Origin of the sequence: Mesorhizobium sp. B2-6-2, from assembly GCF_006440615.1 — a bacterium.
Classification (GTDB): domain Bacteria; phylum Pseudomonadota; class Alphaproteobacteria; order Rhizobiales; family Rhizobiaceae; genus Mesorhizobium.
The window spans coordinates 1-53,999 of the sequence record NZ_VFUG01000027.1 but is presented as its reverse complement, the minus strand read 5'-3'; the positions used below and the strand labels follow the sequence as shown (position 1 = coordinate 53,999).

The 53,999-nt window shown below is 64.3% G+C and carries 54 protein-coding genes and 1 pseudogene; 32 read left to right on the top strand and 23 right to left on the bottom strand.

The features are described 5' to 3' along the window. Positions 1-129: 129 nt before the first annotated feature. The 12 genes from phnG (at position 130) to phnE (FJ419_RS29065) (ending at position 10,747) form a co-directional block, all read left to right on the top strand. Complete coding sequence (gene phnG, locus FJ419_RS29120; RefSeq protein WP_140700675.1) at positions 130-591, top strand: phosphonate C-P lyase system protein PhnG; 462 nt, start codon at positions 130-132, stop codon at positions 589-591. Beyond that, positions 591-1,202, top strand: coding sequence for a phosphonate C-P lyase system protein PhnH (gene phnH, locus FJ419_RS29115; RefSeq protein ID WP_140700674.1), 612 nt, complete (start codon positions 591-593; stop codon positions 1,200-1,202). Before phnG ends, phnH begins: the two co-directional genes overlap by 1 nt. Before the next feature lies 1 nt (position 1,203). Then, positions 1,204-2,316 (top strand): carbon-phosphorus lyase complex subunit PhnI, encoded by a 1,113-nt coding sequence (locus FJ419_RS29110; protein WP_140700673.1) that lies wholly within the window; start codon positions 1,204-1,206, stop codon positions 2,314-2,316. Next, on the top strand, positions 2,313-3,224 hold the full coding sequence (locus tag FJ419_RS29105) for an alpha-D-ribose 1-methylphosphonate 5-phosphate C-P-lyase PhnJ (protein ID WP_140700672.1): 912 nt from the start codon (positions 2,313-2,315) through the stop codon (positions 3,222-3,224). Before FJ419_RS29110 ends, FJ419_RS29105 begins: the two co-directional genes overlap by 4 nt. Further along, a complete protein-coding gene (gene phnK, locus FJ419_RS29100) occupies positions 3,221-3,997 on the top strand; it encodes a phosphonate C-P lyase system protein PhnK (RefSeq protein ID WP_140700671.1) in 777 nt (258 codons plus the stop codon). Before FJ419_RS29105 ends, phnK begins: the two co-directional genes overlap by 4 nt. A 2-nt stretch (positions 3,998-3,999) precedes the next feature. Continuing rightward, a complete protein-coding gene (gene phnL, locus FJ419_RS29095; protein ID WP_140700670.1) occupies positions 4,000-4,707 on the top strand; it encodes a phosphonate C-P lyase system protein PhnL in 708 nt (235 codons plus the stop codon). Beyond that, positions 4,704-5,318 carry a DapH/DapD/GlmU-related protein gene (locus FJ419_RS29090; RefSeq protein WP_140700669.1) on the top strand — a complete coding sequence of 205 codons (615 nt, stop codon included), beginning with the start codon at positions 4,704-4,706 and terminating at the stop codon, positions 5,316-5,318. Before phnL ends, FJ419_RS29090 begins: the two co-directional genes overlap by 4 nt. A gap of 125 nt (positions 5,319-5,443) precedes the next feature. Continuing rightward, positions 5,444-6,154 (top strand): DUF1868 domain-containing protein, encoded by a 711-nt coding sequence (locus tag FJ419_RS29085; protein WP_140700668.1) that lies wholly within the window; start codon positions 5,444-5,446, stop codon positions 6,152-6,154. Between the two features lie 114 nt (positions 6,155-6,268). Then, positions 6,269-7,126, top strand: a complete 858-nt coding sequence (phnC, locus tag FJ419_RS29080; RefSeq protein ID WP_140700667.1) for a phosphonate ABC transporter ATP-binding protein — start codon at positions 6,269-6,271, stop codon at positions 7,124-7,126. Positions 7,127-7,267: 141 nt separating this feature from the next. Continuing rightward, positions 7,268-8,176: a phosphonate ABC transporter substrate-binding protein gene (gene phnD / locus FJ419_RS29075; protein ID WP_140544502.1), complete on the top strand. Its 909-nt coding sequence runs from the start codon at positions 7,268-7,270 to the stop codon at positions 8,174-8,176. Between the two features lie 166 nt (positions 8,177-8,342). Then, positions 8,343-9,296, top strand: coding sequence for a phosphonate ABC transporter, permease protein PhnE (gene phnE, locus FJ419_RS29070; RefSeq protein ID WP_140700666.1), 954 nt, complete (start codon positions 8,343-8,345; stop codon positions 9,294-9,296). 92 nt (positions 9,297-9,388) lie between these two features. Continuing rightward, the gene (phnE, locus tag FJ419_RS29065; RefSeq protein ID WP_246679420.1) at positions 9,389-10,747 is read left to right on the top strand and encodes a phosphonate ABC transporter, permease protein PhnE; all 1,359 of its coding nucleotides are present in this window, start codon (positions 9,389-9,391) and stop codon (positions 10,745-10,747) included. A gap of 239 nt (positions 10,748-10,986) precedes the next feature. Here the strand turns inward: phnE (FJ419_RS29065) and FJ419_RS29055 are convergent, their stop codons facing one another. From FJ419_RS29055 to FJ419_RS29045, 3 genes are all read right to left on the bottom strand, one after another. Continuing rightward, a complete protein-coding gene (locus FJ419_RS29055; RefSeq protein WP_140700664.1) occupies positions 10,987-11,838 on the bottom strand; it encodes a sugar phosphate isomerase/epimerase in 852 nt (283 codons plus the stop codon). Positions 11,839-12,004: 166 nt separating this feature from the next. Then, complete coding sequence (locus FJ419_RS29050) at positions 12,005-13,192, bottom strand: Gfo/Idh/MocA family oxidoreductase (protein ID WP_140700663.1); 1,188 nt, start codon at positions 13,190-13,192, stop codon at positions 12,005-12,007. A 144-nt stretch (positions 13,193-13,336) separates the two neighbouring features. Further along, positions 13,337-14,392 carry a sugar phosphate isomerase/epimerase gene (locus FJ419_RS29045; RefSeq protein WP_095769299.1) on the bottom strand — a complete coding sequence of 352 codons (1,056 nt, stop codon included), beginning with the start codon at positions 14,390-14,392 and terminating at the stop codon, positions 13,337-13,339. A gap of 400 nt (positions 14,393-14,792) precedes the next feature. On the opposite strand from FJ419_RS29045, the gene FJ419_RS29040 reads away from it, so the two are divergent. From FJ419_RS29040 to FJ419_RS29025, 4 genes are all read left to right on the top strand, one after another. Continuing rightward, on the top strand, positions 14,793-15,680 hold the full coding sequence (locus FJ419_RS29040; RefSeq protein WP_140700662.1) for a sugar phosphate isomerase/epimerase: 888 nt from the start codon (positions 14,793-14,795) through the stop codon (positions 15,678-15,680). A gap of 56 nt (positions 15,681-15,736) precedes the next feature. Beyond that, the gene (locus FJ419_RS29035) at positions 15,737-16,906 is read left to right on the top strand and encodes a mandelate racemase/muconate lactonizing enzyme family protein (RefSeq protein WP_140700661.1); all 1,170 of its coding nucleotides are present in this window, start codon (positions 15,737-15,739) and stop codon (positions 16,904-16,906) included. Positions 16,907-16,908: 2 nt separating this feature from the next. Then, positions 16,909-17,625 (top strand): FadR/GntR family transcriptional regulator, encoded by a 717-nt coding sequence (locus FJ419_RS29030; protein WP_140545878.1) that lies wholly within the window; start codon positions 16,909-16,911, stop codon positions 17,623-17,625. A 180-nt stretch (positions 17,626-17,805) separates the two neighbouring features. Next, entirely contained in the window at positions 17,806-18,786 is a 981-nt protein-coding gene (locus FJ419_RS29025) for a hydroxyacid dehydrogenase (RefSeq protein ID WP_140700660.1), read from the top strand. Between the two features lie 81 nt (positions 18,787-18,867). On the opposite strand, the gene FJ419_RS29020 is transcribed toward FJ419_RS29025, so the two are convergent. Next, entirely contained in the window at positions 18,868-20,163 is a 1,296-nt protein-coding gene (locus tag FJ419_RS29020; RefSeq protein WP_140700659.1) for an amidase, read from the bottom strand. Between the two features lie 119 nt (positions 20,164-20,282). Between FJ419_RS29020 and FJ419_RS29015 the strand changes: the two genes are divergently transcribed. Continuing rightward, entirely contained in the window at positions 20,283-20,630 is a 348-nt protein-coding gene (locus FJ419_RS29015; RefSeq protein ID WP_140700658.1) for a GFA family protein, read from the top strand. 172 nt (positions 20,631-20,802) lie between these two features. Continuing rightward, a pseudogene (locus FJ419_RS29010) lies at positions 20,803-21,075 on the top strand (AraC family transcriptional regulator); the annotation flags it as partial. A gap of 74 nt (positions 21,076-21,149) precedes the next feature. Here FJ419_RS29010 and FJ419_RS29005 read toward each other — a convergent pair. The 7 genes from FJ419_RS29005 to FJ419_RS28975 form a co-directional block, all read right to left on the bottom strand. Further along, on the bottom strand, positions 21,150-22,253 hold the full coding sequence (locus FJ419_RS29005; RefSeq protein WP_140700657.1) for an ABC transporter ATP-binding protein: 1,104 nt from the start codon (positions 22,251-22,253) through the stop codon (positions 21,150-21,152). Continuing rightward, positions 22,253-23,359, bottom strand: coding sequence for an ABC transporter ATP-binding protein (locus FJ419_RS29000; RefSeq protein WP_140700656.1), 1,107 nt, complete (start codon positions 23,357-23,359; stop codon positions 22,253-22,255). Before FJ419_RS29000 ends, FJ419_RS29005 begins: the two co-directional genes overlap by 1 nt. Then, the gene (locus FJ419_RS28995) at positions 23,356-23,577 is read right to left on the bottom strand and encodes a hypothetical protein (protein WP_140700655.1); all 222 of its coding nucleotides are present in this window, start codon (positions 23,575-23,577) and stop codon (positions 23,356-23,358) included. The genes FJ419_RS29000 and FJ419_RS28995 overlap by 4 nt, the downstream gene beginning before the upstream one ends. After that, positions 23,574-24,530, bottom strand: coding sequence for a carbohydrate ABC transporter permease (locus FJ419_RS28990; protein WP_140545886.1), 957 nt, complete (start codon positions 24,528-24,530; stop codon positions 23,574-23,576). The genes FJ419_RS28995 and FJ419_RS28990 overlap by 4 nt, the downstream gene beginning before the upstream one ends. Position 24,531: 1 nt before the next feature. Continuing rightward, the gene (locus FJ419_RS28985) at positions 24,532-25,437 is read right to left on the bottom strand and encodes a sugar ABC transporter permease (protein WP_095769195.1); all 906 of its coding nucleotides are present in this window, start codon (positions 25,435-25,437) and stop codon (positions 24,532-24,534) included. A gap of 64 nt (positions 25,438-25,501) precedes the next feature. Further along, complete coding sequence (locus FJ419_RS28980) at positions 25,502-26,818, bottom strand: extracellular solute-binding protein (RefSeq protein ID WP_140545888.1); 1,317 nt, start codon at positions 26,816-26,818, stop codon at positions 25,502-25,504. Positions 26,819-27,169: 351 nt separating this feature from the next. Then, entirely contained in the window at positions 27,170-27,865 is a 696-nt protein-coding gene (locus FJ419_RS28975) for a TetR/AcrR family transcriptional regulator (RefSeq protein ID WP_140700654.1), read from the bottom strand. Positions 27,866-28,161: 296 nt separating this feature from the next. On the opposite strand from FJ419_RS28975, the gene FJ419_RS28970 reads away from it, so the two are divergent. From FJ419_RS28970 to FJ419_RS28960, 3 genes are read left to right on the top strand one after another with little or no spacing between them, the layout of a single operon-like run. Then, the gene (locus FJ419_RS28970) at positions 28,162-29,358 is read left to right on the top strand and encodes a Tm-1-like ATP-binding domain-containing protein (RefSeq protein WP_140700653.1); all 1,197 of its coding nucleotides are present in this window, start codon (positions 28,162-28,164) and stop codon (positions 29,356-29,358) included. A gap of 12 nt (positions 29,359-29,370) precedes the next feature. Next, positions 29,371-30,210, top strand: coding sequence for a phosphoenolpyruvate hydrolase family protein (locus FJ419_RS28965; RefSeq protein WP_140700652.1), 840 nt, complete (start codon positions 29,371-29,373; stop codon positions 30,208-30,210). A 4-nt stretch (positions 30,211-30,214) separates the two neighbouring features. Next, complete coding sequence (locus FJ419_RS28960; protein ID WP_140700651.1) at positions 30,215-30,634, top strand: cupin domain-containing protein; 420 nt, start codon at positions 30,215-30,217, stop codon at positions 30,632-30,634. A gap of 170 nt (positions 30,635-30,804) precedes the next feature. On the opposite strand, the gene FJ419_RS28955 is transcribed toward FJ419_RS28960, so the two are convergent. Next, positions 30,805-31,998: a Xaa-Pro peptidase family protein gene (locus FJ419_RS28955; RefSeq protein ID WP_140700650.1), complete on the bottom strand. Its 1,194-nt coding sequence runs from the start codon at positions 31,996-31,998 to the stop codon at positions 30,805-30,807. A 333-nt stretch (positions 31,999-32,331) separates the two neighbouring features. Between FJ419_RS28955 and FJ419_RS28950 the strand changes: the two genes are divergently transcribed. From FJ419_RS28950 to FJ419_RS28920, 6 genes are all read left to right on the top strand, one after another. Continuing rightward, positions 32,332-33,942, top strand: a complete 1,611-nt coding sequence (locus tag FJ419_RS28950) for an ABC transporter substrate-binding protein (protein WP_140700649.1) — start codon at positions 32,332-32,334, stop codon at positions 33,940-33,942. A gap of 267 nt (positions 33,943-34,209) precedes the next feature. Then, positions 34,210-35,196: an ABC transporter permease gene (locus tag FJ419_RS28940; protein WP_140700648.1), complete on the top strand. Its 987-nt coding sequence runs from the start codon at positions 34,210-34,212 to the stop codon at positions 35,194-35,196. Then, positions 35,193-36,023, top strand: a complete 831-nt coding sequence (locus tag FJ419_RS28935; RefSeq protein WP_140700680.1) for an ABC transporter permease — start codon at positions 35,193-35,195, stop codon at positions 36,021-36,023. Before FJ419_RS28940 ends, FJ419_RS28935 begins: the two co-directional genes overlap by 4 nt. Next, positions 36,020-37,030 carry an ABC transporter ATP-binding protein gene (locus tag FJ419_RS28930; RefSeq protein WP_181170837.1) on the top strand — a complete coding sequence of 337 codons (1,011 nt, stop codon included), beginning with the start codon at positions 36,020-36,022 and terminating at the stop codon, positions 37,028-37,030. The genes FJ419_RS28935 and FJ419_RS28930 overlap by 4 nt, the downstream gene beginning before the upstream one ends. Next, positions 37,027-37,803 (top strand): ATP-binding cassette domain-containing protein, encoded by a 777-nt coding sequence (locus tag FJ419_RS28925; protein WP_140700647.1) that lies wholly within the window; start codon positions 37,027-37,029, stop codon positions 37,801-37,803. Before FJ419_RS28930 ends, FJ419_RS28925 begins: the two co-directional genes overlap by 4 nt. Before the next feature lie 64 nt (positions 37,804-37,867). Further along, a complete protein-coding gene (locus tag FJ419_RS28920) occupies positions 37,868-38,374 on the top strand; it encodes an L-2-amino-thiazoline-4-carboxylic acid hydrolase (RefSeq protein WP_140700646.1) in 507 nt (168 codons plus the stop codon). A gap of 5 nt (positions 38,375-38,379) precedes the next feature. Here FJ419_RS28920 and FJ419_RS28915 read toward each other — a convergent pair whose 3' ends face one another. The 4 genes from FJ419_RS28915 to FJ419_RS28900 form a co-directional block, all read right to left on the bottom strand. Next, the gene (locus FJ419_RS28915) at positions 38,380-39,168 is read right to left on the bottom strand and encodes a DeoR/GlpR family DNA-binding transcription regulator (protein ID WP_246679419.1); all 789 of its coding nucleotides are present in this window, start codon (positions 39,166-39,168) and stop codon (positions 38,380-38,382) included. A gap of 111 nt (positions 39,169-39,279) precedes the next feature. Then, entirely contained in the window at positions 39,280-40,578 is a 1,299-nt protein-coding gene (locus tag FJ419_RS28910) for an FAD-binding oxidoreductase (protein ID WP_140700645.1), read from the bottom strand. 2 nt (positions 40,579-40,580) lie between these two features. Beyond that, positions 40,581-41,951 (bottom strand): glutamine synthetase family protein, encoded by a 1,371-nt coding sequence (locus FJ419_RS28905; RefSeq protein ID WP_140700644.1) that lies wholly within the window; start codon positions 41,949-41,951, stop codon positions 40,581-40,583. Positions 41,952-42,010: 59 nt separating this feature from the next. Beyond that, positions 42,011-42,244, bottom strand: coding sequence for a hypothetical protein (locus FJ419_RS28900; RefSeq protein ID WP_140700643.1), 234 nt, complete (start codon positions 42,242-42,244; stop codon positions 42,011-42,013). A 190-nt stretch (positions 42,245-42,434) separates the two neighbouring features. On the opposite strand from FJ419_RS28900, the gene FJ419_RS28895 reads away from it, so the two are divergent. After that, positions 42,435-42,875 carry a GFA family protein gene (locus FJ419_RS28895; RefSeq protein ID WP_140700642.1) on the top strand — a complete coding sequence of 147 codons (441 nt, stop codon included), beginning with the start codon at positions 42,435-42,437 and terminating at the stop codon, positions 42,873-42,875. Positions 42,876-42,894: 19 nt separating this feature from the next. Here the strand turns inward: FJ419_RS28895 and FJ419_RS28890 are convergent, their stop codons facing one another. The 5 genes from FJ419_RS28890 to FJ419_RS28870 all read right to left on the bottom strand — a co-directional run bounded on the left by FJ419_RS28890 (position 42,895) and on the right by FJ419_RS28870 (position 47,701). Further along, positions 42,895-43,656 carry a glucose 1-dehydrogenase gene (locus FJ419_RS28890; RefSeq protein WP_140700641.1) on the bottom strand — a complete coding sequence of 254 codons (762 nt, stop codon included), beginning with the start codon at positions 43,654-43,656 and terminating at the stop codon, positions 42,895-42,897. 11 nt (positions 43,657-43,667) lie between these two features. Continuing rightward, complete coding sequence (locus FJ419_RS28885) at positions 43,668-44,480, bottom strand: ABC transporter permease (RefSeq protein ID WP_140700640.1); 813 nt, start codon at positions 44,478-44,480, stop codon at positions 43,668-43,670. Next, positions 44,480-45,343 carry an ABC transporter permease gene (locus tag FJ419_RS28880; protein WP_140700639.1) on the bottom strand — a complete coding sequence of 288 codons (864 nt, stop codon included), beginning with the start codon at positions 45,341-45,343 and terminating at the stop codon, positions 44,480-44,482. The genes FJ419_RS28885 and FJ419_RS28880 overlap by 1 nt, the downstream gene beginning before the upstream one ends. Before the next feature lie 77 nt (positions 45,344-45,420). Further along, on the bottom strand, positions 45,421-46,584 hold the full coding sequence (locus FJ419_RS28875; protein WP_140700638.1) for a spermidine/putrescine ABC transporter substrate-binding protein: 1,164 nt from the start codon (positions 46,582-46,584) through the stop codon (positions 45,421-45,423). Beyond that, on the bottom strand, positions 46,565-47,701 hold the full coding sequence (locus FJ419_RS28870; RefSeq protein ID WP_140700637.1) for an ABC transporter ATP-binding protein: 1,137 nt from the start codon (positions 47,699-47,701) through the stop codon (positions 46,565-46,567). The genes FJ419_RS28875 and FJ419_RS28870 overlap by 20 nt, the downstream gene beginning before the upstream one ends. A gap of 115 nt (positions 47,702-47,816) precedes the next feature. Here FJ419_RS28870 and FJ419_RS28865 point away from each other — a divergent pair, with 115 nt between their 5' ends. From FJ419_RS28865 to FJ419_RS28855, 3 genes are all read left to right on the top strand, one after another. After that, positions 47,817-48,629: a LuxR C-terminal-related transcriptional regulator gene (locus FJ419_RS28865; RefSeq protein WP_140700636.1), complete on the top strand. Its 813-nt coding sequence runs from the start codon at positions 47,817-47,819 to the stop codon at positions 48,627-48,629. A gap of 129 nt (positions 48,630-48,758) precedes the next feature. Continuing rightward, positions 48,759-49,457, top strand: a complete 699-nt coding sequence (locus FJ419_RS28860; RefSeq protein ID WP_140700635.1) for a GntR family transcriptional regulator — start codon at positions 48,759-48,761, stop codon at positions 49,455-49,457. A 233-nt stretch (positions 49,458-49,690) separates the two neighbouring features. Then, positions 49,691-51,046, top strand: a complete 1,356-nt coding sequence (locus FJ419_RS28855) for a glutamine synthetase family protein (protein WP_140635494.1) — start codon at positions 49,691-49,693, stop codon at positions 51,044-51,046. Positions 51,047-51,063: 17 nt separating this feature from the next. On the opposite strand, the gene FJ419_RS28850 is transcribed toward FJ419_RS28855, so the two are convergent. Beyond that, positions 51,064-51,705 (bottom strand): ThuA domain-containing protein, encoded by a 642-nt coding sequence (locus tag FJ419_RS28850; protein ID WP_140700677.1) that lies wholly within the window; start codon positions 51,703-51,705, stop codon positions 51,064-51,066. A gap of 316 nt (positions 51,706-52,021) precedes the next feature. On the opposite strand from FJ419_RS28850, the gene FJ419_RS28845 reads away from it, so the two are divergent. Then, the gene (locus tag FJ419_RS28845; protein WP_140700676.1) at positions 52,022-52,873 is read left to right on the top strand and encodes an NmrA family NAD(P)-binding protein; all 852 of its coding nucleotides are present in this window, start codon (positions 52,022-52,024) and stop codon (positions 52,871-52,873) included. A 229-nt stretch (positions 52,874-53,102) separates the two neighbouring features. Here the strand turns inward: FJ419_RS28845 and FJ419_RS28840 are convergent, their stop codons facing one another. After that, positions 53,103-53,612, bottom strand: a complete 510-nt coding sequence (locus tag FJ419_RS28840; protein WP_140700634.1) for an AAA family ATPase — start codon at positions 53,610-53,612, stop codon at positions 53,103-53,105. Positions 53,613-53,999 lie beyond the last annotated feature (387 nt).

The following is a 53,999-nucleotide window of genomic DNA, read 5'->3' as shown; positions in this document are numbered from 1 at the left end:
CCAACGTCCCCACCCCAACTTTTGCACCCGTTGTCATCCACCCGTCATGGACTCCCGATACCAAGTGAGTATAATTTGTATAGTTGTCTATATCAATAGACAAATTTTCTCTATGCAAGGAGCGATGCCATGCGAGGACAGGAAGCGCGCGAGCAGGCCGGGCGGAAGGCCTTGATGGCGACGCTGGCGCACGCCGCGGCCGATGAGATCGCTCGCCTGTGGAACGAGTCGGGCCTGCCCCCCGAGGCCGAGCTCTTGCGCGGTCCTGAAACCGGATTGGTGACGGTGCGCGGGCGGATCGGCGGCGGCGGCGCGCCGTTCAATGTCGGCGAGGCGACGGTCACCCGCGCCACGGTGCGGTTGCCCTCCGGCCAGGTCGGCCACTCCTATGCGCTCGGCCGCGACAAGGGCAAGGCCAAGCTTGCGGCGATCGCCGACGCGCTGTGGCAGGACCCGGCGCACCGCGAAGCGGTCGAGACAAAGCTCGCCGCGCCCTTGCGCGCGGCGCTTGCCGCGGCGCGCGAGACAAAGCGCGTCGAAACGGCGGCCACGAAAGTGGATTTCTTCACCATGGTGCGCGGAGAGGACTGATGGATATCGCCACGCAATCGATCGACGGCGGCTTCGCGGAGCCGGTCTTCAACGCCCAGGCGGTGTTCCGCGCCATCATGGACGCGATGGCCCGCCCCGGCACTGTCCAGCCGCTACCGCAGCTCGCCCGCCCGCCGGCGCCGCTGCCGGCGACGGCCGGCGCCGTGGCGCTCTCGCTCTGCGACAACGACACGCCGGTCTGGCTCGATCCGCCGCTGCAGGCCGAAGCCGCGGTCAAGGCCTGGCTCGGCTTTCACACCGGCGCGCCTTCGGCCAACACGCCGGCCGACGCGCATTTCGCCTTGATCGCCAATCCGAAGGAGATGGCGGCGCTCGACGGTTTTGCGCAAGGCACGCAGGAATATCCCGACCGCTCGACGACGCTGATCCTCTTGATCGACGATCTTGCCTCGGGCCCGTCGCTGCTGCTCGAAGGTCCGGGGATCGAGAAGACGTCGATGATCGCGCCTCCCGGCATGCCGCGCCATTTCGTCGAGCAGTGGAAGCAGAACAACCAGCGTTTCCCGCGCGGCGTCGACATCATTCTGGCGGCGCCCGGCAACCTCGCCTGCCTGCCGCGCACCACCCGCATCAAGACGATGGAGGCATGACATGTATGTCGCGGTGAAAGGCGGCGAAGCCGCTATTGCCAATGCGCATCGCCTGCTTGCCGACCGCCGCCGCGGCGACCGCTCGGTGCCGGCGCTGCGCCTCGACCAGATCGTCGAGCAGCTGGCGCTCGGCGTCGACCGGGTGATGAGCGAAGGCTCGCTCTACGACCGCGAGCTTGCGGCTCTTGCCGTCGTCCAGGCGCGCGGCGACATGATCGAGGCGATCTTCCTGGTGCGCGCCTACCGCACCACGCTGCCGCGCTTCGGCTACACCAATCCGGTCGACACCGGCGCCATGCAGGTCGAGCGTCGTGTCTCGGCCACCTACAAGGATCTGCCCGGCGGCCAGGTGCTCGGCCCGACCTTCGACTATACGCACCGCCTGCTCGATCCGGAATTCGCCGCCGACGCCGAGGTCGAGATGCCGGCGCAGCGTCCGGCCGAGCCGGAGGCCATGCCGCGCGTTTCGGCGATCCTCGCCCATGAAGGCCTGATCGAGGCCGATGGCGAGATGCCGCTGGACCACGTGCCCGGCGACATCACGCGCGAGCCGCTGCAATTCCCGATGGCGCGCGACATCCGCCTACAGGCGCTGTCGCGCGGCGACGAAGGCTTTCTCCTGGCGCTCGGCTATTCGACGCAGCGCGGCTACGCCCGCAACCATCCCTTCGTCGGCGAGATACGCATCGGCGAGGTCGAGCTGGAACTGGACGTGCCGGAGCTACCCTTCGCCGTGCCGCTCGGCTCCATCCGCGTCACCGAATGCCAGATGGTCAACCAGTTCAAGGGCTCGGCCAAGGCGCCGCCGCAGTTCACCCGCGGCTATGGCCTGGTCTTCGGCCAGAGCGAGCGCAAGGCGATGGCGATGGCGCTCTGCGACCGGGCGCTGCGCGCAAGCGAGCTTGGCGAGGATGTCGTCGCCGCCGCGCAGGACGAGGAATTCGTCATCTCGCATTCCGACAATGTCCAGGCGACCGGCTTCGTCGAGCATTTGAAGCTGCCGCATTATGTCGACTTCCAGGCCGAGCTCGGCCTCGTGCGCCGCATGCGCGCCGAATACGAGGCGCGGGAAAACGAGGACAAGGCTGAAGACAAGAGGGAGGCCGCGGAATGACCGCGCAACCGACAGAGATCGCCACCTACAACTTCGCCTATCTCGACGAGCAGACCAAGCGGATGATCCGCCGCGCCATCCTGAAGGGCATCGCCATTCCCGGCTACCAGGTGCCCTTCGCCTCGCGCGAGATGCCGATGCCCTATGGCTGGGGCACAGGCGGCGTGCAGGTCACCGCCTCGATCATCGGCCCGGATGACGTGCTCAAGGTCATCGACCAAGGTGCCGACGACACCACCAATGCCGTCTCGATCCGCGCCTTCTTCAAGAAGGTCGCCAAGGTCGTCGTCACCACCGACACGGCAACCGCCACCATCATCCAGACCCGCCACCGCATCCCCGAGCATCCGCTGACCGCGGGCCAGGTGCTGGTCTTCCAAGTGCCGATCCCAGAGCCGCTGCGCTTCCTCGAGCCGCGCGAGACCGAGACGCGCAAGATGCATGCGCTGGAGGAATACGGCCTCATGCATGTGAAGCTCTACGAGGACATCGCCAGGCACGGCCGCATCGCCACCACCTATGCCTATCCGGTCAAGGTCGAGGGCCGCTACGTGATGGACCCCTCGCCGACACCCAAATTCGACAATCCGAAGATGCATCGCTCACCGGCCCTGCAATTGTTCGGTGCCGGCCGAGAGAAGCGCATCTATGCGGTGCCGCCCTTCACCGACGTCGTCAGCCTCGATTTCGAGGACCATCCCTTCGAGGTCCAGACCTTCGACCAGCCTTGCGCGCTCTGCGGCGCCGAGAATGTCTATCTCGACGAGGTCATCCTCGACGACCGTGGCGGCCACATGTTCGTCTGCTCCGACACCGACTATTGCGAGAAGCGCCGCGAAGAGGGCCATCACGGCCACCTTGCGCCGGAAACCCATCTCGCCCTTGAAACAAAGGAGCCGGCAGAATGACCGACGAACCGCTGCTGCGCGTTTCAGCGCTGTCCAAATTCTACGGCTCGCGCGTCGGCTGCGAGAACGTCACCTTCGACCTCTGGCCAGGCGAGGTTCTGGCGGTGGTCGGCGAATCCGGCTCCGGCAAGACGACGCTGCTCAACTGCCTGTCGACCCGCCTGCTGCCTTCCTCCGGCACCGCCAGTTACCGCATGCGCGACGGCCAATGGCGCGAGCTCTACCGCATGAGCGAGGCCGAGCGGCGCTTCCTGATGCGCGCCGACTGGGGCTTCGTCCACCAGAACCCGGCCGACGGCCTGCGCATGACGGTATCTGCCGGCGCCAATGTCGGCGAGCGGCTGATGGCGGTCGGCGACCGCCACTACGGCAAGATCCGCGCCACCGCCGTCGACTGGCTGTCACGCGTCGAGATCGACGAGGACCGCATCGACGACGAGCCGCGCGCCTTTTCCGGCGGCATGCGCCAGCGCCTGCAGATCGCCCGCAACCTGGTCACCGGCCCGCGCCTTGTGTTCATGGACGAGCCGACCGGCGGCCTCGACGTCTCGGTGCAGGCGCGCCTGCTCGACCTGTTGCGCGGGCTGGTCACCGATCTTGGGCTTGCTGCGATCGTCGTCACCCACGACCTCGCCGTGGCGCGGTTGCTGTCGCAGCGCATGATGGTGATGAAGGACGGGCGCGTCGTCGAAAGCGGCCTCACCGACCGCGTGCTCGACGATCCGCGCGCGCCTTATACGCAGCTTCTCGTTTCTTCCATCCTGCAGGTGTGATGATGGCCACTCCTCTCGTTGTCTCCGATGTCGCCAAAAGCTTCACCATGCATCTGCGCGACGGCGTCACGCTGCCGGTGGTGGCGGGGGTCTCCTTCTCGATCCGCGCCGGCGAATGCGCCGTGCTCGGCGGCCCGTCCGGCGCCGGAAAAAGCTCGATCCTGAAGATGCTTTACGGCAACTACGCCGTCGATGAAGGTCAGATCATCGTCCAGCATGGCGGCGGGTTGATCGACCTCGCCTCCGCCAGCCCGCGCACCGTGCTTTCCGTGCGCCGCCATACCATCGGCTATGTCAGCCAGTTCCTGCGCACCGTGCCGCGTGTCTCCGCGCTCGACGTCGTCGCCGAGCCGCTGGTCGAGCGCGGCGAGGATCGCGAAGGCGCGCGGGAAAAAGCACGCAGCTTGCTTGCGCAGCTCAATCTGCCCGAAAAGCTCTGGGCGCTGCCGCCGGCCACCTTCTCGGGCGGCGAGCAGCAGCGCGTCAACATCGCGCGCGGCTTCATCACCGAGCATCCGATCCTGCTGCTCGACGAGCCGACCGCTTCGCTCGACTCGAAGAACCGCGATGTCGTGGTCGAGCTTATCGCCGCCAAGAAGGCGGCGGGCGTCGCCCTGCTCGGCATCTTTCACGACCTCGATGTCCGCGAGGCTGTCGCCGATCGCGTCATCGACGTCACCGCCTTCGCCGCCGGAAAGATCGCCGCATGAAGAAGCTTTCGGAGGTGCCGCTGATCCATCCGACGGCGCAGGTCGAAAACTCGACGCTCGGCCGCTGGACCGAGATCGCCGAGCGCAGCCGCGTCGCCGAATGCGAGCTCGGCGACTATTCCTACATGATGCAGGACTGCGCCGTGTGGTGCGCAACCATAGGCAAGTTCTCCAACATCGCGGCAAGCGTGCGCATCAATGCCACCAACCATCCGACATGGCGTCCGACGCTGCATCACTTCACCTACCGCGCATCGGACTATTGGGACGACGCCGAGCATGAAAGCGAGTTCTTCGCCGAGCGCCGCGCCAAACGCGTCACGATCGGCCACGACACCTGGCTCGGCCATGGCTCGACCATCCTGCCCGGCGTCACCGTCGGCGACGGCGCGGCCGTCGGCGCGGGCGCCGTGGTGTCGAAGGATGTCGCGCCCTACACAATCGTCGGCGGCGTGCCGGCGAAGCCGATCCGCGAGCGCTTCGATCGCCGCACCGCCGAGCGCTACCAGGCTCTAGCCTGGTGGGATTGGGACCATGCAAGGCTGCGGACCGCGCTCGACGATTTCCGCGAGCTGTCGGCGGAGGCATTTCTGGAGAAGCATGGCGGCTAGGCACGGTGAATGGTGAATGGTCAATAGTGAATGCAACGAAGCCTTCTTTCTCACCATTCACCATTCACCCTTCACACCGTTGACACATGACTCGGACAGGACGCCATCTCCCCAAGGAGATCGCGATGCTCGCCACAGTCAGCCCCCCGCTAGCCGGATTTTTCGAAGGCTCCAACCCGACAGCGCCGGTGCATCTCGGCACCCGTTACGACAGCTCGGGCAACTTCCTCCCCGAACCCGGCAACACGGTCGTCAGTCACCTTGTCGGCGGCTCGCCTTCGCAAGCCGCGATCATCGAGGTGCGCGAGCGCATCCGCGCCATGCCCGACGCGGACCGCCTCGCCTTCACGCCGATCTCCAGCCTGCACATGACCCTGTTCCAGGGCATCATCGAGTACCGGCGCCGGCTCCCCTACTGGCCCTCCGACCTGCCGCTCGACACCAGCATCGACGACATGACCGGCCTCTATCTGCAGCGCCTGGAGGACTTCGAGGCCTGTCCATCCTTCCGCGTCAAGACCGTCGGCATCACGCCGAACGGCCTTACGGTTGCCGGTGCTTCCGCTGAGGACGAGCGCATCCTGCGCCTGTGGCGCGACGCGCTGTCGGTGCCGTTCGGCTACCGCCATCCGGACCACGACGCCTATGTCTTCCACATCACCTTCGCCTATCAGATCCGCCGTCTCGCCGACGAGCGAGCCGCGGCCTGGCAAGATCTGTTCGATGACTGCCTGTCGTTCCTCGAACGCGAGGCTCCTGTGATCGAGCTCAGGCCGCCGGCCTTCTGCAGCTTCAAGGACATGAAGCACTTCGAGGAATTGCTGGTGCTTGGTTAAATCTCCAAGCCTGTGGACGTAACAAAACTGACATCAATCCGACACCCCAGCTTCATCGGCCTGCGCTAGCGAAGGTTAACAGACCTGCAAAGCGCGACGGACTGGAGTTTTGGTATGTCAGCATCATCGGCCACGCTTGATATCCGCGGCGTAACCCGACGATTTGGCAAGAACACCGCCGTCAGCGATATCAGCATCTCGATCCCGCGCGGCCAGATGGTCGGCATCATCGGCCGTTCCGGCGCCGGCAAGTCGACGCTTTTGCGCATGATCAATCGTCTCATCGATCCGAGCCAGGGATCGATTTTTTTTGAGGGCGCGGAGGTTTCCAGCCTGCAGGGCTCGCCGCTGCGGCGATGGCAGCGCGACTGCGCCATGATCTTCCAGCAGTTCAACCTCGTGCCGCGCCTCGACGTGCTGACCAACGTGCTGCTCGGGCGTCTCAATCATCGCTCGACGGTTTCCAACCTGCTCGGCATGTTCACGCGCACCGAATGCGCCGAGGCGGTGGCCGCGCTCGAGCGCCTCGACATCGCCCGCACCGCGCTGCAGCCGGCCGGCACGCTGTCCGGCGGTCAGCAGCAGCGTGTGGCGATCGCCCGCGCCATGATGCAGCAGCCGAAGGTGATTCTGGCAGATGAGCCGATCGCCTCGCTCGATCCGCTCAACGCCAAGGTGGTGATGGATTCCCTGCGCGACATCAATCTGCGCGAAGGCATCACCGTCGTCACCAACCTGCACACGCTGGACACTGCCCGCGCCTATTGCACCCGCATCATCGGCATGGCCGCCGGCAAGGTCGTCTTCGACGGCGCTCCGGAAGACCTCGACCGCGATGCCGTGCGCACCGTCTACGGCGCCGATGCCAGCGGCGCCGAGATCTCGGAAGCCATCACGTCGACCAGCGTGACCATCAAGCCGAAGATCATCGCATCCGCCGGACCGCTCGAACCAGCCTTCCCTGGCTACTGAGTCCACCGTCCCGGCCCCTGCCGGTGCGGGCAAATCGTGGATTTCAGCAGAGCAACCCGGATCGCCCGCCAGCGTCAAAGGCAAGACTTGAAAAATCAGAACGCCGCCGGCGCGCAGCCGGAGCAACAGGAGAGAGACAAAATGTTCAGGAAGATGGTTTTTGGGGCGGTTTCGCTGCTCGCCATGGCGGCCAGCGCCGCGCATGCCGCCGACGTCAAGGAATTCCGCGTCGGCATCCTCGGCGGTGAGAACGAGACCGACCGCCTGCGCAACTACCAGTGCCTCGCCGATCACCTGAAGTCGGAATTCGGCTTCGAAAAGGTGTCGCTGTTCCCGGCCGCCGACTATGACGGCGTCATCCAGGGCCTGCTCGGCGGCACGCTCGACTTCGCCGAGCTCGGCGCTTCCGGCTATGCCAGCGTCTATCTCAAGGACCCGAAGGCGGTCACGCCGATCCTCACCACCAAGCAGACCGACGGCTCGACCGGCTACTTCTCGATCGGCCTGGCGCTGAAGACCTCGGGGATCACCGACATCAAGTCGGCCAAGGGCAAGAAGCTCGGCTATGCCGATCCGGATTCGACCTCCGGCTATCTGATCCCGCTGACCCAGATTCCGAAGGACACCGGCGCTTCCAACGAAACCTACTTCGCCTCGACCCAGTTCAACGGCGGCCACGAGAACAACGTGCTGGCCGTGCGCGACGGCAAGGTCGACGTAGCGGTGGACGATTCCTCCGGCATCGGCGATTTCAAGAACGGCTACACCTCAGGCACCTTCCACAAGGAAGTCGCCAAGGGCGCCGTCGACCCGAACGACTTTGTCGAAGTGTGGCGCTCGGGCCTGATCCCGAACGGCCCGCTGGTTGTCCGCACCGCGCTCGGCGACGACATGGCCGCCAAGCTCACCGCTTTCTTCACCGCGCTGCCGGCCAAGGACAAGGCTTGCTTCGAAGGCGTCGAGGGTGGCGATTTCACCGGCTACGTCCCGGTGAAGCCTGACTTCTACAGCGTCATCGTCGAAGCCCGCAAAGCCGCCATCGGCGGCTGACGGCAAGATCAGAAAGGGCGGCGGCTTCCTCTAAAGCGGCGTGCGTCCAGTTGGACGCACAAAGTACGCTTTAGCACATTGAATGGCCGCATCGGCTTTTTCCGAAGATCGGGATTTCGATTTTCGGGCCGATGCGGCGACGCCGCCCTTTTTGCATGTCCCGATCATGACATCAGCGACACTTCATTCCGACGCCACCCGCCAGCAGGCCGACGCCTGGCGGCGCCAGACCTCGCTGCGACGTTTCTACACCGCGCTCGGCGTCGGCCTGCTGCTTGTCGCCATGTGCGCCACCATGTGGTTCGCCGACGAAGCCAATGCGGGGCATTTCTTCGACCGGCTGCCGCACATCCTCGATTTCCTGAGCTGGCTGGTCCCGAAGGACTGGAACGATGTCTGGCGCGCCCTGTTCGACATCGCCTCGCCCAACGACAAGGGCACGCAGGAGTTCAACTTCCCGCTCGGCCGCGTCTATGTCTGGGGCGGCTTCTACATCCCCGAATATTTCGAGCTGATGCTGACCACGGTGAACGTGGCGCTGGTCTCGACCTTCATCGGCTTCGTCTTAGCCGTTCCCTTCTCCTTCATCGCCGCGCGCAACCTGACGCCGAGCCCGGTCCTGCGGCTCATCGTCAAGCGCTTCATGGAATTGCTGCGCGCCTTCCCCGAGATCGTCATTGCCGGCCTGTTCGCGGCCATCGTCTCGATCGGCCCGGTCGCCGCCATCATCGCCATCGGCCTGCATTCGATCGGCGCGCTGGGCAAGCTGTTCTACGAGATCAACGAGAACATCGACATGCGCGCGGAAGAGGGCCTGCGCGCTGTCGGCGCCAACTGGTTCGAGCGCGTGCGTTTCGCCGACCTGCCGCAAGTGTTGCCCAATTTCATGTCCTATACGCTGCTTCGGATCGAGATCAACGTGCGCATCTCGACCATCATGGGCGCGGTCGGCGGCGGCGGCATCGGCGAGGAGCTGAAGCTTTCCATTTCACGCGGCTTCGGCGCCAAGACGCTGGCGATGGTGCTGCTGCTCTTCGTCACCATCTTCCTCGTCGACCAGTTCTCCGCTTGGCTGCGCCGCAAGCTCGTCGGCGAGCAGGCTTTCCTGATGAGCGCGTGACCATGATCCCGAACCAAAGGACCGCGTTAGCGAAAAATAGATGCCGGTTTTCGGACAAGATCATGGTCAGGACCAAAGAGTAAGCTATGGCCATGACCGCCTCTGAACTGAGCGCCATCGAAGACCGCCATCCGCAGATATTCCAGCGGCCGGCCTACAAGCGTTTCTGGCCGCTGCTGCTGATCGCCGGCACGGTGCTCTATCTCGCCTATGCCTTGTGGTTCTTCAGCCTGCCGCAGGTGCTGCGCGAGTCGCACTGGGAGCGCCTGCCGCTCTTCCTGTCGCAATGGATCAGCTACGACCTACAGCCGGAATTCCGCCTCGACCAGCCCGAGATCACGCCGAAATATCCGCGCTTCTCGGCGCTCGGCGAGCACCCTGATCCCGACTGGGTGATCAAGAATCCGGACGGCACCTTCACCGTCCTGATCGACGACCGGGACAAGTCCGTCACCTTCGACAAGGTCAGGGCAACGATCGTCGCCAACGGCCAGATGGTGCCGGTGTCGCTGACCGGCGGCAAGCCGGTGGTTACAGGTCCGGTGCCCGACTGGGTGACCGTCCACGACGACGAGATCGTCGCCAAGATGGGCTTTGTCGGCGAGGTGCGCGTCACCGTCGATCGCGTCAAGGTGCGCAAGCGCTTTCTCGGCTGGGCCAATTTCGTCTTCGACACGCGCTCGCCCTTCTTCGGCAAATCAGCCGGCGAGGTCATCTCGCTCATCGCCTCCGGGCCAGAGCTCAAGCCGGGCACCTCAAACCTCGCCTTGGCTGCCGACAACATCTGGAACAACGCCCAGTGGCAGCATGGCGATGTCTGGACGAAGCTGTTGCAGACCATCGTCATGGCGTTCCTCGGCACGCTGCTTGGCGGCATCGTCGCCTTCCCGCTTGCCTTTTTCGCCGCCCGCAACATCACGCCGAGCGGGCTGCTCGGCCAGGTGCTGAAGCGCTTCTTCGATTTCATGCGCTCGGTCGACATGCTGATCTGGGCGCTGTTCTTCACCCGCGCCTTCGGCCCCGGGCCGCTGGCCGGCAGTGCCGCGATCTTCTTCACCGAGATCGGCACATTGGGCAAAACCTATTCCGAGGCCCTGGAGAACATCGACGACAAGCCGCGCGAGGGCGTGCTTTCGACCGGCGCCAACGGCATTTTGGTGCAGCGCTACGGCGTGCTGCCGGAAGTGGTGCCGGTCTTCATCAGCCAGACGCTCTACCAGTGGGAATCCAACACCCGCGGCGCCACGATCATCGGCGCCGTCGGCGCCGGCGGCATCGGCCTGAAGCTGTGGGAAGCGATGCGCACCAATTCCAACTGGGCCAACGTCTTCTACATGGTGCTGCTGACGCTGCTCGTCGTCTTCATCTTCGACAACATCTCGAACTTCCTGCGCCGCAGGCTGAGCCGCACGCTGCATGATTACAATCGGCTGCAGGCGGCGCAGGGCTAGTTGGACTGCTGCTTCTAAGGAGAGGTCGGCGGGACAGCGCCCCCCTCTGCCCTACCGGGCATCTCCCCCACTTGGGACCCACTTGGGGGGAGATCAGCCGTCATCGCGGCTTTCGCCAATCGCCCACGTAACAGGATTGAGCGGAGCGCCGAAGCCGCCAATCTCCCCACTTGTGGGGGAGATGTCCGGCAGGACAGAGGGGGGCGCGAAGGATCGCGACGCCCGTCGGACGGTGCACCCTAAGCCGCCCTCTTCCACCCGTCCCTGATATGCCGATACCCCTCGCGATAAACCGCCTCCGGGCTCTCGGCGAAATCGCGCCACACCTTCGTCGCCGCCGCCAGATCCTTGAGCGAGCGGCCGAAGGATTCGATCGTCAGCCAGTCGTCGTAGCCGCTTTTCCGGATGGCGGAGAACGTCTCCCTCCACGGGATGTTGCCGCGCCCCGGCACGCCGCGGTCGTTCTCCGAAATGTGGATATGAACGACATTGCGGCGATGCTTCGTATAGGCGCCGATCGGATCGGCCTCCTCGATATTGGCGTGAAACGTGTCGTACATCGCCTTGATGTGCGGCCGGTCGATCGCGTCGACATGTTCCGACAGGTCGGCCATGGTGTTGACGAGATAGCATTCGAAGCGGTTGAGCGCTTCCAGCCCGATGGTCAAGCCCCTTTTGCCGGCATGGTCGCCGATGGCGCGCTGCGAGGCGACCGAGCGCTTCTTCTCGGCCGCGGTCGGCCCACTGCCGGAAAAGGCGCCGAGCGTCGAATGCAGCGGCCCGCTGAGCGTGTCCGCGCCGAGGGCCGCGCTGCAGTCGATCGCCCATTTCATATAGTCGATGCCGGCCTTGCGGGTGGCGGCGTCCGGCGAAATCAGGTTCATCGCCGGATCGCCCATGGCCGAGACAGCGGTGCGCTCCAGGCCGATGCGATCGAGCATCGCGCCGAGCTTTTTATAGTCGTCGGGCATCCCGACGAAGACGGGTATCTCGACGCCGTCGAAACCGGTCGCCTTGATGTCCTTGAGCAACGCCTCGTGTTTCTTCGAGACGCTGGTCGTCCACAAGAACATGCACATGCCGATTTTCATCGACACCCCCTCATCATCTTCGGCCGAGGGGTGACGAGATTCAGGTCAGGCCGAGTCGAAAACGACGGCTTCCGAGAACCGGAGCGGAGCGTACTTTTCGTACGTGAGCACCGGAAGCGCAGGAAGCCGCCGTTTGCAGGCCGGCCTCACCTGAATATCGTCACCCCTATAGCTTCGTCCACGCCCCATTCTTCTTCGACGACCTCACGCAGGCCTCGATGAAGGCCATGCCTTCGACGCCGTCGGCGACCGTCGGGAAGACCACATCCTTAGCCGGCTTGCCGCCCTTCCGGCGCGCCGCCCGAATGGCGCGCGCGGCCTCCTGATAGATGTTGGCAAAACCTTCGAGATAGCCCTCCGGATGACCGGACGGCACGCGGCTGACGCGCGCGGCCACGGGCATCGCGCCCGCGCCGGCACGCGTCAAAAGCTGCTTCGGCTGGCCGAACGGCGTGTACCAGAGATAGTTCGGGTCGGCCTGCACCCATTCCAGCCCGCCCTTGGAGCCGTAGATGCGCAGCTTCAGCCCGTTCTCGTGGCCGGGCGCCACCTGGCTGGCCCAGATCATGCCCTTGGCCGGATGCGCCTTGCCGACCGGCTTGAAGCGCAGCATGACGTTGACATTGTCGTCGAGCTGCCGCCCCGGCACGAAGGCGTCGAGATCGGCTGAGAGCGTGTCGAGCTCAAGTCCCGAGACGAAGCGAGCCAGATTATAGGCATGCGTGCCGATGTCGCCGAGCGCCCCGCCGGCGCCTGCCTGTTTCGGATCGGAGCGCCAGGAGGCCTGCTTCTGGCCGGTGGCGGCAAGGTCCTCGGTCAGCCAGTCCTGCGGATATTCCGACTGCACGATGCGGATGTCGCCGAGCATGCCCTTGGCCACCATCTCTCGGGCCTGCCGGATCATCGGATAGGCGGTGTAATTGTGGGTCAGCACGAACACCTTGCCCGTCTTTTCGACCAGGGCGGCAAGCTTCTTCGCCTCGGCCAGCGAGGTCGCCAGCGGCTTGTCGCAGATGACGTGGATGCCTGCCTCGAGGAAGGCTTTCGCCGCCGGCACATGCACGTTGTTTGGCGTCACGATCGCCACCGCCTCGATACCGTCGGGACGCTTGGCTTCGGCCTTGGCCATCTCGGCATAGGAGCCGTAGCTGCGCGCGGGATCGAGCCCGAGTTCTTCGGCCGATGCCTTGGCCCGCGCCGGATCCGATGACAGCGCGCCGGCCACCAGCACGAAGTCGTTGTCCATGCGCGCCGCGATGCGATGCACCGCGCCTATGAAGGCGCCCTGCCCGCCGCCGACCATGCCATAGCGGATCGGGCCGCCTCCCGCTTCCGTCTTCGATGCGCCGACCATTCTTGTCCTCTCTCTTTAGTTCCTCACCCTCCCTTGGAGGGAGGGTCGACGCGCCGCGTCGGTGTGGGGGTATAAGGGTCCGCTGCGACTTGGGATTCAACCCCACCCGGACCTGCGGCCGAACCTCCTCACGGGAGCTGCGGGTCAAATCCCCATCATCGCCCGCAGCAGCTTTTTATCGGTCGTGCCGGCGGCGAAATCATCGAAGGCCTTCTCCGTCACCCGGATGATGTGGTGCTGGATGAAAGGCGCGCCTTCGGCCGCCCCGTCCTCGGGATGTTTCAGGCAGCACTCCCATTCCAGCACCGCCCAGGAATCGTAGTTGTACTGGGTGAGCTTGGAGAAGATGCCGCTGAAATCGACCTGTCCGTCGCCCAGCGAGCGGAAGCGCCCTGCACGGTTCACCCAGCCCTGGTAGCCGGAATAGACGCCTTGCCGCCCGGTCGGGTTGAACTCGGCGTCCTTGACGTGGAACGCCTTGATCCGCTCGTGGTAAATGTCGATGAACTCGAGATAGTCGAGCTGCTGCAAAAGGAAATGCGACGGGTCGTAGTTGATGTTGCAGCGCTTGTGGCCGCCGACCGCGTCGAGGAACATCTCGAAGGTGGCGCCGTCGAACACGTCCTCGGACGGATGGATCTCGTAGCCGACATCGACCCCATTGTCCTCGTAGACATCGAGGATCGGCTTCCAGCGTTTGCCGAGTTCGCCGAAGGCTTCCTCGATGAGGCCGGCCGGGCGCTGCGGGAACGGATAAAGGTAAGGGAAAGCCAGCGAGCCGGTGAACGACACCGAAGCGTTCAACCCGAGATTGCGCGATGCCTTGGCGCCGAACTTCATCTGCTCGACAGCCCATTTTTGCCGTGCCGTGGGATTGTTGTGCACCGATGGCGGCGCAAATCCATCCATCTGCGCGTCATAGGCGGGATGCACCGCGACCAGTTGCCCCTGCAGATGCGTCGACAATTCGGTGATCTCGACGCCTGCATCCGCGCAGACGCCTTTCACCTCGTCGCAATAGGCCTTCGACGACGCCGCCTTCTCGAGGTCGAACAGGCGCGCGTCCCAGGTCGGGATCTGCACGCCCTTATAGCCCAGCCCTGCTGCCCATTTGGTGATGGAACCCAGCGAATTGAACGGCGCGGCGTCGCCCGCGAACTGCGCCAGAAACAGGCCGGGGCCCTTCATCGTCGTTGGCATCGGCATCCTCCCTCGTTTGTTTTCGCGACCAAGCATAGCGCCTATTGAAGTGAGGGCCAGCCTGTTTGGTCAACCCTGTCGGCGTCCATGCATTGCGCCATTCTGGTATTACCAAATCCCGGAATTCGGTCAAGCGGCCGAAAACCGCGAAAACGAGCCGAGCTTCCAAACAGACAAGTGGAATTACCTCGTAAAATCAGACTATTGCTCGGCTGATAGAGCTTCTGCCGCCCACTTGTTGCCGTGCATGAAAATTTGCTGTAGAGGTCATGGAGGGCCCAATTGGTCGAACCAGTTTGGAGGAAATTCTGGCAACGCCTTGGGGAGGAACCGTGCGCCCGCCTCTGCCGGAGGCGCCGCGGGGTAGAATGTGACAGGCGAATTCTGGGAAGGATAGACCATGCATCTTTCGACGCACAATTGGATGCGGGCGGAGCCGCTGGAGGTGACGCTCAAGCGCATCAAAAAATTCGGCTACGAATCGATCGAGATTTCCGGCGAGCCCGAGCAGTACAAGACCAAGGAGACGCGCGCGCTCCTGAAGGAGCACGGCATCCGCTGCTGGGGTTCGGTGACGCTGATGCTCGGCGAGCGCAACCTCGCCGCCAAGGACCAGGGCCAGCGCGAGCGCTCGGTCCAATACGTCAAGGACGTGCTCACCATGGTCAGCGAGCTCGACGGCGAGATCATCACGCTGGTGCCCGCGACCGTCGGCAAGGTCGTTCCAGACGGCACCGAGGCCGAGGAATGGGGCTGGGTGGTCGATGCCACGCGCGAATGTTTCAGCCATGCCCAGAAGGTCGGCGTCAGGATCGCCGTCGAGCCGCTCAACCGCTTCGAGACCTATCTCTTCAACCGCGGCGCTCAGGCGCTGGCGCTCGCCGATGCGGTAAGCCCCGAATGCGGCGTCTGCCTCGACGCCTACCATATCCACATGGAGGAATTTAACGTCTATGACGCGATCCGTCAGGTCGGAAAGCGCCTGTTCGATTTCCATGTCGCCGACAACAACCGCTTCGCGGCCGGCCTTGGCCAGATCGACTGGCCGAAGATCGTGCGCACGTTGAAGGAAGTCGGCTATGACGGCGCGCTGACCAACGAGTTCGTCGCGCCCGTCGACCGCACGCCGGCGGCCCCCTATCCGGAGATGGTCGAGCGCAATCCGGTCGACATCTCGCCCGAGCAGCTCAAATTCATCCAGGACCACGGCTCCAGCGTGCTCACGGAAAAATTCTACACCGACCAGATGCGCATCACCGCCGAAACGCTGCTGCCGCTGATCAAGTAGGCCTCGGGTTGAAACCTATGCCTTCCGCTGGCGGGCGGAGGGGCCGAAGGGAAAACATGCGCATCAAAAGCGTCCAGGCCTGGTGGGTTCGTATCCCGATCGAAGTCGCGAAGCAGCATCGCAGCGACTTCGGCCAGGTGACGACATTCGACGCCGCAATTCTGCGCATCGAGACCGCTGACGGCCTGGTCGGCTGGGGCGAGGGCAAGAACGCCGCCGGCAGCGCCGGCAGCTATGGCGCGCTCGTTCATATGCTCAACCACGAGATCGGCCCGCAGCTGATTGGTTGCGATCCGGCTGACATCGGCATCATCTGGGAAATGCTCTATAACGGCGTGCGGCATGAGACGGCGGCGCATGCCGGCCATGCCATGCCGCAGCTGGCGCGGCGCGGCATGAGCGTGGCGGCGATCAGCGCCGTCGACATCGCGCTGTGGGACATCCTCGGCAAGTCGCTGGGGCAGCCGGTGTGGCGGCTGCTCGGCGGCCGCAAGGTCGAGCGTATGCAGGCCTATGCCTCGGGCGGCTGGGCCTCAGCCGACGCCATCGGCGAGCAGTTGCAATCCTACATCGCCAAGGGCGGCTTCAAGGCGCTGAAGATGCGCGTCGGCGCCATGGACGGCGCCCCGCATGTCTCGGCCGCGCGCGTGCGCGCCGCAAGGCAGGCGATCGGGCCGGATGTCGATCTGATGGTCGACGCGCACGGCACCTATACCGTCGCCGAGGCCAAGCGCTTCATCAACCTCACCGCCGATCTCGACCTTGCCTGGTTCGAGGAACCGGTGACTGCCGACGACAAGCCGGGCATGGCCGACGTGCGCGCCTCGGGATCGACGCCGATCGCCACCGGCGAAAGCGAGGCGACGCGCTATGCCTTCCGCGATCTGGCTGTGCTGAAATCCGCCGACATCTTCCAGCCCGATCCCGCCTTCTGCGGCGGTATCAGCGAGGCGATGAAGATCGGCACCATCGCCAGCGCCTTCAACCTGCGCTTCGCGCCGCATCTATGGGCCGGCGCGCCCTGCTTCTTTGCCGGGCTGCATGTGTGTGCCGCTTCGCCCGCCAGCTTCACCATTGAATATTCGCTCGGCGCCAACCCGATGATCCACGACCTCGTCGAGGAGACTGTCGAGGCGAAGGACGGTATGATAGCGATCCCTGAAAAGCCTGGATTGGGATTCACCATCTCCGAGCGATTCCTGGAGGCGCACGCGCAACGTATTTGACGATGAAAGAAAAGAACCTTCTCGCGGAACTCGCCGCCTATCTCTTTTCCAACTCGGACAAGGAGTCCGGCCGCACGCCCTCGGAGCGCGAGCTGGCGGAACATTTCGGCGTCAGCCGCGGCCAGATCCGCGAGGCGCTCGCCATCCTCGAGGCCATGCGCATCGTTGAGCGGCGCGCCAAATCCGGCATCTATATCGACACCAAGCAGGCGAGCGTGGAAGCGCTGGCGCTGTTCGCCCGCGCGGGGCTGCCGCTCGACCCTGTGCAGATCTACGAGACCGTCGAGCTGCGCAAGATCCACGAGATCAAGGCGGCCGAGCTTGCCTGCTCGCGCGCCACCGAAGAGAATTTCGAGCGCCTGCGCGAAATCCTGAAGGCTTCCGAGGAGCGCATCGCCGCAGGCGAAGGCCTTGCCAAGGAAGACCGCGAGTTTCACCTCGAGATCGTGCGCGCGACCAAGAACAGCGTCTTCCACAACATCTGCAGCGTCTATTACCTGATGGGCGAGCAGCGCCTGCCGATCTATTTCAATGATCCCGAACGCTCGGTACGTTCGCATGCCGAGCATATCCAGATCTACGAAGCGCTGTTGCGCCGCGACGGCAACCTCGCCCAGGCCCTGATGAATGCCCATTTGCAGGGCGCCGAGAGCTACTGGAAGGGGATCATCGAAGGCCGCGGAATGGAGCCGAAAAGCGCGGCGCTCGAGAAGGCTTGAGCAATTTCAGGAAAGTTTGGACGGTCAGGTTCGGCACCTTCGCCGTAGCCTTCCGTCCGAAATTGCGTGAACCCACAGAGACAGGGCAGTTCTCCGTTTCCGTGAAACGGCGAAATGCCCTTGAGCATTTTGCAGCCAGACGTTTAGCTTGGCATCGCACAAATGCGGAAATGGAACCCCATGCGCAAGATCCTGTCGACGCATCCGCTGCATCCTCGCGCCACGGCGATGCTGGCCGGCGCCGGGCGGCTTGCGATCGCTTCCGCGCTCGATGCCAAGACGCTGACCGCTGAGGCCCGCGACGCCGACATCGTCATCGTGCGCGCGCCGCTGCCGCCGGAGCTGTTTGCGGGTGCTTCGAGCCTGCGCGCCGCGATCCGCCACGGCGCCGGGCTGGACATGATCCCGGTCGATGCCGCGACCGCCGCCGGCGTGCTGGTGGCGAACGTGCCCGCCGTGAACGCCCGCTCGGTCGCCGAGCATGTGATGTTCACCGCCCTTGCGCTGCTCCGGCGCTTCCGCGTGATGGACCGCGACCTGCGCGCCAAGGGCTGGCTTGCCGGGCGCGAGCACGCCAACTCGACCAGCGAACTGGCCGGCAAGACCATCGGCATCGTCGGCCTCGGCGCGGTCGGTCAGGCCGTCGGCCACATCGCCGCCCACGGCTTCGACCTCAATGTCGTGGCGACCACGCGCAGCCTGCGTCCGGCGCCCGAACGCGTCGGCTTCCTGTCGATCGATGCGCTGGTCGAGCAGAGCGACATCATCGTGCTCTGCTGCCCGTTGACCCAGGAGACGCGGGGTCTCATCAGTCGCGAGCGTATTGCCCGCATGAAGCCCAACGCGCTGCTGATCAATGTCTCGCGCGGCCCGGTGGTCGACGACGAGGCGCTGATCGAAGCCCTGCGTACCGGCCGAATCGGCGGCGCTGCGCTCGACGTTTTTGCGACCCAACCGCTGCCGCCCAACCATCCCTATTTCGGCTTCGACAACGTTATCGTCACCCCGCATATGGCCGGCATCACCGAGGAATCGATGATGCGCATGGGCGTCGGCGCCGCCGGCGAGGCCTTGCTGGTGCTCGCCGGCAAGCTGCCGGTCAACCTGCGCAATCCGGAAGTCATCGAGCACTACCGGCGACGATTTCCGGTCGGCGAATAGTTCCCCGGCGAGCATCGCGACGGGTGCAGACCTGAGATGCGGGCCAGCCTTTCCGGACTTGCATCCTGATGGCCTCCGCAGTCAACGGCCAAGCAAAGCCTCGACCGCGGCGGCAATGCGCAGCAGATGACTGTCATGCCCGTGCTTGCCCACCAGCATCAATCCGGCCGGCAGCTTCGTGCCGGGCATTGGCAGCGAGATCGCGCAAAGGTCGAACTGGTTGGCGACCTGCGTGTTGCGCAAGAGTAGTCCTTCCGTCTTGTCGCGCAGTTCTTCGTCGCCGGCCATGGCGGCGATGGACGGCGCGGCCATCGGCACGGTCGGCAATGCCAGAACATCGACCGTCTCCAGCCGTTCGTCCATCGAGGCGGCCAGTTCGGCGCGGCGGCGGATCGTGCGGATATAGGCGGACGCGGGAATGGTCAGCGCGCGCGTCAATGGACCGGTGACATGCGGATCGACCGGCACCGAGGCGCCGCTCGCCAACCAATCGGCATGGATTTCGGCGCCTTCCATCGACGCGATCGTGCCGCGCCTGGTTGCCGCGCGCATCTCGGCGATGAGATCGTCGATGGACAAATCGGCAGCGCGGGCGCCGGCTCGTCCGATCCTGTCGATGCAGGCCTCGAAAGCTTCGGCGACCTGCGCTTGCGTCTCGCCGAACAGCACGCCGCGCGGGATGCCGATTCGCAAGGTCGCGAGCGGGACGGGCTGAAGGGCTGCCGGCTCTTCCCCCGCCATGATCGCATCGGCGATGGCGCAATCGGCGACGCCGCGGGCAAGCGGACCGATGGAATCCAGCGTCATCGACAGCGGAAAGGCGCCCGTCAAAGGCACGCGCCGCGCCGTCGGCTTGAAGCCGACGACGCCGTTGAGCGAGGCGGGGATGCGCACCGAGCCGCCTGTGTCCGAACCGATGGAGATGTCGCTCGTGCCCTCGCCGGCCGCGACGCCGGCCCCAGACGACGAGCCGCCCGGGATCAGGCCGGCGTCGGCGGCATTGCCCGGTGTGCCGTAATGCAGATTGTCGCCGATCGCGGTGAAGGCGAACTCGGTCATGTTGGTCTTGCCGAGGATGACGGCGCCCGCCTGGCGCAGCCTCTGCACGATCGCCGCGTCCCGCGCCGCCGGTTCGGCACCGGCGCGGATCAGCGATCCGGCCGCTGTCGGTTCGCCGGCGACGTCGAACAGATCCTTGATCGAAACGATGCGCCCGTCGAGCGGCCCAAGGGTGACGCCGGCCTTGCGGCGGGCATCGGACGCTTCGGCGGCTGCCCGCGCGGCCTCGGCATAGAGCTTCGTATAGACCTTCTCATCCCCCGCCCGATTGGCAAGACGTGACAGGATGATCTCGAGGCGGTCGCGGATGGATTGCATTTTCGATGTCGGGCCTTGCAAAATTGCAACGTCTTTTAGGCGTGCGGCCTGGTGTTGGCCGGCAAAGAGATAACCCGGCAAGCGTGCCTTTGCACCCTGCCAGCGATGGAAAGATGCTGATGCTGTACAAAGGCAGCTGCCACTGCGGCAAGGTGGCATTCGAGGTCGAGGGCGAGCTCGGCATGGCCGTGCGCTGCAATTGCTCGATCTGCCGGCGCAAGGGCGCGCTTTTGTGGGCCGTGCCGCATGAGAAGCTCAATCTGGTCGCCTGGGGCGACGACCTCGGCCGCTACACCTTCGGCAAGGCTCAAATCGCGCACCGCTTCTGCCGCACCTGCGGCATGCACCCCTTTGCCGAGGATGTCAGCCAAGGCAACGAACGGTCCGCCTATATCAACATCAACTGTCTCGACGGCGTCGACATCGCCAGCATCGAAGTGTTCGAGTTCGACGGCCGCTCGGTTTGAAGCTAGAATTAACAGCCCGGCGCTCGTGAGAGCCGGGCCGATGCTCGGAAGGGCAAGCGGTCTGGCCTACTCGGCCGCCTGCTTGGGCCCCATCAGGAACGCCACCAGCGCCGCCAGCAAGATCGCCACGCCGCCATAGGCGAAAGTGCTGGCCACGCCGGCGTGATCGACCACGGTCGAGGCGCTGGCCAGGATGATGGGCGCCTCGCGCTCCGCCTTTGTGCAACGCTTCGCCACCGTGGTCGGCGAGACGCCGGCCAAATACGTGCTGCGCGTGCGCATGCACCAGGCGCGGCCATGGCTTACCCGCGACGGCATGAGGGTTTCGGTCACGGTTTCGAGGCTGGGCTATGATTCGGAAGCCTCCTTCAGCCGCGCCTTCAAGCGGGTGATGGGCGTGGCGCCAAGTCATTTCCGCAATGCTAGTGGCGACGAACAAGCCTGATCAAGATACGCCTTACGAGACCTATCTGCCGAAATAGTTGCAAGCCGATAGCAACAGCCGGCCAAGCCCGATTTCTATCCGGCGTGCCGCAGGCTGACGCCGCTGCCTTTATCGAACATCACCACCTTGTCGGGGTTCCAGGCAAAGCGCACCGGCTCTTCGATCGCGACGTCGGTCCTGGCCGGCACCGTGGCCCGCAGCATCGTGTCGCCGACCCTCAGCGTCAGGATCTTCTCCACGCCGTGGTTCTCGACATCATGGACCCGCGCCTCGACCGGCGCGCCGCTCTCCAGGTAGACGTCCTCCGGACGGATGCCGAAGACGAGCGGGCGGCCGTCGGTCGCGCCGCTTGCCTTGGCTCCCCCAAAAGTCTTGGCCCCAATTGCGAGCGGCAGTTCGAAATTCATCGGCGCCATCACCGCGCGGTCGTCGACCAGTCTGCCGTCGATGAGGTTCATCGGCGGCGAGCCGACGAAGCTCGCGACATAGGTGTCGCGCGGATTGTTGTAGATCTCATGCGGCGTGCCAGTCTGCACGATGCGGCCATGGTTGAGCACGCCGACCTTGTCGCCCATCGACATCGCCTCGATCTGGTCGTGCGTGACGAACAGGAAGGTGGCGCCGAGTTGCATCTGAAGGTTCTTCAATTCCGTGCGCAGCGCCTCGCGCAGCTTGGCGTCGAGCGCCGACAGCGGCTCGTCCATCAGGAACACGCGCGGTTTGCGCACGATGGCGCGGCCGATCGAGACGCGCTGCATCTCGCCGCCGGAAAGCCGGTCGGTCTTGCGGTCGAGCAGGTGTTCGATCCTGAGCGTGCGGGCGGCGCGCGCGACACGGTCCTTGATCTCTGCATCCGGCAGCCGGCGGATCTTCGGCTTCAGCGGAAATTCGAGGTTCTGCCGCACAGTGTAGCGCGGATAAAGCGAATATTGCTGCAGCACCAGCGCGACGTCGCGCTCGGCCGCACCCCATCCGGCAACGTCGACACCATCGATGAGAACCTGCCCCTCGGTCGGCTTATCCAGTCCGGCGATCAGGCGTAGCGTCGTCGTCTTGCCGGCGCCGGTCTCGCCGAGCAGCACGAAGAACTCGCCGTCGGCTATGTCGAGGTTCAGACCCGTGAGCGCGGTGTGGCTGCCGTATTTCTTGGTGATGTTCTTCAGTTCGATATGGGCCATTACAGCCTTACTCCCAGCGACTTGCCGCTTGCCGTGTCGAAGAAATGCGCCTGCTCTGGATCGATGCGGACATGGACTTTCTCACCGGGGCCCGAGACGTAGCCCGCCTTGGTGCGGGCGCGCAGCATCGTGGAGCCGACCCTGAGATCGACAATGTCGAAGGACCCGAGCGGCTCGATGATGCTCGCCTCGACCGGCATGTAGCCGGGCGCCGCATCGTGCCGCACGAGTACGCCCTCCGGGCGGATGCCGAGCGTCAGGCCGCCATTGGCTGCATGCCCGTTGAGCCTGGACAGGAGCTGGTGCGGGAACTCGAAGCCAGCCGGCGCATCGCCGACGGTTACGGAGGCAGCGCCCGCCTGATCCGCGACACTGGCCTCGGCGATGTTCATCACTGGGCTGCCGACGAACTGCGCCACAAACAGGTTTGCCGGATGCGAATAGACATCGTCTGGCGTGCCGACCTGCTGGATGAAGCCTTCATGCATGATGACGATGCGGTCGGCGAGGCTCATCGCCTCGATCTGGTCGTGCGTGACATAGATCGTGGTCGACCCTTGCTTGACGTGCAGGCGCTTGATCTCGGCGCGCATCTCCTCGCGCAGCTTGGCGTCGAGCGCGCCGATCGGCTCGTCCATCAGCATCGCCTTCGGGCGCCGCACCAGCGCACGGCCGATGGCCACGCGCTGCATGTCGCCGCCCGAGAGCGCCGACGGCCTCTTGTCGAGCAAGTCGGTGATGCGCAGGACCCGGGCGACCTCGCGCACGGACTTCTCGACTTCGCCGCTGCCCATGCGCATTGCACGCAGCGGAAAGGCGACGTTCTCGAACACCGTCATATGCGGGTAGAGCGAGAAGGACTGGAACACCATGGCGATGTCGCGGTCGGCCGCCTTGAGGTGCTGCACCGGCTTGCCGTCGATCAGGATATCGCCCTGGTCGATCGTCTCCAGCCCTGCCACGGCGCGCAGCGTCGTGGTCTTGCCGCAGCCCGACTGGCCGAGCAGCACGATGAACTCGTTGTCGGCGATGGCCAGGTTCAGATTGTGGATGACCTGGACGGCACCGAAGAATTTCTCGATGCCGCGAAGTTCGATCTGCGTCACTGGCGGGCTCCCTCATGCGTCGCGGCGCCGGTTTCCTCGCTCTGCTCCGGTGCGATCTTGGACGTGATGTTGAAGCCGATCAGCCCGATCAGGATGATCGTCACACCGTATGAATGCAGGCCGAGGCTCCATGGTTGGCAGAGCGCTACGATGCCCAGCACCATGAGGATTTGCGAGGCCGGCAGCAGGTACTTCTCGTTGGTGGCGCGAAAGCTCATTTGCGGATTGCTCCGAACGTCACGCCGCGAAGCAGATGGTTGCGCAGCAGGAAGGTGAAGATCGCCACCGGCAACAGGAACAGGAAGGTACCCGCCGCGATCGTCGTCCAGTCCGGCAGGCCGGAGCCGATCTGCGAGGGAATGAAGGGCGGTGCCGTCTGCGCGCGCCGGTTGGTCATGATCAGCGCGAAGGCGTATTCGTTCCAGGCCGTGATGAAACAGAACACCGCGGTGGCGGCGATGCCGGTCGCCGCTTCCGGCAGCACGATCTTGAAGAAGGCCTGCATGCGCGTGTAGCCGTCGACGAGCGCCGCCTCCTCATATTCTTTCGGGATCTCGTCCATGAAGCCCTTCATCAGCCAGACCGAGAAGGAAAGGTTGAAGGCGACATAGAGGATGATCAGGCCGATATGCGAGTCGTTGAGGCCGACGACCCGGTACATCAGGAACATCGGAATGGCGACCACCACCGGCGGCAGCATGCGGGTCGACAGGATGAAGAAGAGCAGGTCTGCCTCGCCGGCGATCTTGAAGCGTGAGAAGCCATAGGCGGTGAAGGTTCCCATGCCGACGGCCAGCACCGTGCTGATCACCGCCACGATCAGGCTGTTCATGAACCGGTCGGGATATTGCGAAAGCTGCACGTCCTTGCCGACCTTGAGAACCCGCTCGCCGCCGTCATAGATGCGTTTTTCCCACCACGGCGCGGCATCGTAGACTTGCGGATCGACGGGCTTCTGCATCTGCACGCGCTTGGTGAAGAGCCGCACGAACGGCGTCACCTCAGGCTCGAACAGCACGGTGGGCGGGACGCTGACGGCGAGCTCCTTCGGCTTGAAGGCCGTCGAGGCGATCCAGTAGATCGGTGCCAGGAAGATCAGCGTCGCGATCAGCACCGCGGCGATGGCGATGCGATTGAAGGCGACCTCGGAAGAAGTGCGGACGGCGGCCATGTCAGCGCTCCTTCACCTTGTTGAGATACTTCACGTAGAGGTTGGTGATCGCCAGCACCATGATCAGCACGATGTAGGCCAGCGCGCAGGACTTGCCCGTATCCCACTGCTGGAAGGCCTGCTTGTAGAGCCGGATCGCGATCAGCTCGGCGGTCGGCTGGGTGGTCATCGTGTAGGCGATGTCGAAGGTCTTGAAGGCTTCCATGGTGCGGAAGATCAGCGCGATCAAAAGGATCGGCGAGACCAGCGGCAAGGTGATGCGAGTGAAGGTGTACCACCAGCCGGCGCGGTCGATCGCGGCCGCCTCGTAGAGATGCTGCGGCACGGCCGAGAGACCGGCGAGCGACAGCAGCATGACGAAAGGCGACCACATCCAGATATCGGTGATCGCGACTGCGTAGAGCGCGCTGTCGGGATTGGAGAGCCAGGCGAAGTCGCCAAGGCCGAAGACATAGTTGATCGGTCCCCAGGACGGGCTGTAGAGCAATTGCCAGAACAGGCCGACGACCGCCGCGGACATCATCATCGGCAGCAGCAGCAGCGTGGTGATCAGGCCCTTCATCGGAAAGCTGCGGTTGAGCAGAAGCGCAAGGCCGAAGCCGACGATCATCTGCCCAGCCACCGAAACGATCACGTATTTGGCGGTGATGACGAAGTTCGACCAGATATGATCGTCGCTCAGCAGCTCACGATAGTTCTGCAAGCCGACGAACTGCCAGGGTTCGCTGCGGTTCGCGGCGAAGTTCGTGAAGGAATAGCCGAGCGAATAGATCAGCGGGAAAATATTGAAGACGATCAGAAAGACCAGCGTCGGGATGATGAACAGGTTACGGATGGTCAGATCGGACCAGCCGCGAGCGGCGGCCCTGGACGCTGGATCAAGATTGGTAAGGGCTACCGAAGCCAACTTTGTCTCCTGAAAACAGGAATGCCGGAGGGGGAAACCTCCTCCGGCATTCTGACTGCGATGCTTACTTGTAACGGTTGTACTTGGTGAAGGTCGCTTTCCAGTCGGCGGTCGTCTTGTCGAGCGCCTCCTGGGCGGTGCCCTTGCCGCCGACCACGAACGGATAGATGTTCTGGTTCAGCTGATCGAGCACTTCGGCGTATTCAGGCGTTGCCCAGAAGTCCTTGACCATGAACATCGTGTCGTAGAACGCCTTGTTGTAGGGCGTCGCGTTCTGGAAGGCTTCGGACTTCAGCACGGCCTGGCTGCAGGTGTAGCCGCCGAGCTCGGCCCACTTCTTCTGGGTCTCGTCCTTGATGAACCATTCGAGGAACTTCATCGCCTCGTCCTTGTTCTTCGAATACGAGACGACCGAGATGCCTTGGCCGCCGAGCGCGGCGAAGCGCTTGCCGTCCGGGCCGGCCGGATTGGCGAAGAAACCGGTGACGTCGGCATAGGGGTTGGTGGCCTTGTTCACCAGCGGCGGGAAGAAGGCGAAGAAGTTCATGCTCATCGCGGCCAGGCCGCCGGTGATCGCCTGGTTGTCTTCCACGAAGAAAGTCTTGCCCCAGCCGGGGGGCGTGAACTTGTAGAGTTGCTTGTACATGTCGAGGCCGGCGGCGGCTTCCTTGGAGTTGGTGATGCCGTCGACCTTGTAGGTCGCGTAGTCGCCGAGATCGCCGCCATAGCTGAAGATGGCGCTTTCGACGCCCATCGCCATCGCGTCATAGGAATTGTCGGTGTAGATGGCCACGCCGTACCGCTTCTGGTCCGGACGGTGGAAGAACTCGGCGATATCGCGCAGCTGCGCATAGGTCGTCGGCACCGCGAGGTCGTAGCCGTATTTGGCCTTGAAGGCTTCCTTCTCCTTCGGGTCTTCGAACCAGTCCTTGCGATAGGACCAGCCGATCGCGTCGCCTTCCAGCGGGATTGCCCAGTATTTGCTGGAACCGCCCGGGTACTCGGCGTAATATTTGATGGTCGCGGGCGCCATCACGTCGCCAAGCTTGTGCTGGTTGAAGAAGTCGGTCAGGTCGACATAGTGGCCTTGCGTCGAACCGGCGCCCAGCCATTGCGAGTCGCCGACGACCATGTCGTAGGCGTCGCCATGCGCGTTGAACTCGGTGAAGGCCTTGGTCTGGAAGTCGGGCCACGGCGTTGTCTGAACCGTGACCTTCACGCCGGTTTCGGCCGTGTAGTCGTTGACGAGTTCCTGCAGGTAGTTCGCCGGGTCCCATTCCGCCCAGAAGATGGTGAGTTCCTTATCCTGCGCGCGGACGGATGTCCCGCAGGCAAGCGCCAGCCCAATACCAGCAATCACGCTGGTCACAATCTTGCGCATAGTTTTCCTCCCTTGTGCGCATTCTACCGTCTCATGCGAGCCGGCGGCGAAGCCGGCCTTGGTAGTTCCTCCTGTGATGGCACCTCTCCGGTTCCAGGCCTCCCACCCTGTCGGAAATGGATCGCAGCCTTCACTTTGATCCGCTTTATCGGTCCTAAATCTGGTATTACCAATTTCAGCTTGGCGTCAAGCGCTTTCTTGGAAGGCCAGAAGCGGACGAACGAGCCAACCATTATTGCATCTGCCTGTTTTCCCTCGTTTTTCCTACTCCTTGATACGCGGAGCCCTTGTGGCGAGCCGCCCACCTCAATTAACATTCAAAACTGTCCCTACAATCTGGTCGAACCAGATTTAACCGATCGTCGCCTCAGGCGCCGTAGCCATTCCTGCCGATTTTGCCTCCGATTCCGCCATCGCGGCGCGCACCAAGGCGCCTGCCGCCCACTGCGCGACCGACATCATCTCGGCGCTGTTCAGCCCCCAGATGTCCTTCAGCACCGTGACCACCTCGACGCCGAACATCAGCGACAGCGCCTGGGCCAGGCGCCTCAACTGGCGCGGCTTCAGGCGCCCCTTGAGCGGCGCGATCGCATCCTTCAACAGGTCGACGCGATGGCCGCGAATGAAGGCCGGTTCGGATCCGAGCGTGCCCGCCTGGCGCCGTGCCCATTGATCGAGGGACAGTTTCAGCGCCGCCTTGAACGTCGCCTCGAAAGCTTCGATGCGCGGCATCGCGGTGGCGAACAGATCCGCCACGCGCCGCTCGGCATCGTCGGATGCCGACTTCCAGGTAAGGATAGGGCCGAGCCCTTCATCGACCACGGCCTGCACCAGCGCCGCCTGGCTCGGGAAATACCGGTAGGCGGTGGCGCGCGACACCTCTGCCGCCTCCGCGACTTCGCTGACCGAAGGGGTCATGCCGGACTGCATCAGCCTCGTCGCCGTTTCCAGCATCAGCCTCTTTGTGCGGGCGCGCGGCCCCTTCTCGGCGGCCGGCGCCTGTGCGGCATCATCGGTGGAGGCGGCTTGTTGACGTGAGACATCCATATCAATACGATACGCGCGTCTCAAAAATTTGCAATGGCTCCCGGATTGGCCACGTTGACGCTCTACGGCGCCCCCCTCTGTCCTGCCGGACATCTCCCCCACTTGGGGGGAGATCGGATTTCCGGCTTGCTTTCGCCAATCTTGAGCGTCGCAGGAGAAGCGGCGGCATCAAGGCAAGCCAATCTCCCCCCTTGTGGGGGAGATGGCCGGCAGGCCAGAGGGGGGCGCCGTAGAGCAACAGGCTCTCATGCATTAAGCATCGCTATCTCCGGCCCGCTCAGCCGAGAGACGCATCCATGAAGCGCATCTATGTGATCGGCACCGCCGACACCAAAGGCGAGGAACTCGCCTTCCTGGCCGATGCCATCGCCAAGGCCGGCGGCGCGGTCGTCCGTGTCGATATCGGCACGCGCGGCGCGACCGTCCCGGTGGATATCCCCGCCAGCGAGGTCGCCGCGCATCATCCCAAGGGAGCCGGCGCGGTTCTCGGCATCGACGATCGCGGCACCGCCGTTGCCGGCATGGGCGCTGCCTTCGCCAATTTCATCCAGTCACGTAACGACATCGCCGGGGCGATCGGCATCGGCGGCGGCGGCGGCACCTCGATCGTCACCGCCGGCTTCCGGGCGCTGCCGCTCGGCCTGCCGAAGATCATGGTCTCGACATTGGCCTCCGGCGATACCGCGCCTTACGTCGACATCTCCGACATCATCATGATGCCGTCGGTCACCGACATGGCGGGACTGAACAGGCTCTCCCGCATGGTGCTGCACAATGCCGCCCAGGCGATCGCCGGCATGGCGGCGAAGCCCGCCTCGGCCGCCGCCGGCAAGCCGGCGCTCGGGCTCACCATGTTCGGCGTCACCACGCCTTGCGTGACGGCGATCGTCGACCGATTGCGCCCCGACTATGACTGCATGGTCTTTCATGCCACCGGCACCGGCGGCCGCTCGATGGAGAAGCTCGCCGACAGCGGTCTGCTGGCCGGCGTCCTCGACATCACCACGACCGAGGTTTGCGATTTCCTGTTCGGCGGCGTGCTGCCGGCAACTGAGGATCGCTTCGGCGCGATTGCCCGCACGAAATTGCCCTATGTCGGCTCGGTCGGCGCGCTCGATATGGTGAACTTCTGGGCGCCGCCGACGATCCCGGAACAATATCGTGGGCGGCTCTTCTACGAGCACAATCCCAACGTCACGCTGATGCGCACCACGGCCGAGGAATGCCGCAAGATCGGCGAATGGATCGGCGGTCGCCTTGCCCGATGCGACGGTCCGGTCCGCTTCCTGATTCCGGAGAAGGGCGTCTCGGCGCTCGATATCGAAGGCGGCGCCTTCTTCGATCCGGAAGCCGACGCCGAACTGTTTGACGCCATTGAGCGCACGATCGGTCCGACCAGGAACCGCACCGTCACTCGCCTGCCGCTGCACATCAACGATCCCGCCTTCGCCAAGGCCGCGGCCGAGGCCTTCCTCGACATCGCCAAGAAGTGAGACAAGACAAGCATGGCTGCCATTCCGCGCAAGGAAATCCTGGAAAAATTCGGCAAGATGATCGCCGACGGCGTGCCGATCGTCGGCGGCGGCGCCGGCACCGGCCTGTCGGCCAAGGCCGAGGAAGCCGGCGGCATCGACCTGATCATCATCTACAATTCCGGCCGCTACCGCATGGCCGGGCGCGGCTCGGCCGCCGGCCTGCTCGCCTATGGCAATGCCAACGAGATCGTCAAGGAGATGGCCTATGAGGTGCTGCCGGTGGTGAAGACGACACCGGTGCTGGCCGGCGTCAACGGCACCGATCCCTTCGTTATCATGCCGCTGCTGCTCGCAGAGCTGAAGACGATGGGCTTTTCCGGCGTGCAGAATTTTCCGACCGTCGGCCTGTTCGACGGCACCATGCGCCAGAGTTTCGAGGAGACCGGCATGGGTTTTGGCCTCGAGGTCGACATGATCGCCGAGGCGCACAAGCTCGACTTGCTCACCACGCCCTACGTCTTCAACCCCGACGAGGCGCGTGCCATGACGAAAGCTGGAGCCGACATCGTCGTCGCCCATATGGGTGTAACGACCGGCGGTTCGATCGGCGCCACCTCGGCGAAAACGCTCGACGCCTGCGTGAAGGAAATCGACGCCATTGCCGATGCCGCGCGCTCGGTGCGCAAGGACGTCATCCTGCTTTGCCATGGCGGACCAATCTCGATGCCCGACGACGCGCGCTACATTCTCGAACGCTGCGAGGGCTTGCATGGCTTTTACGGCGCAAGCTCGATGGAACGGCTGCCGGCGGAAGCGGCGATCGCCAGGCAGACGGCGGATTTCAAGGCTACCACAAAAAGAAAGGGGTGAGGCAATGGCCGACAGGAGCAAGGTGTTCGTCTACCCGAAGGATGTCAGCGCCTTTGGCTTCGACTGGGGCAAGCTGTCGCTGACCGTCGCGCCGGAAGTGAACAGCGCGGAGCGCTTCTCCGGCGGCGTCGTCGACTTGCCGCCGGGCCAAGGCCACACCCGCCACAACCATCCGGGCGCGGAGGAAATCATCTTCGTCATTTCCGGTAATGGCGAGCAGATGGTCGAGGACGAGAACGGAAATCCTATGGTGGCGAAGGTCGGCCCCGGCTGCACCATCTATGTGCCGGAAAGCCGCTTCCATTCGACGCTCAACACCGGCGACCAGCCGATGCAGCTCTTCGTCGTCTATTCACCGGCCGGACCGGAACTCGCGCTGCGCGACCTGCCTGACTTCAGGCTGCTGCCGGCGGGCGGAGAGTAATCGCGTAACGTCCCCTCATCCGGCCGCTTCGCGGCCACCTTCTCCCCGGCGGGGAGAAGAGGTTGGCGCCGGCGCCATCCGCCCCTCTCCCCTTGGGGAGAGGTCGGATTGCCCCGGATCGCCCTTCGCAATTCGGCTGGCAATCCGGGTGAGGGGGAGCGCCGTCGAGCCTATGCTGCCTTCCCGCCCCTATTCCAGCCGCGTCCGCGATCTCCGAACATCACATAACCGGCGTCCGTCACCGCTACCGTGTCCTCCAGCTTGATGAAGCCGCGCGACGGATGAAGCATGGTGGTCTCGACCGACAGCACCATGTTCTTCTCCAGCGGCTTTGCCGCATAAGTACCCTCATAGGCGACCGGGTGATTTGTCATCAGGAACGGCGCCTCATGCGTGATCAGTCCCATGCCGTGGGCGAAGAAATCCGTATAGGCCGCAACCTTGGAAGCCTTCAGCACGCTCTCCGCATGCGCGATCATGTCGCCGCCCAGCGTGCCTGCCTTCACCTTGGAAAAAGCGGCCTGCTGCACCGCTTCGACTTCGGCCAGAAGATCCTCCAGCTCGGCATCCGGCTCGCCAAGCACGCCCATGCGGCAGAGGTCGCCGATATAGCCGTGGTAGTTGCCGCCGGAATCGATCGACATCACCTCGCCCTTTTTCCACGCCTGGCTGGACGCCGCGCGATTGTGGCTGGAGCCCAGCGTCAGCAGGCAGTATTCGAAATGCGCGCCGCGATTGGTCTCCTCGCGCCTGAGCCGCTCGATGATGTCGGTCTTGCTCGTGCCCTCGCGCGCCCAGGCGATCGTCGCCAGCATGGAATCGGTGATCAGCTCGGAGGCGATGCGCAGCTGTTCGAGCTCAGCCTCGGTCTTGATGGCGCGCATGCGCTCCAGCATGTCGGTCGCGTCGATCAGCTTTGCATCCGGCAGCGCCTTGCGGATCAGCGTGTAGGCATCCGACGGCAGGAAGCCCGGCTCGATGCCGATGCGGGCTGCCCCCTTGCCGATCTGCTTGAGATGCTCCACCGCCAGATTGGCGGCATCGAGCGTGCCCCAGCAGGCGGCATGCAAGGTCGGCGTCCAGAACGGATGGTTCTGGTGTTCGCCGCCTTCCATCTTGTTGCCGATATAGGCGGCATGTTCGGGCCCGCCCTTCTCGTAAAGGACGATCGGCAAATAGCGACTGTGCCCGATGGCGTCCATCGCCGCGAAGAAGATGAACTTGTAGCCGCCGAGCAGATATTGCGTGTTGTGCTTGGACGTGGCGAACAGCACGTCGATGCCGGCCTCTTCCATCAGCCGGTCCACCCGCGCCTGGTCGAACGGGACATTGCTGACCTCGGTTTTGCCCGGAGCGATGTTCATCTGCCTCTCCCTATTTTTCATCGGCCGCAGGAGCGCCGAACGTCATGATGTATGGCTGTTGGCCAAATCTGCATCATCTTGGCCATTCTGGTCCAGCCAGAACTGATCGCTCTCGCGCTAGACGCGCTTTTCCGTCTTATCTTGATTCAGCATCATCATAATCTGGTCCGACCAGATTATGATACGGTGCTTCTTTCAACTGGCTGGTCCAGCGGACGGAAATTTCAAAGCCAAGCCATGATGCGCCAAATCCGTCTCTGGCGAAACCTTTGCCAAGGGCCATAATCACCGGATTGCCGCGCCGGCCACGGTGCGAAGAGGGGAGTTTGAGCGATGCCCGAATTGACGATCTCACGCAGGGGCCTGCTGGCCGGCTCGGCGCTGCTTCTGGCCTCGACCGCATTGCCGACCATCGGCTTCGCGCAGACGCCGAAGAAGGGCGGCCGGCTGATTCTTGCCGCCGATTCCGAACCGCGCAACCTCAACCCGGCGATCGTCGCCTCCAACGGCGTCTTCTTCATCTCCAGCAAGATCGTCGAGACGCTGGCCGAAGCCTCCTTCGACGGCAAGGACGGCCTTCAGCCGCGCCTGGCGCTTTCCTGGGAGGGCGCTGCCGACGGCCTGTCTGTCACCTTCAAATTGCGCGACGGCGTCAAATGGCACGACGGCAAGCCTTTTACCTCCGCCGACGTCGCCTTCTCCGCGCTGCAGATCTGGAAGCCGCTGCAAAATCTCGGCCGCACCGTGTTCAAGGACCTGGAGGCCGTCGACACGCCGGACGATCTCACCGCGATCTTCAAATTCGGCAAGCCGACGCCGTTCCAGCTGATCCGCAATGCGCTGCCGGCGCTGTCGAGCGTCGTGCCGAAGCACCTTTATGAGGTGGGCAAGATCGAGGACAACCCGGCCAACAACGCCCCGGTCGGCACTGGTCCGTTCAAATTCGCCGAATACAAGACCGGCCAGTATTACCAGCTGACCCGGAACGACGCCTATTGGGCTAAGGACGAGCCCTATCTCGACGAGATCGTCTACCAGGTGCTGCCGGACCGCACGTCGGCCGCGGCCGCGCTGGAAGCCGAAGAGATCCAGCTCGCCGCCTTCTCCGCCGTGCCGCTCGCCGACCTCGATCGCATTTCCAAGGTGCCAGGCCTGAAGGTCGTCACCAAGGGCTATGAGGGGCTGACCTACCAGTTCGTCGTCGAGATCAACCACCGCCGCAAGGAACTGGCCGATCTGAAAGTGCGGCAGGCGATAGCGCATGCCATCGATAAGGATTTCGTCGTCAAGACGATCTTCCTCGGCTATGCCGCGACCGCCACCGGCCCGGTGCCGAAGAACGATCCGCAATTCTACACCGCCGACGTGCCGACCTATCCTTTCGACGTCGCCAAGGCCAATGCGCTGCTCGACCAAGCCGGCTACAAGCGCGCCGACGACGGCAAGCGCTTCGCGCTGAAGCTGCTGCCGGCGCCTTACTTCAACGAGACAAAACAGTTCGGCGATTATCTGCGCCAGGCGCTCGCCGCGATCGGCATCGACGCCGAGATCGTCAACAACGACTCCGCCGCGCACATCAAGGCCGTTTACACCGACCACGCCTTCGACCTCGCCGTCGGCCCGCCGGTGTTCCGCGGCGATCCGGCAATCTCGACCACCATCCTGGTGCAGAGCGGCATTCCCGACGGCGTGCCCTTCTCCAACCAGGACGGCTACAAGAACGCCGACCTCGACGCGCTGATCGCGAAAGCATCGGAGACGCTGGATACAGCGGCCCGAACCGAGCTTTACAAGGAGTTCCAGAAGAAGGTGGCGGCCGATTTGCCGCTGATCAATGTGGCGGAGTGGAGCTTCATCTCCGTCGCCCGCGACACGGTCGGCAACATCGCCAACAACCCGCGCTGGGCGGTGTCGAACTGGGCGGACACTTACCTCGCGGGCTAACGTTTTTCCAAGGCTTGCACATCGCTTGATCGGGTGCTCAGCTTCCACGGTGAGAGTTCCTTCGCGCCCCCCTCTGTCCTGCCGGACATCTCCCCCACAAGGGGGGAGATTGGCGGCTTCCGTGCCCCGCTCAATCCTGCAGCATCTGCGATTGGCGAAAGCCGGCGAGACAGCTGATCTCCCCCCTCGTGGGGGAGATGTCCGGCAGGACAGAGGGGGGCGCCGTAGAGCCCGACCTCCAAGGGTTGCGAGCAGCGTCCTTTCGCCATGACCCGCGCCCTCCGCCTCCTGCGCCGTCGCGTCGTCGGCAGCGTCTTCGTTCTCCTCATCGTCGTCATCGGCAGCTTCCTGCTGCTCGAAGCCGCCCCCGGCGACGCGGTGGACGCCTACATTGTCTCGACCGGCGGCGATGTCGGCATGATCGAATTGCTGCGCCACCGCTGGGGCCTCGACCAGTCGGAGTTGACGCGCCTCGCCAACTATCTCTGGGCGCTGCTGCATCTCGACCTCGGCCAGTCCGTCACCTTCTCGCGGCCGATCCGCGACATCATCCTCGAACGCCTGCCGACCACGCTGCTCCTGATGGGCAGCGCCACCGCGCTCTCCTTCGGCCTCGGCTCGGCGCTCGGCATCTATGCCGGCGCGCGGCCTGGCAGCTTTCGCGACCGCTTCCTCTCGATCGGTTCGCTGGCGCTTTACGCCGTGCCCGGCTTCTGGCTCGGCCTGGTGCTTATCGTCGTCTTTGCCGTCGACCTGCGCTGGCTGCCGATCGGCGGCATCGAGACCATCGCTTCCGGCAAGACCGGACTGGCGCGCGCCACCGACATCGGCATCCATCTCGTGCTGCCGGTCTCGGCGCTCGGCTTCATCTATCTGGCGCTCTATTTGCGCATGATGCGCGCCGGCATGGCGGAAGCCTGGCGGCAGGACTTTATCCTCGCCGCCCGCGCCAGGGGCCTGCCGCGCCGGCGCATCGTGCTTGCACATGTCGCGCGCAACGCACTCCTGCCGCTGGTCACCATGCTTGGCCTGCAATCGGCGCAGATGCTGGGCGGCAGCGTCGTCATCGAAAGCGTCTTTGCTGTGCCGGGTCTCGGCCGGCTGGCGCAGGAAGCCGTCGCCGGACGCGACACGCCGCTGCTGCTCGGCATCATTCTGGTGAGCGCCGTCCTCGTCATCGTCATCAATCTCTTGGTCGACCTCGCCTACGCTGTCCTCGATCCGCGCGTCGGCGCCGGCGAGGCAAGCGCATGAACCGCCTGCGTCGTTTCTTCCGCACGCCGGAAGCAATCGCCGGCGCGGTCATTCTCGCCTTGCTCATTGTGATGGCATTGGCGGCGCCGCTGCTGTTTCCCGGCGACCCGCAGGCCATCGCCGGACCGGCCCTGCTGCCGCCGTTCCAGGACTGGTCGCTGCCGCTCGGCACCGACCGGCTTGGTCGCGACGTGCTGGCCGAGCTGTTCCATGGTGCCCGCACGTCGCTGGCGGTGGGGCTGGCGGCGGCCGCCGCCGCGCTCCTCATCGGCTCGGTGGTCGGCACTTTAGCCGGCTTCGCCGGCGGCCTGATCGACGAAGTGCTGATGCGCATCACCGATGCCTTCCAGACCGTGCCGAGCTTCCTGCTCGCGCTCGCTTTCGTCAGCATCGTCGGGCCTTCGCTCGGCGTCGTCGTCGCGGCGATCGCGCTCGGCGCCTGGACCGGACCCGCGCGGGTGGCGCGCGCGGAGGTCCTGTCGATCCGCGAGCGCGATTATGTCGCCGGCGCCCGCGTCATCGGCATGCACCCGCTCGAAATAGCCTTCCGCGAGGTGCTGCCAAACGCCTTGCCGCCGGTGCTTGCGCTGTCCTCGGTGATCGTGGCTGCGGCGATCCTCACCGAGGCCGCGTTGTCCTTCCTTGGCCTCGGCGATCCCAACCGCGTCACCTGGGGCGGCATGATCGCCGAGGGCCGCACGGTGCTGCGCACCGCGCCGTTTTTGTCGGTCGTTCCCGGCGTGGCGCTCGTGCTGACGGTGCTCGGTGTCTACCTCGTCGGCGAAGGCGTGGTGGAGAGCACCGCGGTGCGCAGGAGCCTGTCGTGATCCCGCTGCTGTCGATCCGCGATCTCTCGGTGCGCTATCGGCGCGACAGGGTCGAGGTGCCGGCGCTGAAAGGCATCAGCCTGAATGTGAAAGCCGGAGAGCGCCTGGCGATCATCGGCGAAAGCGGCTCGGGCAAGAGCACGCTGGCGCTGGCGGTTGCGGGGTTGTTGGCGGGGGGTGCCGAGATTGGCGGAACCATCAATTGGAAGATACCGAAATCGCGAGCGCCGCATTCCTTCGCGCCCCCCTCTGTCCTGCCGGACATCTCCCTCACAAGGGGGGAGATCAGCAGTTCCGCTGCCGGCTCTCCTCCTGCAACGTCGGCGATTGGCGAAAGCGACCGCGACAGCTCAATCTCCCCCCTTGTGAGGGAGATGTCCGGCAGGACAGAGGGGGGCGCCGTAGAGCGCCAGCCTTTTCATCTTCACGATAAACCTGCCCTCCCCGGCCGCGACATCGGCTTCGTCTTCCAGGACCCCTCATCCAGTCTCGATCCGGTCATGCCCGTCGGCAAGCAGATCGCCGAAGTCGTCCACACCCATCTCGGCCCCAGCTGGCCTGACTCCTTCGCCCAAGCCAAAACCCTCCTCGAACGCGTCCGCCTTCCGGACCCCGAAGCCATCCTACACGCCTACCCGCACCAGCTGTCCGGCGGCCAGAAGCAACGCGTGGCCATCGCGGCGGCAATCGCGACCGGGCCGAAGCTGCTCATCGCCGACGAAGCGACCAGCGCGCTCGACACCATCGTCCAGGCCGAGATTGTTTCCCTGATCCGCCGGTTGGTGGCCGAGGACGGCATGACGCTGCTTTTCATCAGCCACGACATCGCGCTTGCCGCCACGCTTGCCGATCGCATCGCGGTGCTGCGCCACGGCGAATTGGTCGAACTTGGCGAGACTGACCAGATCCTCAACGCGCCACGCCATGCCTATATGCGCGCGCTGCTCGACGCTCATCTCGGCCTCGATACCGAGCCGTTGTTTCACCGGCAAGGCGCGTCGGCATGACCGTGCTTGCGGTCTCGAATCTGGCCAAACGCTACCGTCGCGGCGGCAAGCCCTTCGCGGCGGTCGACGACGTGTCTTTCGAGATCGGCCGGGCGGAAACGCTGGCACTTGCCGGCCCGTCCGGCAGCGGCAAGTCGACGATCGCAAGGCTGGTGCTGCGGCTGACCGAGCCCGATGCCGGTCGCATCGCATTCGAAGGCGCTGACTTCCTCGCGCTATCCGGCGCCGCTCTGCGCGCGCGGCGTGCCCGTCTGCAGATGGTGTTCCAGGATCCGCTCGCCGCCTTCAATCCACGCGCCACCGTGGCTAGCGTGTTGGACGATCCGTTGCGCATCCACGGTATCGCCTCGCGTGCAGAGCGCCCGCGCCGTATCGCAGCACTGCTGGAGCGCGTCGGCCTCGATGCCAGTCTCGCGGCTCGTGCCATCCACGAGATTTCCGGCGGCCAGCGCCAGCGCGTGGTGATCGCCCGCGCCATTGCCACGCGGCCGTCGCTGATCGTGCTCGACGAAGCCGTGTCGGCGCTCGATGTTTCGGTGCGCGGGCAGATCCTGGAATTGCTGCTTGATCTGCAAAGGCAGGAACGGATCGCCTATCTGTTCATTTCGCATGACCTCGGCGTCATCCGTGCCGTGGCGCACCGCGTCGTCCTCCTCGACGCCGGCCGAGTCGCCGAGAGCGGCGATGCCCGCGCCGTCATCGCCAACCCGCAATCGGCGATCGGCAAGGCGCTGGTGGCGGCGACGCCGAGATTGACCAGGAACCGACCATGATCCTCCAAAGTGGGAACCGGTTTGCGGGCAAGATCATGGTCGAACGACAAAATCAGGACACAGCATGACCGATCCCGAAACAGCCAGGGCAGAAAAACTGTCGCGCGAGCTCGACTCCGCCTTCCGCAACCGGGCCGACCTCTATCGTCTCTTCCTCGACGAGCTGACCGCCGAGCTCGGCGCCGAGAAAGCCGAGGCCTTAATGATCCGCAGCATCGAGAAGCGCGGCCGGGAAGTCGCGGCTGCGGCGTTCGCCGATTTCGGCCCCAATGATGCGCCGGCGATCGGCGAGGCCTTTCTGGCGGTCAGCCCGGATGGCGGGCGCATGTATCCGACCGATGTCGAGCGCGGGCCTGGCCACATCGCCTTCAAGGTGAAGCGCTGCCCGCTGAAGGATGCCTGGATCGAGGCCGGCGTCGGCGAGGAGAAGCTCGCCACGCTCTGCCGCATCGCCGGCGCCTTCGACCGCGGCCTGTTCGAGGCAACCGGCGTGCGCTTCGACAATGTCACCTGGACACCGGGCCATGGCTCCGGCTGCTGCCATATCGCGCTGACAAACCGCGACGCTTAACCTATTCAGCTCTCGGCAAAGACGTGCAGCTCGCCGCCTGCCTCCTCGATCGCCGCGCTCATCTCGGCAGCCGGTTCGCGATCGGTGATGATATCGGAAATCTCGCTCAGCGCGCAGACGCGTTCGAGGCCGCTGCGGCCGAACTTGTCGTTGGTCACGACCAGCATGGTCGACAGCGACCGTGCCATCATCGCGCGCTTCACCGCCGCAGCGCCCGAGATCATGTCGCTCGGCCCTTCGGCGTTCAGCGCCGAGGCGCCGATGATGGCGACGTCGGCATTGTAGCGGCGCACGAACTCGACCGTGTCCTCGCCAAGCACAGCCGCCTCGCGGCTGTCATAGGTGCCGGGGCAAAGGATGACGCGGAAGCTGGAATTGGCGCCGGCCACCGAGGCGACGCCGACGGAGTTGGTGATGATCGTCAGGTCCCGGCCGTGTTGCGAAAGGCTGCGCGCGACCTCGTAGGTGGTCGATCCGCCGTCGATCATCACGATGCTGCCTTTCTCGATCAGTCCGGCCGCACCTCGCCCGACACGGGCCCGCTCCTCGACCATTGTGAGGCCGCGTTCGGCGATCACCGGTTCCGACGTCACCAGTGAAATGGTGGCGCCGCCATAGGTGCGGTTGATGAGCCCCGCATCGCCAAGCTCGATCAGGTCGCGGCGGATGGTCTCGCCGGCGACGCCGATGCGACGCGCAAGCTTCGAGATGCGGATCGAGGCCGAGCGCCGAACCTCCGACAGGATCAGCTCATGTCGCTCTTTCTTCGTCAGCCGGCCCGCCTCAATATTCATAGATCTGCCCCTTGCTGCGACCTGTGAGCTGCCTTCGATTAAGTGGCGAACGCCGGGGGACTCGTCCCTGGCGCGGAGACATTAGCCACGCCGGGGACAGGAAAGCCAGCGTCAGTGTCTGAGCCGATCGCGCATCGCATACCACAACATGCCGAGCACATAGAGCGGGCCGCGCAGCGCCGTGCCGCCTGGGAACGGCAGCGGCGTCAGCGCCGAGAACAGGTCGAGCCGCGAGGCATCGCCCGCGATCGCTTCCGCCAGGAGCTTGCCCGACAGCGTCGACAGGATGACGCCCTTGCCGGAATAGCCATGCGCGAAATAGACCTCGCCGTAATGCCCGACATGCGGCAGGCGCGACGTGGTGATGGACACCAGACCGCCCCAGGCATGGTCGATCCGGCAGCCCTTGAGCTGCGGAAAGGTCTTCTCCATATGCGGCCGCACGAAGCCGGCAATGTCAGCCGGCGGTGACGGCGTGTAGCGCTCGCCGCCGCCGAACAGCAGGCGTCCATCCCCCGACATGCGGTAATAGTTGACGACGAACAGCGTGTCCGAGACAGCCACATTGGCCGGGATGACATTGCGCTCGCCCAAGGGCTCGGTGGCGACGATATAGTTGCCGACCGGCATGATACGGCTATTCACGCGCGGCTCCAGCCCTTTCAGCAGCGCATCGCCGGCCAACACCACATGCCTGGCGCGGACCGAGCCGTCGTCGGTGAACACCCGGATGGAAGGTTCGCGCTCCAGCCGCACCGCAACCGAGTTCTCATGGATGACGACGCCGGCGGCGGTGGCGGCGCGGGCAAGCCCCAGCGTGTAGTTGAGCGGATGCATGTGGCCGCCGAGCCGCTCGAACACCGCGCCCTGATAGGGTGTGTCGACCATCTGCCGCGCCTCAGCCGCCGACAGCATCTCGACTTCGGTGAAGTTCATCACCTTGGCGAGGCATTCGGCCTCTTCCTCGAAGTCGCGCATATCGGAAGCGCTGACCGCGCCGACCAGATGGCCGGTCTGGCGCAAGTCGCATTCGATGCCATGGCGCTCGATGATGTCGAGCACCAGCCCACGCGCCTCGAAAGCCACATCGAACAGCGCCTTTGCCCGTTCCGGCCCAAAGCTTCTGACCAGGCCCCTGGCACCCTTGCGCAGGCCTGGGATCATCTGGCCGCCATTGCGGCCCGAGGCGCCCCAGCCGATCTTGCCGCCTTCAAGCAGCACCACCTTAAGGCCACGCTCGGCCGCATGCAGCGCCGCCGACAGACCCGTGCAGCCGCCGCCAACCACCACCAGATCGGCCTCGATATCGCCGGCAAGCGCCGGATGGTCGGGCGCCGGGTTGGCGGTGGCGACATAATAGGACTTGTCGATGTCGAGACCGGAATTGAAACCTGTCGATCGCGAAGCCATGGTCACACCTTGAGCAGCAGATGGTCGCGTTCCCAGGACGTCACGACGCTCTGGAACAGGTCGAGCTCGACGCTCTTCACGCGCAGATAGGTCTGGCAGAAATCCTCGCCGAGCAGCGCCCGCACAGGCTCGCAGGCGGCGAAACGATCAAGCGCTTCCTCCATCGTCTTCGGCAGTGTGCTCTTGCTCTTATAGGCGTTGCCGTAGGCCTCCTCCGAGCGCGCAAGCTTCTCCTCGATGCCGAGATAGCCGGCGATCAGCGAGCCGGCCATGGCAAGGTAGGGATTGGCGTCCGCCCCGGGCAGCCGGTTTTCGATGCGGCGCGCGGCGCGGCCGCCCAGCGGCACGCGCAGGCCGCAGGAACGGTTGTCATGCGACCATTCGATATTGGCCGGGGCGCTGTGGCCGGGCCGGATGCGCCGGTAGGAATTCGCATGCGGCGCAAACAGCGGCATGATTTCAGGGATGTATTTCTGCAGGCCGCCGATGAAGTGCGCGAACATCTCGCTGTCTTCGCCGTCCTCGCCGGCAAACAAGGGTTCGCCCGCTTCATCGACGATCGACATGTGCAAATGCATCGAGCTGCCGGCCTGTGCGGCGATCGGCTTGGCCATGAAGGTGGCGTGCATGCCGTTCGCCTGCGCCGCCTGGCGCGCCAGGCGCTTGAACAACAGCACCTTGTCGGCGAGCGTCAGAGGATCGCCATGCAGCAGATTGATCTCGAGCTGTGCCGTGCCGGATTCGTGGATCAGCGTCTCGACCGGCAACCCGGCGATAGAAGCATGTTCGTAGAGCCGCCGCGTCACCGCTTCGAACTCTTCCATCGCCTGCATGTCGTAAGGATGCTGCACACTTTCCGGCCGCCCGTTGCGCCCGACCGGTGCGGTCAAAGGCTGGTCGGGGTCGGGGTTGGGCGCCGTCAGGTAAAACTCGAGCTCCGGCGCCATCACCGCACGCCAGCCGCGTTGCTCATAAAGGTCGAGCACGGCTTTCAGCACATGGCGCGGCGAAGCCATCCACGGCCGGTCGTCCATGTGGAAGGTGTCGGCGAAAACGTAGGCTTTGCCGGCGCTGCCGGGCGCAAGGCACAGGCTCGAAACGTCCGGCACCATGCGCATGTCCGGATCCTGGTAGGCGAAGCCTTCGTCGATGGAGCCGGAATAGCGGCCGTCGATGGCGACCAGGAAGGCGCTGCTCGGCAGATAGAGCGCGCGGTCGTCGAGCGACTTCAGAAATTTGGCGACCGGCAGGGTCTTGCCGCGCAGCACGCCGTTGACGTCCGGCACGAAGCACTCGACTTCGTTGATCGCGTGCGTTTTCAGCCAGCCTTGCGTGTCCGCGCCAGGAAATGAGGTGTTCAGATTGTCAGGCATTGGTCATGTCCGTACGAAGGAGAAATCGCTTCGGCGGGCATGTCCGTTCCGGTAGGGCGTTATCTAAGCTGCGTTATCCGAGGACGGGCGCCCGCCTGTTGACCGGCCGAAGGCCGGGTCAGCGCGCCCTGCACCCCTTCGGTCCAGCCGTCGCGAACGACATGCGAGCCGACCTTGGTCTCCTCCGCGCGCTGCAGGTTCTCGTGGCGGCAGCAGCGCATGATCAGCGGCGCTCCGCCAAAGCGCGCGCTGTTGCGGCCGCAACTGGAAACGGCCGGGTGGTGGAAAGCCATTCTACCGCTCGCATGACAAGCCTTGTCGAGAACCTGGCATGATTTGGCCGATCGTTGCCCGCAGCGCAAGCCCGCCCATGAAACCGCTGCACATTGTTGGCCCAAACGGACGGAGGGAACGGGTTCCTGCTTGTACTGTTCCCATATGCGCCGCCGGGCGAACGATTCCGAAGCAACCAGGAGCGATCAGATGGAAAGCAGGAGCGATACGGGCGCATGTTTTTGCGGAGCGATTGCCGCCGAGATGCAGGGCGATCCGTTCTGGATCTGCTTCGATCATGACGACGACTGCCGCCGCGCGATTGGCAGCCCGCTGACCATCTGGGTCGGTTACCGGCCAGACCAGTTCCGCTTCACGCGCGGGCAACCCCGGAGCTTCTCGAGGACGAAAGGTGTCGTTCGCACCTTCTGCGACAAATGCGGCACCTCGATCACGTATCGCGACGAAGGGCTGAGCGACGAACTCTATGTCACGATCGGCTTCTTCGATCATCCGGAGCGGTTCAAGCCGCATGCGCATGCCTATTGGCGCCTTCGGCTGCCTTGGCTGGAATTCGCCGACGACCTGCCGCGCATCGACACCTACTCGCGGCACCGCGATCCGACATTCGGAAATCCCAACGACCGGTAGGCGGTGTGCCACGGGCGCCTCAGCCGATGCTCTCGCCGCCATCGACCACCAGCGCCTGACCGGTCATGAAGGACGAGCGATCGGAGACGAGGAACAGGATCGCCTCCGCGATCTCCTCCGGGCTCGCCCAGCGTCCCATCGGGATCTTGGTACGGACATAGTTTTCGATCGCGTCGCGCCCGCCCATCTGGGCGATGAACGGCGCGTTGAACGGCGTGTCGACCCAGCCGGGGCAGAGCGCGTTGATGCGCACATTGTGCTTGGCGTAATCGAGCGACATCTGCCGGGTCATCGCAACAACTGCGTGTTTGGAGGTGGCATAAGCGATCATCTCGCGGTCGTAGAACACGCCGGAATTGGACGCGGTGTTGAGGATGACACCGCCGCCTTGCGCGATCATTGCCGGCATGACGGTCTTGGCCGCCAGGAATTGCGCCCGCACGTTGATCCGCCAAGAGGCGTCCATCCCGTCGGTGCCGACTTCGGTGAGCGCGCCGCCGACCTGGATGCCGGCATGGCTGTGCAGGATGTCGATCCGGCCATGCCTGCCGAGCGTTCCCGCGATGAGGCTTTCGACGGCCGTATCGTCGCTGACATCGGTGGCGACCGCCTCGGCCCGGCCGCCAGCCCCGCGGATGTCGGAAGCGGTGGCTTCGCCGGCCGCCGGATCGCGGTCGGCAATGACCACATGCGCCCCTTCCCTGGCCATGATCATCGCGCCGGCGCGGCCGATGCCCGACCCGGCGCCCGTCACCACGGCGATACGGTCTTTCAGGATCATGGATTGGTCTCTCAATGCGATGGCTTCCGCCGGCCGAGCTGCCATTGCGCCAGCAGCACGAGCAGGACCGACGCGCAGAGCACGATCGTCGCGATGGCATTGATTTCCGGCGTCACGCCGCGCCGGATCGAGGCGAAGACGTAGATCGGCAGCGTCGTCTGAGCGCCGGCGACGAAGAAGGCGATGATGAAGTCGTCGAAGGAGAAGGTGAAGGCGAGCAGGAAGCCCGCGATCACCGCCGGCATGATCTGCGGCAGCACGATTGAACGGAACGTCGTCAGCGGCGTGGCGTAGAGATCGCTCGAAGCCTCGACCAGATTGCGGTCGAGGCTGCTCAGCCGCGTGCCAACGATCATCGTCACCAGCGCCATCGAGAAAAGGCCGTGCGCGGCGATGATCGAGCCATAGCCCAGCGAGAGCCGCGGCGGCTGGTCTGTCGGCCAGAGCGAAGCGAGGAACGGATTGACGACAGCGAAAAGCTGCACCAGCGCCACCAGCGTCGAGATGCCGATGACGACGCCTGGCACGACGATCGCCGCGCCCAGCAGCGCATCGAACAGAGCCCGGGTCCGTACGCCGACGCGCTGCAGCCCGAGCGCCGCGGCGGTACCGCATAAGGCCGCGAGCAGCGCGCTGGTGGTGGCGATGAACAGGCTGTTCTTCAGCGCCTCGACCAGAAAGGGATTGGACAGCGCCTTGCCGTACCATTGCACGGCAAAGCCGGTGAACTCGCTGGCATGATGGCCTGCGTTGAAGGAGAACAGCACGACCAGCGCGATCGGCAGATAGAGGAAGGCGAAGACGGCGACGACGAAGGCGCGCATCAGATCAGGTCCACCCGGCGTGCGCCCGAGAGCCGGGTCGAGATGCGGTTGGCGACGATCAGCACCACCACCGAGACCAGCACAAGCGTGATGGCGATGGCCGATCCGAACGGCCAGTTGCGCGATTGCAGGAAGAGATCGACCAGCGCGTTGCCGATGAAGAACACCTTGCCGCCGCCGAGCAGTGTCGGGATCAGATATTCGCCGAGCAGCAGGATCATCACCAGCGAGAAGCCGGTCATGACGCCGGGCAGCGACAGTCTCAGCGTCACGCCGAGGAAGGTCGACAGCGGCGTAGCGCCGAGATCGGCGGAGGCCTCCAGCAGGCGCCGGTCGAGCCGCTCCAGGCTGACATAGATCGGCAGGATCATCAGCGGCAGGTAACCGTAGACAATGCCCAGCAGCACCGCGCCCGGCGTGTTGATCAGCCTGAGGTCCTCTATGCCGACATAGGCGAGCAAAGCCGGAATGCCGCGCCCGCCAAGGATGTACATCCAGGCATAGGTGCGCATCAGAAGGCTGGTCCAGAACGGGATGACGATCAGCGCAAGCAGGATCAGCCGCCAGCGCTGCGGCGCGCGCAGCGCCAGATAATAGGCGACCGGATAGGCAACGAGCAGGCAAGCAAGCGCGCCGGCCGGCGCCAGCACCATCGTGTTCCAGAAGGCGGTCGCTCGCGCCGGCAGGTTGGCGTATTGCGCGAAGGTTAGCGCCGCCTGGTAGCCGCCCTCCGGCGCCCGCTCGCCGACACTGAAGATGGCGATGGCGACGAAAGGCAACACCAGGAACACGACCAGCCACAGCGTCGCCGGGGCGAGCAGCAGCGCCGTCACGAGATTTTTACGAAAGAGACTGCGGCGCATCGGGAAAGCCGGTTGGGAGCCGGCGGACTTTCGTCCGCCGGTCGCATTGTCTGGTTCTGGTTTGTTGCCGGTCCCGCTCAAGCCGACTTGAAGCGCGCCATCAGCTCGGCGCGGCCCGGATCGGTCAGTGTCGCGGCGGCGCCGAATTCGAGTGGCTTCAACAGGTCGGCGGCCGGATAGAGGATCGGGTTGTCGAGCACTTCCTTGGGCAGCAGTGCGTTGACGCGCGCGTCGGTCGAGGGCGCGCCATTGGCCAGATGCTCCTTCACCGCCACCGTCGGGTTCATCAGGTAGTTGAGCAGGGCATAGCCGGCCGGCTTGTTCGGCGCGTCCTTCGGGATGGCGTAGAAGTCGGTCCAGATCTCGCCGCCCTCCTTGCCCAGCACATACGCGATCTCGGGAATATCGCGATGCAGCTGCGCCCCGTCATTGGTCCAGCACATCGTCATCCAGGCATCGCCGGCGCGCATTCCCGGCTGGTAGTCGCTCGACACCGCGAACAGATGCGGCTTGACCTTCAGCAGCAATTCCTCGGCCTTGGCGAGCTCGTCCTGCTTCAGTGAGTTGAACGAATAGCCGTAATATTTCAGCGCATTGCCGATCGTGGTGAGCTGATAGTCATGCACCATGGCGCGGCCGTCGGCCTCGGTCATGGCCGTGTCCCAGAATTCCTTCCAGCTCGACATCGGCTTAGTGAGCTTCTTGGTGTTGACCGCAAAACCGGTCGTGCCCCAGTTCTTCGGCACGGCGTAGATCGTGCCGTCGATCGTGCCTTCCGCGGTGAAGCGCGCATCTTCCGACTTGCCATCGAAATTGCCGAGCTTGGCCATGTCGAGCGCCTCGATAATGCCGAGCTTCTTGTAGGTCGAGATGGTGTAGTTGGTGGGCACGAACAGGCTCCAGCCCGAGCCGCCGGCCTGCAGCTTCGCCAGCATCTCCTCGTTCGAGCCGAAGACGTTGACCTCGACGGCTACGCCGGTCTCGGCCTTGAAATTCTCGAAGGTCTGCGGGTCGTGGTAGTTCGGCCAGGTGGCGATCGACATGCGGTCGCCGAGGTTCTCGGCGGCGAAGGCGGGTGTCGGCATGATGCCGAGCTCACGCGCCATCACCGCGGTGGCGACACCGAGCCCGGTGAGGCCGAGGAAGTCGCGCCGGCTGATCGAGCCGCGCTTCAGACGCATCAACTGGTCGACGAATTTATCGGGGGTTATCGGCAGTCCGTCACGATAGGATTTCGGCATGTTGGTCTTCCCTCTGGTTGGTCCCGTTATTGTTGGCGTGCGGAAACGCCAGCGGCGCCCCGGCGGCAAAGCCGATGGCGACGGGTTCGCCCGGCTTGAAGAGATTGCCATGGCCGATCACGTGATCAGCCTTGGCGAGCAGCGATCCGATGCCATGGACCTCGATTGCGTATTCGGCTGTCGAGCCCAGGAAGATCCGATTGCGCACGATGCCTTTCAAGGCACCGCCCCCAGGCGCCGAAAGGCTGAGCGATTCCGGCCGCAGGCTGACGGAGACGGCTTCGTCGCGGCTGAGCGGCACCCGCTTGCGCGCTGAAATCACGGTGCCGTCGGCGAGCGCGACATCGACGAGGTCACCCGAGAGCGCGGCCACCTTGCCGCTGAGAAGATTGGTCTTGCCGACGAAGTCGGCCACGAACAGGTCGGCCGGCTCGTCATAGATCTCGCTCGGCTGCCCGAGCTGGACGACGCGGCCGCCATTCATGACGCAGACGAAGTCGCTCATCGACAGCGCCTCCTCCTGATCGTGGGTGACCAGCACGAAGGTGATGCCGATCTCGCGCTGCAGGTTCTGCAGCTCGATCTGCATGTCGGTGCGCAGCTTCTTGTCGAGCGCCGCCAGCGGCTCGTCGAGCAGCAGCACCGCCGGCTTGTTGACCAGCGCGCGGGCGAGCGCCACGCGCTGCTGCTGGCCGCCGGACAGCTCGTGGATCTTGCGGCGCCCGTAGCCGGCGAGCTGCACCATCGAAAGCGCCTCGCCTGCCCTTAAGGCGATCTCGCGCGACGACAGGCGCGGCCTTGCCTGGCGCAGCCCGTAGGAGATGTTCTCCTCGACATCGAGATGCGGGAACAGCGCGTATTGCTGGAAAACCATGTTGACCGGCCGCCGGTAGGGCGGCGTGCCGGCCATGTCGCGGCCGCGGATCAGCACTTGGCCCTCGCTCGGCTGCTCGAAGCCGCCGATCATGCGCAGGCAGGTCGTCTTGCCGCAGCCGGAGGGGCCGAGCAACGCGACGAAGGCGGAAGGCGGGATGGCAAGGTCGATACCGCTCACCGCCGTGATGGCGCCGTAGCGCTTGGTGACCGCGCGAAATTCGATATCGGGCACTGCAGTCAAGCCAAGGCTCCAGCGACAGCGTGAGGCAATGTCGTGACGCTAGCAGAGGCGATGCACCTGGTATATACCTCGCAGGTGGTATATTTAGCCAATTTTATCGATTAGAGGGGTATGGATGGCCACCTCCCGCATTGACGACTACAACGCCTTGGCCGCCGTGATCGCCGCGTCGCGCGAGACCGGCGGCGATCATTTCGGCAAGGCGATCGTCGGCTGGCTCAGCGGACATGTCCGTTTCGATCACTGCGTGATCTTCGGCTATCGGGGTGCCGCACGGCCACCGCTCCTGTTCGAGACCTTCTCGCCGGCGGAGAGCCACATCTTCGTCGCGCTCTACCAGGAGGGGCCCTACCTGCTCGACCCATTCCACCACGCCGCGGTCGAGCGCAAGGAGGGTTTCTGGCGCATGCGCGAGCTCGCGCCGGACCGCTTCTACGCCAGCGAATACTACCGCTCCTATTACAGCCAGACCAAACTTGCCGAGGAGGTCGGCTTCTTCGTGCCGCTAGCCGGCAAGGACGCGCTGGTGCTGTCGCTGATGCGGCTGCGCGCCATCGGGCCGTTCGGAACGGCGGATGCCAGGCTGCTGCGCGACATGGCGCCGGCGGTGATCGGCTTCTGCAGGCAGCGCTGGCCCGCTTTGCCTGCCGAAGAGGTTGTGGCCCGGCCCTCCGGCGAAACCGTCGCGATGACCAATGAGCTCGACCGGGCGCATATCTGGAAGAGCCTGTCCTTGACCTCGCGCGAAAAGCAGGTCGTCGACCTGGTGCTTCAGGGCCATTCCACGGAATCGATCGCCAGGGCGCTGCGCATCGTTCCGGGGACCGTGAAGGTCCACCGCCGCAATATCTACCGCAAGCTCAAGATCAAGTCGCAGGCGGGCCTTTTCGCCCGCTTCGTCGAGATCATCGACGCGCGGATCGGATAGCAACGCCGACCGCCCTTGCGGCGGTTCGCGTTGAGCGTCTATCGTGCGGCCGAAACGATCGGCCAGCTATCCCGGCGGCGGATCAGGTGACGAGACAGATTTCAGGACGAGTGAAGCAGCGCATCGCCAATGGCCGACAAATCGCAATTCGGACTGACCGCTGTCGATACCGTTCCGCTGCATGAGAAAGTCTATCTGGAGCTTGTGCGGGCGCTGATGTCGGGCCAGCTCCAGCCCGGCCAGAAGCTGACCTCACGCAAACTCGCCAAGGAGCTCGGCACCAGCGACATGCCGGTGCGCAGCGCCTTCATGCGGCTGCAGGCGCTGAGAGCGCTGAGCCCGATGCCGAACGGCAGCGTCGAGGTGCCGCTGATTTCCGCCGACCACTTCCAGCAACTGACCGCCGTGCGCACGATCCTGGAAGGTACGGCCACCGAGCTTGCGACAAAACTCATCAACGGCAACAATCTGCGCGCGATCCGGCGCCACTGCGCCGAACTTACCGAAGCCGCCCGCGGCGGCGGGATCGAAAACTATCTGCGCAAGAACTATGACTTCAAGTTCTCGATCTACCGCCATTGCGGCAACGAGCAGATGATCTTTCTGATCGAGACGGTATGGATGCAGGTCGGCCCATTCCTGCGAAATCTGCACATCGGTTTCGAGGATGACCTGGCAGGCATTCTCGGCATCGACTATCACGAGGAGGTCGTGGCGGCGATCGAGGCTCATGACGGCGAAAGGGCGCGGGCCGCGATCGTGCGCGATATCGCCGAGGGCGCGGCCCACATCCTCGGCCAGGTGAAATTTCCGGAACTGCGCCACTGACAGGCAAGCGGGCCTCCGAATCCGGCTTGGCTTTCGCCGACCGGGCCGCTATGTTGCGATCGCAGATCGCATAATATGGACCTGAAATGCCTCCCGATATCCCGGCTAGTGACTTGAAAAAATGAAGGAAAATCGTTCGGCGTCAGCCGCGTTGGCCTTCACGAACTCACAAGCCGAAAATTGGATATCGTAGCCGACAGGGCTACAGCACCCAGAAAAACAGGGGCTGGAAATTGAGCGATGCGATTGCGGACGTTTTGAAGTGGCTGGACAGCAGGAAGGACATCCAGAGCCTGCGGGCGGCGGTGTGCGACCTGAACGGAATCATGCGCGGCAAGCGCATTCCGGTCGAGCAGGCGCGCAAGGCGCTCGAAGGCAAGCTGCGCATGCCTTACTCGGCCATCGGGCTCGACATATGGGGCGAGGACATCGAAGGCAACGCCCAGGTGTTCTCGACCGGCGACGCCGACGGACTTTGCCATTGGACGGGGCGCGGCATATTGCCGGTCAACTGGACGGCACACCCGACGGCGCTGTTGCCGGTCTGGCTGGCGGACGACAGCGGCGCCCCCTACCTTGGCGATCCGCGTCGCGCGCTGGCCCGCATCCTCGACCGCTACGCCGCCCTCGGCCTGACGCCCGTCACCGCGACCGAGCTCGAATTCTACCTTGTCGACCCGACGTCGCAGCGGCCTGTCGGACCGGTCTCGCCGGTAACCGGGCGGCGTCTCGATTCCGACGCGGCGCTTTCGATCGATGAGGTCGACGATTTCGAAGCCTTCATCCACGACATCTACGAAGCCTGCCGCATGCAGGACATTCCGGTCGACACCGCGATCGCCGAAAACGGCGTCGGCCAGTTCGAGATCAACCTCAACCATGTGCCCGACGCCCTGCGCGCCGCGGACGACGCCGTGCTCTTCAAGCGCACCGTCAAGGGCATCGCCCGCAAGCATGGCTTCGCCGCCTGTTTTATGGCCAAGCCCTATGGCGAACGCGCCGGCAATGGTTTCCATGTCCATTTCAGCGTCCTCGACAGGCAAGGCCGCAACATCTTCGACGACGGCTCAGACCAAGGCTCCGACGCCATGCGCCACGCGGTTGGCGGCCTGCTTGCCGCGATGGCCCAGAGCACGCTGGTGTTCGCGCCGCATTTCAATTCCTACCGCCGGCTGCGGCCGCGATCCTATGCGCCGACCGCCGTTGCCTGGGGTTATGAAAACCGCATGGTGGCCATTCGCATTCCGGGCGGACCGTCGGCGGCGCGCCGCATCGAGCATCGCGTCTCCGGCGCCGACGCCAATCCCTACCTGGTGCTTGCGGCGATTCTCGGCGCGGCCTTGATCGGCATCGAGCGTCAGCTCTCGCCCGGCGAGCCGACCGGCGGCGAAGGCCAGGGGCTGACGCTCGCCAAGCTGCCGCCGGATTGGGCCTCGGCGATCGCTGCCTTCGAGGCGGGCCAGCGTGTCGCCGAGATCTTCCCGGACGTGCTGCGCGACGCCTTCGTCGCCTGCAAGCGCCAGGAGCTGAACACTTTCGCGCTCAACGTCAGCGACTTCGAGATCGAGACCTATCTGGAAAGCGTTTAGCCGGTTGCACCAGCCACTCAGCGTGCCGCCCAGACCAGCCCGCGGCGCAAGATGGTGCGCATCTGCAGCACCTCGAACTCCGAGGCCACATGGCCCAGCGAGGAATAAAACACGCGCCCCTTGCCGTGCCGGCGCTTCCACACCACCGGCATGACGACGCCGTCGATCCACGGCGCGTGGTCGCCGGAAAACGTGGTGGTCGCCAGCACCTCGTTCGACGGATCGACATGCATGTAATACTGCTCGGAGCGGTAGGGGAAATCCTCGATGCCTTGCATGATCGGGTCGCCGCGCCGCGCCACATTTACGTGATAGTCGATAATGTTGCCGGGATGCGCGACCCATTGGCCGCCGCACATGAACTGATAGTTCGTTGATTCGCGAAAAGCGTCGCCCATGCCGCCATGATAACCGCCGAGGCCGACGCCGTTTTCGACCGCCTCGGTCAGGTTCGCCTCTTCGGCCTTGGTGAGCTTGGACATGGTATAGATCGGCACGATTAGGCTGAGATCGGCGATCGCCGGATCGGCAAACGCCGCCGTCGTGTTTTCGACGCGCACGGCAAAGCCTTCTTCCTCGAGCATCGCCTTGACGACACGGGCGCCGGCCTCGGGCTCATGCCCCTCCCAGCCGCCCCATACGATCAGCGCTTGCCGCATTTTCCTCTCCGTCAGTTTGGTTGCGTTCATTCGAGATCGCCAAGGGCGAATGCTTGCCGGAATTTCGGACGTTAATGCACGTCAGCAAAAAGCCCGAGGCGAGCCTACCTACAATGGGTTTCGCGACGACGAAACACGAGAACCTCCGAACGCGGCGCGCCTTCGCGCAAATTCGTCTTACGCGGCCTGTTGAAGCGTTACCCGAAAAATATGCCGGCGGGGAGGTGACATCCCGGTCGCGGGAACCAGATTGGGTTGAGGGCCCCTGGTGCCCGAACAGATCCGTGATCGTCACGAAACGCGCAGGAACATGATCATGATGATTCTCGCCTTCGGTGCAGCGGGAAATTTTGCGGGCAGCGTCATTCCGGCCCTTGCCGCGCGGGGTGCGCGCGTCCGTGCCTTCATCCGCAAGCCCGAGCAGGCTGAACTGGTACGCGGTCACGGCGCAACCGAGGTTGCCATCGGCGATCTGCGCGATCGTGCAGCTTTGGATGCGGCGCTCAAGGATGTGGGCGCCGTCTTCTATATCGCCCCAGCCTTCATTCCCGCCGAGGCTGATGTGGGAAAGAAAGTCGTGGAGGCCACTATCGACGCCGGTGTGCGCCGGTTCGTGTTCTCGGCCGTGATCCATCCGGTGCTTTCGGACCTCGTCAATCATGTCGCCAAAGCGCCGGTCGAGGAGGCGGTTCTCAACTCCGGCCTGGAATATACGTTCCTCCATCCGGCGCGCTACTTCCAGAACTACGCGGCATTCTGGCCCAAAGTCGTGAAGGAGGGCGTGCTTGTGGAGCCCTGGTCGTCGGGGACACGCTTTTCGCTGGTCGACTATCGCGATGTCGCCGAGGTCGCCGCGATAGCCCCGACCGAAGAGCGGCTGCTTTTTGGAACGTTCGAGCTCTGCGCACCTGGGCAACCTAACCGCCTCGACGTCGCTGCGCTGATGAGCGATGTGCTGGGCCATGAAATTAGGGAGCGCCGCGATCCCAATGTGCTCAGCGATGTTCCTCCGGGCTTGAGGGCGATGTTCGATCACTACGATCGCCACGGCCTGCTCGGCAACCCACTGACGCTACGTGCGATCTTGGGCCGGGAGCCGCGGTCGCTGCGTGCATATTTGGAGGAATTGGCGCAAGGCGATCCTGCCCGATCCGGCGAGCAACGATGAACAGCCGGCCCCCATGCCACCACCCCGGCCGAAATTTCCCTGAATTCCAGCTGAAGCCGAGGTCGATCCGGCCAGCGGTCCCGCACGACTCAGGTTTTTGCGCGTCCGGCTTGCCGATCCGCAAGCTGCCGGTCGCTACAAAGTCTCAGCGCCGCCGGTGAGCCGTTCAGGCGGCGTCTTCCCGCAATATTCGAGTGCTTCCCATCCCATTCACGATGCGTTCAGGACTTCAGGCGAGTTGAGCGAGGATATTGTCGACGACGCTTGGGACCGTACCCGCCGTGTCGATATCGATGCCAACGGGAAGATATTCCCGGGTATGATGGTAGCACAGTACCAGCCGCCGCTCGGCCGGATCGAAACCTGGCTCATTCGGTCGCCCATCTAATCGTCGGTTCAACGTCTCAACGTCTACGTCGAGCACAAAGACCTTGTCGAATAAGTCCTGGAATTTATGGAAATTGCGCGAGCCGCCACAGAAGAAAGTGGCAGGATGGCTAGTGTCGGAAGCAATGGCCCGGACCTTGTCGACGGGCCAAATCCAGTGCGCGTATTCCCAAACGATGCGATCCCCGCCTTCGGGTGGTCCTGGCAGTGCCTTGCCTGTTTCGGGGTCGCCGACATAGGCCAAGACCCGGTCACCATGGATAACATGGTAACCCCGCCGCTCCAGTTCGGTAGCGACAGACGTCTTTCCAGTGCCGGAACCGCCTTCGATCAGGTAGTTCTTGATTCCCATGGGCGCCGTTTATCATGTCATTCAATTCGAGAGAACTCTGCCTGAGGACGCTCAACCCACCGCTTCACCTGATCAGGGCAGCAATCGGTTTTTCGGATTAGCGGCGAATCTGGCTGATACGCGCCACCATGCCGACCGTAGAGCCCGCGGTGGCGGGAGAAACTTCCATTGCTCGTCCATGGAAAAGGCGATCATAGATTAGGACGGATACGACAACGGGGAGCGGAACATCGGTTCGCCTGGGTCGCTTGCCGATCGGATTGCGAAGAGCAGCGCACATACCAAAACGGCCCGCGTGGATGCGGGCCGTTTTTGGATTTGGTTGCGGGGACAGGATTTGAACCTGTGACCTTCAGGTTATGAGCCTGACGAGCTACCGGGCTGCTC

What these genes read in the sequence shown, in the direction of transcription:
- phnG (WP_140700675.1), top strand. Translation starts at nt 130, where the DNA reads ATGCGAGGACAGGAAGCGCGCGAGCAGGCCGGGCGGAAGGCCTTGATG.
- phnH (WP_140700674.1), top strand. Translation starts at nt 591, where the DNA reads ATGGATATCGCCACGCAATCGATCGACGGCGGCTTCGCGGAGCCGGTC.
- FJ419_RS29110 (WP_140700673.1), top strand. Translation starts at nt 1,204, where the DNA reads ATGTATGTCGCGGTGAAAGGCGGCGAAGCCGCTATTGCCAATGCGCAT.
- FJ419_RS29105 (WP_140700672.1), top strand. Translation starts at nt 2,313, where the DNA reads ATGACCGCGCAACCGACAGAGATCGCCACCTACAACTTCGCCTATCTC.
- phnK (WP_140700671.1), top strand. Translation starts at nt 3,221, where the DNA reads ATGACCGACGAACCGCTGCTGCGCGTTTCAGCGCTGTCCAAATTCTAC.
- phnL (WP_140700670.1), top strand. Translation starts at nt 4,000, where the DNA reads ATGGCCACTCCTCTCGTTGTCTCCGATGTCGCCAAAAGCTTCACCATG.
- FJ419_RS29090 (WP_140700669.1), top strand. Translation starts at nt 4,704, where the DNA reads ATGAAGAAGCTTTCGGAGGTGCCGCTGATCCATCCGACGGCGCAGGTC.
- FJ419_RS29085 (WP_140700668.1), top strand. Translation starts at nt 5,444, where the DNA reads ATGCTCGCCACAGTCAGCCCCCCGCTAGCCGGATTTTTCGAAGGCTCC.
- phnC (WP_140700667.1), top strand. Translation starts at nt 6,269, where the DNA reads ATGTCAGCATCATCGGCCACGCTTGATATCCGCGGCGTAACCCGACGA.
- phnD (WP_140544502.1), top strand. Translation starts at nt 7,268, where the DNA reads ATGTTCAGGAAGATGGTTTTTGGGGCGGTTTCGCTGCTCGCCATGGCG.
- phnE (WP_140700666.1), top strand. Translation starts at nt 8,343, where the DNA reads ATGACATCAGCGACACTTCATTCCGACGCCACCCGCCAGCAGGCCGAC.
- phnE (WP_246679420.1), top strand. Translation starts at nt 9,389, where the DNA reads ATGACCGCCTCTGAACTGAGCGCCATCGAAGACCGCCATCCGCAGATA.
- FJ419_RS29055 (WP_140700664.1), bottom strand. Translation starts at nt 11,838, where the DNA reads ATGAAAATCGGCATGTGCATGTTCTTGTGGACGACCAGCGTCTCGAAG.
- FJ419_RS29050 (WP_140700663.1), bottom strand. Translation starts at nt 13,192, where the DNA reads ATGGTCGGCGCATCGAAGACGGAAGCGGGAGGCGGCCCGATCCGCTAT.
- FJ419_RS29045 (WP_095769299.1), bottom strand. Translation starts at nt 14,392, where the DNA reads ATGCCAACGACGATGAAGGGCCCCGGCCTGTTTCTGGCGCAGTTCGCG.
- FJ419_RS29040 (WP_140700662.1), top strand. Translation starts at nt 14,793, where the DNA reads ATGCATCTTTCGACGCACAATTGGATGCGGGCGGAGCCGCTGGAGGTG.
- FJ419_RS29035 (WP_140700661.1), top strand. Translation starts at nt 15,737, where the DNA reads ATGCGCATCAAAAGCGTCCAGGCCTGGTGGGTTCGTATCCCGATCGAA.
- FJ419_RS29030 (WP_140545878.1), top strand. Translation starts at nt 16,909, where the DNA reads ATGAAAGAAAAGAACCTTCTCGCGGAACTCGCCGCCTATCTCTTTTCC.
- FJ419_RS29025 (WP_140700660.1), top strand. Translation starts at nt 17,806, where the DNA reads ATGCGCAAGATCCTGTCGACGCATCCGCTGCATCCTCGCGCCACGGCG.
- FJ419_RS29020 (WP_140700659.1), bottom strand. Translation starts at nt 20,163, where the DNA reads ATGCAATCCATCCGCGACCGCCTCGAGATCATCCTGTCACGTCTTGCC.
- FJ419_RS29015 (WP_140700658.1), top strand. Translation starts at nt 20,283, where the DNA reads ATGCTGTACAAAGGCAGCTGCCACTGCGGCAAGGTGGCATTCGAGGTC.
- FJ419_RS29005 (WP_140700657.1), bottom strand. Translation starts at nt 22,253, where the DNA reads ATGGCCCATATCGAACTGAAGAACATCACCAAGAAATACGGCAGCCAC.
- FJ419_RS28995 (WP_140700655.1), bottom strand. Translation starts at nt 23,577, where the DNA reads ATGAGCTTTCGCGCCACCAACGAGAAGTACCTGCTGCCGGCCTCGCAA.
- FJ419_RS28990 (WP_140545886.1), bottom strand. Translation starts at nt 24,530, where the DNA reads ATGGCCGCCGTCCGCACTTCTTCCGAGGTCGCCTTCAATCGCATCGCC.
- FJ419_RS28980 (WP_140545888.1), bottom strand. Translation starts at nt 26,818, where the DNA reads ATGCGCAAGATTGTGACCAGCGTGATTGCTGGTATTGGGCTGGCGCTT.
- FJ419_RS28975 (WP_140700654.1), bottom strand. Translation starts at nt 27,865, where the DNA reads ATGGATGTCTCACGTCAACAAGCCGCCTCCACCGATGATGCCGCACAG.
- FJ419_RS28970 (WP_140700653.1), top strand. Translation starts at nt 28,162, where the DNA reads ATGAAGCGCATCTATGTGATCGGCACCGCCGACACCAAAGGCGAGGAA.
- FJ419_RS28965 (WP_140700652.1), top strand. Translation starts at nt 29,371, where the DNA reads ATGGCTGCCATTCCGCGCAAGGAAATCCTGGAAAAATTCGGCAAGATG.
- FJ419_RS28960 (WP_140700651.1), top strand. Translation starts at nt 30,215, where the DNA reads ATGGCCGACAGGAGCAAGGTGTTCGTCTACCCGAAGGATGTCAGCGCC.
- FJ419_RS28955 (WP_140700650.1), bottom strand. Translation starts at nt 31,998, where the DNA reads ATGAACATCGCTCCGGGCAAAACCGAGGTCAGCAATGTCCCGTTCGAC.
- FJ419_RS28950 (WP_140700649.1), top strand. Translation starts at nt 32,332, where the DNA reads ATGCCCGAATTGACGATCTCACGCAGGGGCCTGCTGGCCGGCTCGGCG.
- FJ419_RS28940 (WP_140700648.1), top strand. Translation starts at nt 34,210, where the DNA reads ATGACCCGCGCCCTCCGCCTCCTGCGCCGTCGCGTCGTCGGCAGCGTC.
- FJ419_RS28935 (WP_140700680.1), top strand. Translation starts at nt 35,193, where the DNA reads ATGAACCGCCTGCGTCGTTTCTTCCGCACGCCGGAAGCAATCGCCGGC.
- FJ419_RS28925 (WP_140700647.1), top strand. Translation starts at nt 37,027, where the DNA reads ATGACCGTGCTTGCGGTCTCGAATCTGGCCAAACGCTACCGTCGCGGC.
- FJ419_RS28920 (WP_140700646.1), top strand. Translation starts at nt 37,868, where the DNA reads ATGACCGATCCCGAAACAGCCAGGGCAGAAAAACTGTCGCGCGAGCTC.
- FJ419_RS28915 (WP_246679419.1), bottom strand. Translation starts at nt 39,168, where the DNA reads ATGAATATTGAGGCGGGCCGGCTGACGAAGAAAGAGCGACATGAGCTG.
- FJ419_RS28910 (WP_140700645.1), bottom strand. Translation starts at nt 40,578, where the DNA reads ATGGCTTCGCGATCGACAGGTTTCAATTCCGGTCTCGACATCGACAAG.
- FJ419_RS28905 (WP_140700644.1), bottom strand. Translation starts at nt 41,951, where the DNA reads ATGCCTGACAATCTGAACACCTCATTTCCTGGCGCGGACACGCAAGGC.
- FJ419_RS28900 (WP_140700643.1), bottom strand. Translation starts at nt 42,244, where the DNA reads ATGGCTTTCCACCACCCGGCCGTTTCCAGTTGCGGCCGCAACAGCGCG.
- FJ419_RS28895 (WP_140700642.1), top strand. Translation starts at nt 42,435, where the DNA reads ATGGAAAGCAGGAGCGATACGGGCGCATGTTTTTGCGGAGCGATTGCC.
- FJ419_RS28890 (WP_140700641.1), bottom strand. Translation starts at nt 43,656, where the DNA reads ATGATCCTGAAAGACCGTATCGCCGTGGTGACGGGCGCCGGGTCGGGC.
- FJ419_RS28885 (WP_140700640.1), bottom strand. Translation starts at nt 44,480, where the DNA reads ATGCGCGCCTTCGTCGTCGCCGTCTTCGCCTTCCTCTATCTGCCGATC.
- FJ419_RS28880 (WP_140700639.1), bottom strand. Translation starts at nt 45,343, where the DNA reads ATGCGCCGCAGTCTCTTTCGTAAAAATCTCGTGACGGCGCTGCTGCTC.
- FJ419_RS28875 (WP_140700638.1), bottom strand. Translation starts at nt 46,584, where the DNA reads ATGCCGAAATCCTATCGTGACGGACTGCCGATAACCCCCGATAAATTC.
- FJ419_RS28865 (WP_140700636.1), top strand. Translation starts at nt 47,817, where the DNA reads ATGGCCACCTCCCGCATTGACGACTACAACGCCTTGGCCGCCGTGATC.
- FJ419_RS28860 (WP_140700635.1), top strand. Translation starts at nt 48,759, where the DNA reads ATGGCCGACAAATCGCAATTCGGACTGACCGCTGTCGATACCGTTCCG.
- FJ419_RS28850 (WP_140700677.1), bottom strand. Translation starts at nt 51,705, where the DNA reads ATGCGGCAAGCGCTGATCGTATGGGGCGGCTGGGAGGGGCATGAGCCC.
- FJ419_RS28845 (WP_140700676.1), top strand. Translation starts at nt 52,022, where the DNA reads ATGATGATTCTCGCCTTCGGTGCAGCGGGAAATTTTGCGGGCAGCGTC.
- FJ419_RS28840 (WP_140700634.1), bottom strand. Translation starts at nt 53,612, where the DNA reads ATGGGAATCAAGAACTACCTGATCGAAGGCGGTTCCGGCACTGGAAAG.